Origin of the sequence: Collinsella sp. CLA-ER-H9 (genome assembly GCF_040092295.1) — a bacterium.
Lineage (GTDB): Bacteria > Actinomycetota > Coriobacteriia > Coriobacteriales > Coriobacteriaceae > Collinsella.
Genome location: NZ_JBBNLV010000014.1, coordinates 1 through 50,186 on the forward strand (window position 1 = coordinate 1; position 50,186 = coordinate 50,186).

Annotated in this window: 44 protein-coding genes, 6 tRNA genes and 1 riboswitch; of the genes, 34 read left to right on the top strand and 16 right to left on the bottom strand. The window is 58.6% G+C overall.

The features are described 5' to 3' along the window. The first annotated feature begins 608 nt into the window (after positions 1-608). The 14 genes from AAAX73_RS07805 to folB all read left to right on the top strand — a co-directional run bounded on the left by AAAX73_RS07805 (position 609) and on the right by folB (position 12,307). Positions 609-698, top strand: a tRNA-Leu gene (locus AAAX73_RS07805). A gap of 59 nt (positions 699-757) precedes the next feature. Then, positions 758-3,103: a SpoIIE family protein phosphatase gene (locus AAAX73_RS07810; RefSeq protein WP_349125568.1), complete on the top strand. Its 2,346-nt coding sequence runs from the start codon at positions 758-760 to the stop codon at positions 3,101-3,103. 81 nt (positions 3,104-3,184) lie between these two features. Continuing rightward, a complete protein-coding gene (locus AAAX73_RS07815; protein ID WP_195503985.1) occupies positions 3,185-3,931 on the top strand; it encodes an anti-sigma factor antagonist in 747 nt (248 codons plus the stop codon). A gap of 105 nt (positions 3,932-4,036) precedes the next feature. Further along, positions 4,037-4,112 (top strand) — tRNA-Gly (locus tag AAAX73_RS07820). Between the two features lie 34 nt (positions 4,113-4,146). Continuing rightward, a tRNA-Cys gene (locus tag AAAX73_RS07825) sits at positions 4,147-4,220 on the top strand. A gap of 42 nt (positions 4,221-4,262) precedes the next feature. Continuing rightward, positions 4,263-4,338: transfer RNA gene (locus tag AAAX73_RS07830), tRNA-Gly, on the top strand. A 337-nt stretch (positions 4,339-4,675) separates the two neighbouring features. Then, the gene (locus tag AAAX73_RS07835; protein ID WP_349125569.1) at positions 4,676-6,409 is read left to right on the top strand and encodes a glycoside hydrolase family 13 protein; all 1,734 of its coding nucleotides are present in this window, start codon (positions 4,676-4,678) and stop codon (positions 6,407-6,409) included. A gap of 141 nt (positions 6,410-6,550) precedes the next feature. Then, positions 6,551-6,626, top strand: a tRNA-Gly gene (locus AAAX73_RS07840). Between the two features lie 3 nt (positions 6,627-6,629). Continuing rightward, positions 6,630-6,704: transfer RNA gene (locus AAAX73_RS07845), tRNA-Val, on the top strand. 634 nt (positions 6,705-7,338) lie between these two features. Next, entirely contained in the window at positions 7,339-9,561 is a 2,223-nt protein-coding gene (nrdD, locus tag AAAX73_RS07850) for an anaerobic ribonucleoside-triphosphate reductase (protein ID WP_349125570.1), read from the top strand. Positions 9,562-9,988: 427 nt separating this feature from the next. After that, positions 9,989-10,570 carry an anaerobic ribonucleoside-triphosphate reductase activating protein gene (nrdG, locus tag AAAX73_RS07855; protein WP_316369862.1) on the top strand — a complete coding sequence of 194 codons (582 nt, stop codon included), beginning with the start codon at positions 9,989-9,991 and terminating at the stop codon, positions 10,568-10,570. 66 nt (positions 10,571-10,636) lie between these two features. After that, on the top strand, positions 10,637-11,194 hold the full coding sequence (gene folE / locus AAAX73_RS07860) for a GTP cyclohydrolase I FolE (RefSeq protein WP_006234408.1): 558 nt from the start codon (positions 10,637-10,639) through the stop codon (positions 11,192-11,194). A 2-nt stretch (positions 11,195-11,196) separates the two neighbouring features. Then, the gene (locus AAAX73_RS07865) at positions 11,197-11,778 is read left to right on the top strand and encodes an HD domain-containing protein (RefSeq protein WP_349125571.1); all 582 of its coding nucleotides are present in this window, start codon (positions 11,197-11,199) and stop codon (positions 11,776-11,778) included. Between the two features lie 43 nt (positions 11,779-11,821). Continuing rightward, positions 11,822-12,307: a dihydroneopterin aldolase gene (folB, locus tag AAAX73_RS07870; protein ID WP_006234406.1), complete on the top strand. Its 486-nt coding sequence runs from the start codon at positions 11,822-11,824 to the stop codon at positions 12,305-12,307. Between the two features lie 6 nt (positions 12,308-12,313). Here folB and AAAX73_RS07875 read toward each other — a convergent pair whose 3' ends face one another. Continuing rightward, a complete protein-coding gene (locus tag AAAX73_RS07875) occupies positions 12,314-13,090 on the bottom strand; it encodes a SprT family zinc-dependent metalloprotease (protein ID WP_349125572.1) in 777 nt (258 codons plus the stop codon). Between the two features lie 74 nt (positions 13,091-13,164). Continuing rightward, a complete protein-coding gene (locus AAAX73_RS07880) occupies positions 13,165-14,178 on the bottom strand; it encodes a membrane dipeptidase (RefSeq protein ID WP_349125573.1) in 1,014 nt (337 codons plus the stop codon). A gap of 120 nt (positions 14,179-14,298) precedes the next feature. Here AAAX73_RS07880 and AAAX73_RS07885 point away from each other — a divergent pair, with 120 nt between their 5' ends. From AAAX73_RS07885 to AAAX73_RS07895, 3 genes are all read left to right on the top strand, one after another. Next, on the top strand, positions 14,299-14,727 hold the full coding sequence (locus tag AAAX73_RS07885) for a peptidylprolyl isomerase (RefSeq protein ID WP_349125574.1): 429 nt from the start codon (positions 14,299-14,301) through the stop codon (positions 14,725-14,727). Between the two features lie 3 nt (positions 14,728-14,730). After that, complete coding sequence (locus AAAX73_RS07890; RefSeq protein WP_349125575.1) at positions 14,731-15,309, top strand: hypothetical protein; 579 nt, start codon at positions 14,731-14,733, stop codon at positions 15,307-15,309. Positions 15,310-15,392: 83 nt separating this feature from the next. Continuing rightward, the gene (locus tag AAAX73_RS07895) at positions 15,393-16,190 is read left to right on the top strand and encodes an HAD family hydrolase (RefSeq protein ID WP_349125576.1); all 798 of its coding nucleotides are present in this window, start codon (positions 15,393-15,395) and stop codon (positions 16,188-16,190) included. A 14-nt stretch (positions 16,191-16,204) separates the two neighbouring features. Here AAAX73_RS07895 and AAAX73_RS07900 read toward each other — a convergent pair whose 3' ends face one another. From AAAX73_RS07900 to AAAX73_RS07920, 5 genes are all read right to left on the bottom strand, one after another. After that, positions 16,205-16,585: a transcriptional repressor gene (locus AAAX73_RS07900; RefSeq protein ID WP_006234400.1), complete on the bottom strand. Its 381-nt coding sequence runs from the start codon at positions 16,583-16,585 to the stop codon at positions 16,205-16,207. 61 nt (positions 16,586-16,646) lie between these two features. Next, positions 16,647-17,057 (bottom strand): acylphosphatase, encoded by a 411-nt coding sequence (locus AAAX73_RS07905; protein ID WP_349125577.1) that lies wholly within the window; start codon positions 17,055-17,057, stop codon positions 16,647-16,649. Between the two features lie 2 nt (positions 17,058-17,059). Continuing rightward, positions 17,060-18,166, bottom strand: a complete 1,107-nt coding sequence (locus AAAX73_RS07910) for a Gfo/Idh/MocA family oxidoreductase (protein WP_349125578.1) — start codon at positions 18,164-18,166, stop codon at positions 17,060-17,062. Between the two features lie 73 nt (positions 18,167-18,239). Beyond that, entirely contained in the window at positions 18,240-18,776 is a 537-nt protein-coding gene (gene rnhA / locus AAAX73_RS07915; protein WP_118081880.1) for a ribonuclease HI, read from the bottom strand. Between the two features lie 48 nt (positions 18,777-18,824). Further along, on the bottom strand, positions 18,825-19,727 hold the full coding sequence (locus AAAX73_RS07920) for a LysR family transcriptional regulator (protein ID WP_349125579.1): 903 nt from the start codon (positions 19,725-19,727) through the stop codon (positions 18,825-18,827). 272 nt (positions 19,728-19,999) lie between these two features. Between AAAX73_RS07920 and AAAX73_RS07925 the strand changes: the two genes are divergently transcribed. From AAAX73_RS07925 to AAAX73_RS07935, 3 genes are all read left to right on the top strand, one after another. After that, a complete protein-coding gene (locus AAAX73_RS07925; protein ID WP_349125580.1) occupies positions 20,000-21,310 on the top strand; it encodes an O-acetylhomoserine aminocarboxypropyltransferase/cysteine synthase family protein in 1,311 nt (436 codons plus the stop codon). A gap of 312 nt (positions 21,311-21,622) precedes the next feature. Further along, the gene (locus AAAX73_RS07930; RefSeq protein WP_147350682.1) at positions 21,623-22,399 is read left to right on the top strand and encodes a hypothetical protein; all 777 of its coding nucleotides are present in this window, start codon (positions 21,623-21,625) and stop codon (positions 22,397-22,399) included. Positions 22,400-22,585: 186 nt separating this feature from the next. Continuing rightward, complete coding sequence (locus AAAX73_RS07935; protein WP_117640812.1) at positions 22,586-22,804, top strand: hypothetical protein; 219 nt, start codon at positions 22,586-22,588, stop codon at positions 22,802-22,804. 91 nt (positions 22,805-22,895) lie between these two features. Here AAAX73_RS07935 and AAAX73_RS07940 read toward each other — a convergent pair whose 3' ends face one another. After that, positions 22,896-23,819 carry a ketopantoate reductase family protein gene (locus AAAX73_RS07940; RefSeq protein WP_349125581.1) on the bottom strand — a complete coding sequence of 308 codons (924 nt, stop codon included), beginning with the start codon at positions 23,817-23,819 and terminating at the stop codon, positions 22,896-22,898. A 107-nt stretch (positions 23,820-23,926) separates the two neighbouring features. Continuing rightward, positions 23,927-24,121 (bottom strand): hypothetical protein, encoded by a 195-nt coding sequence (locus tag AAAX73_RS07945; RefSeq protein ID WP_118081872.1) that lies wholly within the window; start codon positions 24,119-24,121, stop codon positions 23,927-23,929. A 162-nt stretch (positions 24,122-24,283) separates the two neighbouring features. Between AAAX73_RS07945 and AAAX73_RS07950 the strand changes: the two genes are divergently transcribed. From AAAX73_RS07950 to AAAX73_RS07980, 7 genes are all read left to right on the top strand, one after another. Then, positions 24,284-25,474, top strand: coding sequence for an aldo/keto reductase (locus tag AAAX73_RS07950; protein ID WP_349125582.1), 1,191 nt, complete (start codon positions 24,284-24,286; stop codon positions 25,472-25,474). 90 nt (positions 25,475-25,564) lie between these two features. Continuing rightward, positions 25,565-26,584, top strand: a complete 1,020-nt coding sequence (locus tag AAAX73_RS07955) for a Gfo/Idh/MocA family oxidoreductase (RefSeq protein ID WP_349125583.1) — start codon at positions 25,565-25,567, stop codon at positions 26,582-26,584. A gap of 172 nt (positions 26,585-26,756) precedes the next feature. Beyond that, positions 26,757-27,623 (top strand): deoxyribonuclease IV, encoded by an 867-nt coding sequence (locus AAAX73_RS07960; protein WP_349125584.1) that lies wholly within the window; start codon positions 26,757-26,759, stop codon positions 27,621-27,623. A gap of 147 nt (positions 27,624-27,770) precedes the next feature. Continuing rightward, positions 27,771-28,631, top strand: a complete 861-nt coding sequence (locus AAAX73_RS07965) for an ABC transporter substrate-binding protein (protein ID WP_349125585.1) — start codon at positions 27,771-27,773, stop codon at positions 28,629-28,631. A gap of 118 nt (positions 28,632-28,749) precedes the next feature. Then, on the top strand, positions 28,750-30,111 hold the full coding sequence (locus tag AAAX73_RS07970) for an ABC transporter permease subunit (RefSeq protein WP_349125586.1): 1,362 nt from the start codon (positions 28,750-28,752) through the stop codon (positions 30,109-30,111). Between the two features lie 12 nt (positions 30,112-30,123). Beyond that, on the top strand, positions 30,124-30,876 hold the full coding sequence (locus tag AAAX73_RS07975) for an amino acid ABC transporter ATP-binding protein (protein ID WP_022094423.1): 753 nt from the start codon (positions 30,124-30,126) through the stop codon (positions 30,874-30,876). Between the two features lie 199 nt (positions 30,877-31,075). Then, positions 31,076-31,203: riboswitch (cobalamin riboswitch) on the top strand. Positions 31,204-31,395: 192 nt separating this feature from the next. Continuing rightward, positions 31,396-35,949 carry a prenyltransferase/squalene oxidase repeat-containing protein gene (locus AAAX73_RS07980; RefSeq protein WP_349125587.1) on the top strand — a complete coding sequence of 1,518 codons (4,554 nt, stop codon included), beginning with the start codon at positions 31,396-31,398 and terminating at the stop codon, positions 35,947-35,949. A 139-nt stretch (positions 35,950-36,088) separates the two neighbouring features. Here the strand turns inward: AAAX73_RS07980 and AAAX73_RS07985 are convergent, their stop codons facing one another. Then, positions 36,089-36,508, bottom strand: a complete 420-nt coding sequence (locus AAAX73_RS07985) for a flavodoxin (RefSeq protein WP_349125588.1) — start codon at positions 36,506-36,508, stop codon at positions 36,089-36,091. Between the two features lie 46 nt (positions 36,509-36,554). Then, a complete protein-coding gene (locus tag AAAX73_RS07990) occupies positions 36,555-37,259 on the bottom strand; it encodes a DUF3793 family protein (protein ID WP_158551283.1) in 705 nt (234 codons plus the stop codon). Between the two features lie 176 nt (positions 37,260-37,435). On the opposite strand from AAAX73_RS07990, the gene AAAX73_RS07995 reads away from it, so the two are divergent. Beyond that, positions 37,436-37,819, top strand: coding sequence for a heavy metal-associated domain-containing protein (locus AAAX73_RS07995; RefSeq protein WP_349125589.1), 384 nt, complete (start codon positions 37,436-37,438; stop codon positions 37,817-37,819). Between the two features lie 26 nt (positions 37,820-37,845). Here AAAX73_RS07995 and AAAX73_RS08000 read toward each other — a convergent pair whose 3' ends face one another. Next, positions 37,846-38,268 (bottom strand): hypothetical protein, encoded by a 423-nt coding sequence (locus AAAX73_RS08000; protein ID WP_349125590.1) that lies wholly within the window; start codon positions 38,266-38,268, stop codon positions 37,846-37,848. Then, positions 38,261-39,832 carry a DNA repair protein gene (locus AAAX73_RS08005; RefSeq protein WP_349125591.1) on the bottom strand — a complete coding sequence of 524 codons (1,572 nt, stop codon included), beginning with the start codon at positions 39,830-39,832 and terminating at the stop codon, positions 38,261-38,263. Before AAAX73_RS08005 ends, AAAX73_RS08000 begins: the two co-directional genes overlap by 8 nt. Before the next feature lie 177 nt (positions 39,833-40,009). Between AAAX73_RS08005 and AAAX73_RS08010 the strand changes: the two genes are divergently transcribed. Continuing rightward, on the top strand, positions 40,010-40,513 hold the full coding sequence (locus AAAX73_RS08010) for an iron-containing alcohol dehydrogenase (protein WP_349125592.1): 504 nt from the start codon (positions 40,010-40,012) through the stop codon (positions 40,511-40,513). A 199-nt stretch (positions 40,514-40,712) separates the two neighbouring features. Next, a complete protein-coding gene (pgi, locus tag AAAX73_RS08015) occupies positions 40,713-42,407 on the top strand; it encodes a glucose-6-phosphate isomerase (protein WP_349125593.1) in 1,695 nt (564 codons plus the stop codon). Between the two features lie 141 nt (positions 42,408-42,548). Here the strand turns inward: pgi and AAAX73_RS08020 are convergent, their stop codons facing one another. The 3 genes from AAAX73_RS08020 to AAAX73_RS08030 form a co-directional block, all read right to left on the bottom strand. Next, the gene (locus AAAX73_RS08020) at positions 42,549-43,853 is read right to left on the bottom strand and encodes a VirD4-like conjugal transfer protein, CD1115 family (protein WP_117800388.1); all 1,305 of its coding nucleotides are present in this window, start codon (positions 43,851-43,853) and stop codon (positions 42,549-42,551) included. Next, positions 43,846-44,463: an ATP-dependent Clp protease proteolytic subunit gene (locus AAAX73_RS08025; RefSeq protein WP_349125594.1), complete on the bottom strand. Its 618-nt coding sequence runs from the start codon at positions 44,461-44,463 to the stop codon at positions 43,846-43,848. The genes AAAX73_RS08020 and AAAX73_RS08025 overlap by 8 nt, the downstream gene beginning before the upstream one ends. A 63-nt stretch (positions 44,464-44,526) precedes the next feature. Further along, the gene (locus tag AAAX73_RS08030; RefSeq protein ID WP_147350681.1) at positions 44,527-45,573 is read right to left on the bottom strand and encodes a hypothetical protein; all 1,047 of its coding nucleotides are present in this window, start codon (positions 45,571-45,573) and stop codon (positions 44,527-44,529) included. 448 nt (positions 45,574-46,021) lie between these two features. Between AAAX73_RS08030 and AAAX73_RS08035 the strand changes: the two genes are divergently transcribed. From AAAX73_RS08035 to AAAX73_RS08050, 4 genes are all read left to right on the top strand, one after another. Further along, positions 46,022-46,864, top strand: a complete 843-nt coding sequence (locus tag AAAX73_RS08035) for a Cof-type HAD-IIB family hydrolase (protein ID WP_349125595.1) — start codon at positions 46,022-46,024, stop codon at positions 46,862-46,864. A 64-nt stretch (positions 46,865-46,928) separates the two neighbouring features. Further along, entirely contained in the window at positions 46,929-47,588 is a 660-nt protein-coding gene (locus AAAX73_RS08040; RefSeq protein WP_308196326.1) for an HAD family phosphatase, read from the top strand. Between the two features lie 150 nt (positions 47,589-47,738). Continuing rightward, positions 47,739-48,482, top strand: a complete 744-nt coding sequence (locus AAAX73_RS08045; protein ID WP_006234364.1) for a GntR family transcriptional regulator — start codon at positions 47,739-47,741, stop codon at positions 48,480-48,482. A 218-nt stretch (positions 48,483-48,700) separates the two neighbouring features. Next, positions 48,701-50,065, top strand: coding sequence for a YfcC family protein (locus AAAX73_RS08050; RefSeq protein WP_349125596.1), 1,365 nt, complete (start codon positions 48,701-48,703; stop codon positions 50,063-50,065). Positions 50,066-50,186: the final 121 nt, after the last annotated feature.

Genomic DNA, 50,186 nt, shown 5'->3' on the forward strand with positions numbered 1-50,186 from the left:
AACGAGGGCAGCCCTGTGGGCGCCAGCGGAATGTGGGGTCACCGCGCGGACCGCGTCTGATGGTGTCGACGTCAATGGTATACGGGCGCATCATCGACGTCTTCAATACAGAAAATATCAGTGCGGAGTGTTCTGAAAAGTAACACCAGGGCGGGCCCTACGTTAACTCGGCAGGGGGAGTGCGATTCCCTGATCGCTCGCTTAATCTGATAGGGAATTGTGTGAGGCCGGAGCCTTGGCTCCGGCCTCACCATATAAGGGCTCGGCAAAGCCGAGCCACCAAATTTATATCAGCTCTCAGAACATGTTTGAGAACGGTGCCTGGAGTACGTGGACGTAGGGCCGGAACGGGGTCGGCTTCCCAACGCATTCCGCAGGGGGCGGTACATTTTGTAGCGCGAAGCGCGAATCAAAATGTACCGCATGCCCGAGGACGCGTTGGGAAGCCGACCCCGTTCCGGTCCGAACATAAGCGTCTACCAGTGCATTTACAAATTCGTAAACTTTTTTCAAAAAAGTGCTTGCGCAGTTCTCGAAACATAGGTTATTATCTTCCTCGTTGAACGCGCGGGTTCAACAAAGCGAACCGCGAATCAACAACATAGCATGTCGGAGTGGCGGAATTGGCAGACGCGCTAGCTTGAGGTGCTAGTGACCGCTTTTTGGTCATGCGGGTTCAAGTCCCGCCTCCGACACCATCGCATTTGAGAAGCCTCTTCGGAGGCTTTTTTGTTACCGATAGACGGTGAGGTTCACGATGGAAACGCTTGAGCGCAATGAGTGGGCGGACGTTGCCCAATTGGTCGAGATCACGAGCGATGCTGTCATTATCTGCGAGCTCGACGGAACCATTTTGCATGTAAATAATCGCTTGCTCGACTTGATGTGCGAGGAGCGTTCCGATGTGATCAACGGGGACGTTAAAGACCTCTTGTACTCGTCGGCTTTTGAACGCGCGACAGAGCATCGGCTTCCTTTTGAGACCAATGGAACAAAGAGCGAGTTGATGCTCAAGTTAAGTGACGGATCGTTTATTCCCGTCCTGGTTTGTGCCGGCTCGGTTACGCCGCCTCGAATCTTTGGCCGCCGTGCGCCGCGCGTTCTGGTGGCACTCCATAGCACCGAAGAACAGTATTCGCACGACCGTCAGCTCAAGCGTGCGCTTTCGGAGCTTAGAGTGGCGAATAAGCGTCTCTCGGGTACATTGTCGGTCATTATGAGCACGGTGGGCTCCGATGAGCTGCCTAGTTTGTTAGATATCGTTTTGAACCAGCTTGTAGGAACGCTCGATGCTTCGGGTGCCGCTATCTATTTTTCTGAGAGCGGCGGTTTTAAGCTTCGCGGTGTCTCCAAGGAGCTGCACGACAGCTACCTGCCCGAGTTTTTGCCGTATGGCGCTGGCATTCCGACGTATGTTCTTCGCGAGTCGCGTGCCTGTCGCTTGTCGATTCAACAGGACCTTGAGGGTGATAGGGCTGCCTCCGGTATGTTCATGGACCTGGACAATCGTTCTAAGCACCTGTTGCGCGTGCAGGATATGCCTCCGTACCGCAGCGAGATCTGTCTTCCCGTTTTTTACGGTACGCAGATCCTTGGCGTGCTGGAAGTTGGTTGGAAGCGCCCTCAGGCACCGCTCGCCTATGACGTTAATGTACTCGAGGTCATTTGCGATTACCTGTCTATCCAGCTGGTCGGCATGGCATCGAGCCTTCGCTCTCGTCGCACGGCCGAGCTTGGCCGCTCGCTCAATGTCTTACGTGATGAGTTGTTTACCTTTCTAGACGATTCCGCCGCGGCTACCCAGGCTATATCGTCCGAGATTTGCAATATGCTCAACTGTCATTTTTGCCCTGTTGAGTATGACGCCAGTCTGGGCTCCTATGTCATAGATTTTGAAGGCGGCAGTCGCGTTGCTTTGCCGGACGATCCCGAGAAACTTTTCTTTTCCACGACGGCGCCAGCGGCACGTTTGGGGGTTGGCTCTGATGGCTTTGAGGCGTCTGTTTTGGGCGGCACGAGTGCCGAGGATCTTAAACACGTCCGTATAACTCGCGTTGACGAATCGATGCCTATGGGAGGCTGGCTTAGGGCGCATGGTCTGCCTTGCCAGGGTCTCTACGTCGACACCGGCATCGAGGCGGGGCGCCCGCGCTCTGAGGGTGATGGCAAACACAGCAACGACGCGATCGTTCCTGCTTCTGTTGCGAAAGGCCCGACGACGCGCGCGCTTCTGCTTCGTGACGGTAGTCAAGAGCCGATTGATGACCTTGAATATGACTACTTGGTGCACTTGGCGCATGACTTTGAACTGATCTACGAGGGCGAATCTCAAAAGCGCGAGGAGCGCCATATCGCTCAGACCCTCCAGATTGGCATGAGAAATTCGCTTGGTGACGTTCCGGGTATCGCGACCGATTCGGTATACCTTTCGGCAACGAATTCGGCGTTGGTTGGCGGCGACTTCTATACTCTTGTCCGTCTTCCCGACGATTGCGCCGTTATGATTTTGGGCGATGTATCCGGCAAAGGAATCGAGGCGGCGTCGATGTCAGCGCTCGTCAAGACGGCGCTGACGGCCTATGCCTGGGAGGGTGCTGGGCCCGCCCGTATGGCCCGCTCGCTCAATAGCATGCTCATGGGCTTTTCGAGGGTCGAGACGTTCGTGACGGCGTTTATCGCCAAGATTGATCTTAAAGCGGGTCGCGCTACCTACTGCTCTGCGGGACATCCTCCCACTATGGTCATTAGACCGTCGTCGACGCCGCTTGGCGGCGGAGAAACCCGAGGGGGAGAAGTGGAGCTCCTTGGGTGCCAATCGGGCGTGATCGGTGCCTTTGAGAGCATGGTGTACGAGACAGGCGTGTTTACGTTCGCTCCTGGTGACATGCTATTCATGTATACCGACGGAGCAATCGAAGCACGTGATCGCTCGGGTGCTTTCTTTGGCGAGCAGCGCCTTCGTGACCTTTTGCTCTCTGTCTCGGGTGAGGGTGTATCGGGAATCTGCGGTAAGGTCTTGGGAGAGCTTGACCGCTTTACCGAGTCGGCGCTGGACGATGACATTGCGCTGGTTTCCCTTGAGTTTTTACGGGGTCGATCGTAGACCGCGATACTTGACGGGCAAAATCTGCGCAGCTGCAGATATGTATGCATCGAGCGAGCTCTTTTGGGGAACCATGGTCGTATGAATGAGTGGAATGACATAGCGGTTTTGACGCCACCGGGTGATGTCGACATCGCCTCGGTGTCCGTGCTGCGCCGACGGTTGGATAATCTGATCGACCGGGGCGTGCGTCGCGTTGTCATCAATTGCCAGGCCGTGGGCTTTATCGACTCGACGGGTTTGGCGTTTTTGCTTACACGTGCCAGAGAGCTCATGAGGCGAGAGGGCCTGCTTTCGCTCGTTAACGCCTCCGATGAGGTCATTCGCTTTTTGGAGATTGCCCGACTTGTCGACATCCTTCATGTTGCGGGTCCGGCGCGTGAGTCGATTCCCGCTATTCCGGTGGGAGAGTTGCCACGATGGAGCAAGAGCGTCGAGGTCCGACAGGGTATCGAGAATCTTCCATACTATCGACATCGCATCGCCGAACTCCTTGAATCGCTTCCGTTGCGCCGCGACGAGCGCTACGATGTCGCGTTGGCGTCGGGGGAGGCGCTGGGTAATGCCTATGACCATGCGGGCGGTATCGGGTGCGTCCTGACGGTTCAGGCCTATGGCGATCGCGTCGTGGTTGAGGTGCTTGATCGGGGTGCCGGCTATTCTATCGATGGAGCGAGCGAACCGGTCGCATCTGAGGAACGCGGCCGTGGTATCAAGCTTATGCGTATGCTTGTCGATAACGTGGAGGTTGCTCGTCGCACAGACGGCACCGGCACGCGCGTGCAGATGGTGAAGCTATTTAGCGGAGCACTGGAATCGCGTGCCTAGCCAATCGCTTTAGCGCGTTTAGCCACCAAGAACACGCGGCCGGCAACTTTTTTGAAAAAAGTACTTGCGTCTTTTGGATAACTCGCGTAAATTAATAACCCGCAAGCGGACATGGCTCAGTTGGTAGAGCACAACCTTGCCAAGGTTGGGGTCGCGGGTTCGAGCCCCGTTGTCCGCTCCATTGCATTTCCGGACCGTTTAGGCGGTCCTTTTTCGGCGAAGTGGCCAAGTGGTAAGGCAGAGGCCTGCAAAGCCTTTACCCCCGGTTCGAATCCGGGCTTCGCCTCCAGGCAACATCCGGGCGCTCCGGCGCCCGTTTTGTTTTACATATGCGGACATGGCTCAGTTGGTAGAGCACAACCTTGCCAAGGTTGGGGTCGCGGGTTCGAGCCCCGTTGTCCGCTCCAACTATCTTACGCGGTTCTAACGAACCGCGTTTTTTGTTGACGCTGCGCGAGCCCCGGGCACCCCATCTTGCCCCCTCAATCGTCGGTCGCGTACATAAAGTACGCTTCCCTCCTCTTTCGCGGCAACCTGGGGCACCCGGAGCCCGCTCGCTGTTGTGGCCGGGGGAGTGAGTCTTCCGTTCTTTTCACTAATCGATCGATTCGTCCCAGGAGGCTCGAGCCCGAGAGGGAGCGAGCGTTTTGGGGTGTGGCTGTGGCGTTGTTTGCCTCGAATGACAGCTTTGGGCGTATCATCGTGGGCATCTCGCAAAACCTCGTTGCAAGGGAGGCTCACCCCATGGCTGCAGAAAAGTCCTCTTCGCGCTCATGGATGTCCGATGCCGCGATCTATCAGATCTACCCGCGTTCGTTTAAGGATTCGACCGGTTCGGGTCTGGGCGATATCGCGGGCATTACCCAGCAGATGGACTATCTTGAGCGGCTGGGCATCGAGGCCATCTGGCTGAGCCCGTTTTACCCTTCGCCTCTTGTCGATGGCGGCTATGATGTGGCGGACTACTGCGATGTCGACCCACGTCTCGGCTCGCTTGACGACTTCGATGACATGATCGCTGCGGCTCACGCGCGCGGCATCAAGGTCATCGTCGATATCGTGCCCAGCCATTCATCCAACCAGCACCCCTGGTTCAAAGCCGCTCTTGCCGCCGGCCCCGGATCGCCCGAGCGCGCCCGTTATATCTTCCGCGATGGTCGCGGCGAGCATGGCGAGCTGCCTCCCACCAATTGGAATGCCAACTTTGGCGGCCCCGCCTGGACGCGTGTTGCGGACGGTCAATGGTATCTGCACATGTTTACGCCCGAGCAGCCGGACTTTGACTGGTCATGCCCCGAGGTTCACGCGTTCTTTTGCGACGTCCTGGCGTTTTGGAGCGATCGAGGCGTCGATGGCTTTCGCATCGATGTGGCGCACGGTCTCGCCAAGGATCTTGACCGCGATGACCTCGACCGGTGGCATCTCGCCGAGGGCGATGACATGGTTGACGACGGCACCCATCCGCTGTGGGACCGCAACGAGGTCCACGAGATCTATCGCGAGTGGCGCCGCGTGTTCGACCGCTATAATCCGCCGCGCAGCGCCGTTGCCGAGGCGTGGGTGCTGCCTGAGCGCCAGTATCTCTATGCGCGTCCCAGCGAGCTTGGCCAGACATTCAACTTTGAGTTTGCCAAGGCCACTTGGACCTATGATGACATGCACGCTGCAATCGAGGAGGGCTTGAAGGCAGCTATCGAATCCGATTCCGCCTCGACCTGGGTACTCTCCAACCACGACGTGCCGCGCGTGGCGACGCGCTATGCCCTGCCGCAAATCAAGGCGACGCGCTACCACCAGATTGCGCTCGACTGGCTCTTACGCGACGGGTCGTCTTATGACGAGGACCGTGAACTCGGCGAGCGCCGCGCGCGGGCGGCCCTTTTGCTTGAACTGGCGCTTCCGGGCTCGGCATACGTGTATCAGGGTGAGGAGCTCGGTCTTTTTGAGGTGGCTGATATCCCGTGGACTGCACTCGAAGATCCCAGTGCAACCAATACGCGCGGACCGAAGCGCGAGAAGGGGCGCGACGGCTGTCGTGTGCCCCTGCCGTGGGTAGCGGCGGACGATCCCGCGCAGGGCGGATCGTTTGGGTTTTCGCCGGCGGACGCTGATGCGGCGCCCCATCTGCCGCAGCCTGCATGGTTTTCCGATTATGCTGCCGATAGGGAAGAAACGGACCCGACATCGATGCTTGCGCTCTATCGTGACGCCCTCTGGCTGCGGCGCAAGCTGCGCGGGTGCGCCAACGATCTTGCGTGGCTCGATCTTGACGGGCGCACCGGTCTTGCGGATGGTGCCGAGGGCGCTGAGGGCGGCGTCATCGCCTATCGCCGCGATAACGGCTGGGCGTGCGTGACGAACTTCGGTGCAGCACCCGTGGAGCTGCCGGCGGGCAGGGTCCTGCTCACCTCATCAGCGCTTGCAGACGGCAGACTCGCGCAGGACAGCTCTGCCTGGATCATGCTCGGTGAGATGTAAGGGCCTCTTGCGGCGAGTTTGCGTTTGCCTGCGCCTTCCGTGGTGGCTGATGTCTTCGCGAGGTTCGCGAGGGCGTCGCAAAACTTTTCAAAAAAAGTTCTTGCATAGGATGCGGGCATCACGTAAGATTAATCCTCGTAAGCGGACATGGCTCAGTTGGTAGAGCACAACCTTGCCAAGGTTGGGGTCGCGGGTTCGAGCCCCGTTGTCCGCTCCATTTGGGCGTTTAGCTCAGGGGGAGAGCGCTTCCCTGACACGGAAGAGGTCAGAAGTTCAAATCTTCTAACGCCCACCAAATGTTCGCAGCTCAGAGGCTATGTCCTCTGGGCTGTTTTGTTTTTTGCCACCAAGCGCGCCGCCAAATAAGTCATCAAATATTGATCCAAGGTCCCTACGCGATGGTCTTCGCATCCCGTAGGGGTGCCGGCAGATTGCATGTGTCCTGGCCCATCATGACCGCAACATGTTGGTCAAGCATAATCTTTTGGATTCTTTTGGCGTGAGCGGCTTGGTTTTGGTGCTATTTGGCGGCGGCACGGTTGAGGGGGTTTCAAAACTGCTGTGCAGGTAGTTGGGTTGATAACGTTTTAGCAGTCTGCCAAGAGGCTTTCATTTATAATGCGTCTGCAAATTGACCAATTGCTTTGACCTGCTGAAACACTATATGTTGTGTTTGACCTAAAAAAAGAATACAGGATATAGATGCCTCTTTGTCGTATGATAGATGGCGGACAGAGAACGAGAACCTTATTCGCCCCATTTGGATAGATCTTTGGGCCCCTTGAATGGCTGCGAGGATTGTCCGCATGAGGGCCTATGGTTATCGAGAACACAGATTGCGCGACGGCGCCGCAAGACAGGGGCAAGCCCTGCCGGGCATCGTTTGGCCCTGAAGCGCAATGAGGCTACGATGCGAAAGAGGCAAGAGGATGAAGATCATCAAGCGCAGCGGCACCGAGGTTACCTTTGACATCGATAAGATCGTCAATGCGATCCGCGCCGCAAACTTGGAGGTCGAGGAAGGCTCTCGCCTTACCGACCGCCAGGTGATCTATGCGGCACAAAACGTCGCCGAGGCATGTGAGAAGGCCGGCCACACCGTATCGGTCGAGGAGATCCAGGATCTGGTCGAGGACGAGATTATGCGTCTCGACTGCTACGAGGTCGCTCGCCACTACATCATCTACCGCTATGTTCAGAGCCTGAAGCGCCAAAAGAACACGACCGATGACAAGATCCTGTCGCTGATTGAGTGCAATAACGAAGAGGTCAAGCAGGAGAACTCCAACAAGAACCCGACCGTCAACTCCGTCCAGCGCGACTACATGGCCGGCGAGATTTCCAAGGACCTGACGCAGCGCGTGCTGCTGCCCCAGGAGATCGTGGATGCCCACAACGAGGGCCTGATTCACTTCCACGATTCGGACTACTTTGCCCAGCACATGCATAACTGTGACCTGGTGAACCTGGAGGATATGCTCCAGAACGGCACCGTTATCTCGGGCACGCTGATCGAGAAGCCGCACAGCTTCTCGACTGCTTGCAATATCGCGACGCAGATTATCGCCCAGGTCGCCTCTTCCCAGTATGGCGGCCAGTCGATTTCGCTGACCCACCTGGCTCCGTTTGTCGAGGTGAGCCGTCAGAAGATTCGCGGCGAGGTTGCCCGCGAGCTCGAGGAGCTTGGCGTCTCTGCGTCTGCCGAGAAGGTCCGTGAGGTCGTTGAGGACCGTCTGCGTGACGAGATCCGTCGCGGCGTCCAGACGATTCAGTATCAGGTCGTGACCCTTATGACCACGAATGGCCAGGCGCCGTTCGTGACGGTCTTTATGTATCTCAACGAGGCCCGTACGCCTCAGGAGAAGCACGACCTTGCCATGATCGTGGAGGAGACGCTTCGCCAGCGCTACGAGGGCGTTAAGAACGAGGCTGGCGTGTGGATTACCCCGGCATTCCCCAAGCTTATCTACGTGCTCGAGGACGATAACGTTCACGAGAATTCCCCGTACTTCTACCTGACCCAGCTGGCTGCCAAGTGCACCGCCAAGCGCATGGTGCCCGACTACATCTCTGAGAAGAAGATGCGTGAGCTCAAGCTGTCTAAGGGTGAGACCGCCGGCAATGGCGATTGCTACACCTGCATGGGTTGCCGCAGCTTCCTGACGCCCGACCGTTCGGGCAACGGCTTTAACAATGTTGCCAACGCGCTGAACTATGACCCGACCAAACCTAAGTACTATGGCCGCTTTAACCAGGGTGTTGTGACCATCAACCTGCCCGATGTCGCACTGAGCTCGCATCAGGACATGGACAAGTTCTGGAAGATCTTCGACGAGCGCCTTGAGCTGTGCCATCGTGCCCTGCTGTGCCGTCATGAGCGCCTGATAGGCACGCTTTCGGATGCCGCACCGATTCTGTGGCAGTACGGCGCCCTGGCGCGCCTTAAGAAGGGCGAGACGATCGACAAACTGCTCGTGGGCGGCTATTCCACCATCAGCCTGGGGTATGCCGGTCTGTATGAGTGCGTCAAGTATATGACGGGCCACAGCCACACCGAGAAGGAAGGCACGCCGTTTGCCATGGCCGTCATGCAGCACATGAACGACAAATGCGCCGAGTGGAAGGCCGAAAGCGATATCGACTTCTCACTGTACGGCACCCCGCTTGAGTCGACGACCTACAAGTTCGCCAAGTGCCTGCAGCGCCGTTTTGGCATTATTCCGGGTGTGACGGACAAGGGCTACATTACCAACAGCTACCACGTCCATGTGTCCGAGGAGATTGATGCTTTCGATAAGCTCAAGTTTGAGGGCATGTTCCAGCAGCTTTCGCCGGGCGGTGCCATCTCCTACGTCGAGGTTCCCAACATGCAGGACAACCTTAAGGCTGTCATTCGCGTGATGCAGTACATCTACGACAACATCATGTATGCCGAGCTCAACACCAAGAGCGATTACTGCCAGGTGTGCGGCTATGACGGCGAGATCAAGATTGTCGAGGATGACGGCAAGCTGGTGTGGGAGTGCCCCAACTGCGGCAACCGCGATCAGGAGAAGATGAATGTCGCCCGTCGTACGTGCGGCTACATCGGTACTCAATTCTGGAACCAGGGTCGAACCGAGGAGATCCGCGACCGCGTGCTGCATCTCTAATACCGCTCCGGGGCTGAACCGAGAGGGCCGCTTGGGCATTTGCTCGCTATTTCGGACAGTCCTGCGCAAGACGAAGGCCACATTAAGTGGCCTTCTTTGCGTGCGGAACTCATATCGAGCAAAAGCCCAAGCGGCCCTCTCGGTTCAGCCAAGTTGACGTAGTTGAGATGCAGCATGCGGTCTGCTCACTTCTCGAAGTTCTTAGCGGAAATGAGTTGACTTGCAACAACGTTTTGCTTGCGATGACGGTTGGGCTGCAACAAAGTTTTTATTGGACCTCGAACCCTATACTCGATGTTCGCTTCGTTCATTGAGTTACCCTTTGCATGAGGCCGGGACATATCGTCCCGCCCGCAGTTTCGCAGGCCGCAGGCCGAGAATGTTTGAGGACGGGATGATATGTCCCGGCCTCCCGGGAGAGTTACCTATGAACTACGCGAACATTAAGTATTTCGACATTGCTGATGGGGAAGGTGTTCGTACTTCTCTGTTTGTGAGTGGGTGCCGTCGTGGGTGCAAGAATTGCTTTAACTCCGTCGCGTGGGACTTTGCCGCGGGTGAACCGTTCGACCGTGCCGTCGAGGACAAGATTATCGACAGTCTTGACCATCCCTTTATTGATGGCCTGACGATTCTGGGTGGCGAGCCCATGGAACCCGAGAATCAGGCGGGTCTCGTTGACTTTATCGAACGCGTGCGTGCGGCCTATCCTGTGGAGTCGGGGAAGACCATTTGGTGCTTTACCGGCGACGTGCTCGAGGAACTTATGCCGGGCGGCCGTCATCATACCGAGGTGACGGACCGTATCCTTGCCTGCCTCGATATGTTGGTGGACGGCCCGTTCGTTCAAGACCTGTACGATATCTCCTTGCGTTTTAGGGGTTCGAGTAATCAGCGGGTGATCGACATGAACGCCACGCGCACTCGTGCCGCGCGCGAGGGCGTTTCGCTTTGCGACGCTGTGGAGCTTTGGCGAGACGATCCGGTCTATTCGACCCATACTATGTAGCTTGTGGCCGATGCCGGAGGGCGTGGTACCATAGCGCGAACGCAAAATCGGAAGAGTGAGGCCTAGATGGTCGATCAGGAAAAAGTTGAGACCGCCATAAAGCTGTTGCTTGAGGGCATAGGCGAGGACCCAACTCGTGAGGGCCTGCTGGAGACGCCGGCACGCGTCGCCCGCATGTATGGCGAGATTGCCGGCGGCATGGACCAGAGCGCTGAGGAGCACCTGTCCAAAACTTTTGCCGTCGCTTCGAACGATTTAGTTATCGAGCGCGACATCACGTTTTACTCGCTGTGCGAGCACCATCTGCTGCCGTTTTATGGCAAGGCTGCGATCGGCTATATCCCTAACGGCCGCGTGGCGGGTCTGTCTAAGCTTGCTCGCACGGTTGAGGTCTATGCCCGTCGTCTGCAGCTGCAGGAGCAGCTGTGTACACAGGTTGCCGATGCCCTCATGGAATATCTTGCCCCCCAAGGGGCAATCGTGCTGATGGAAGCCGAGCATATGTGCATGACCATGCGCGGCGTGCAAAAGCCCGGTACCAAGACCGTAACGCTTGCTCGTCGCGGTGTCTTTGAGACCGATCCGTCGCTCGAGGAGCGATTCTTTAGGATGCTGGGCCGCTAACCATGAGAGTCGTCAACGACTTTGCATCGAAGACCGATGAAGGAACGTCGCGTCGCGGCTTTATGGCTTCGGGCCTGACTCCCTTTGGTGCCATGCCTTGCATTGATTACATCTGTGCCAACGGACTGTTCCGGCGGCATCTGGGAAACATTGCGCAGTTGGAATCGGGGCGCATCTTTTGCCGCCACGGTATCGACCATCTGCTGGATGTCGCCCGTATTATGTGGATCAAGAATCTCGAGGAAGAGCTCAAATTTGACCGCGAGGTCATCTATGCCACGGCACTTCTTCACGATATCGGCAAAGATGAACAGTATGAATCGGGTATATCCCATGATGTTGCAAGCGAACGCGTCGCCGATGCGATTCTCGGCGGCATGCCCGAAGACGTGGCGTTTGAGCCGGCAGATGCCGCAGCCATTAAGACGGCCATTCTGGGCCATCGAAAGCTGCGCGTGAACAGCCAGCCGCTTGAGCGTCTGCTCTATGCAGCCGACAAAGCGTCGCGCGCCTGCTTTGCATGCCCTGCGCGCAATGCCTGCAACTGGAGCGATGATAAAAAGAACCTGTCGATTCGCGTGTAGTCGGTATGCGCGGTCGGGGTTCTGAACGAAGGAGACGATCGCGATGACTAACAAAAAGCTGCCCGAGAATGCAACCAAGACCGAGGGTGCCGAGCTTGCCCGTCGTGGCAGGGGCGAGATTTCCGCCGCAACGGCGGTGCCCCATGTGAGCTATGACGACCTGCGCCATGCCGACCGCATTACTATCGATGGTCTCGAGGTCTTTGCCAACCACGGCGTGTATCCCGAGGAAAACGCCCTGGGGCAGAAGTTTGTCGTGTCCTTGGTGCTCTATGCCGACCTGCGCGCGGCGGGGGAGCACGATAACCTGGATGCCTCTATTGATTACGGCTCGGTGTGCCACGATGTCGATGGCTATCTGCGCGAGCATACGTTTAAGCTCATCGAGGCTGCAGCCGAGGGTGTGGCCCAGATGCTGCTACGTCGTTATCCCTTGCTGCTTGGCGTGCGTGTTAAGCTCGATAAGCCTTGGGCGCCCGTCGGTCTTCCCCTGGCAAGCTGTGGCGTCGAGATCGAGCGCGTGCGCTAGCTGACGCTAAAGCTCGTTGGCGGGCGGTTTTTTGAGTCGCTGCGACAGAGCTCTATTGTTGGGGCAGTACGTGTCGAGCAGGGCGTGGAACCGCTGATTGTGGCTTGGCTCGAGCAAGTGGACGAGCTCGTGGGCGACAACCATGTCGAGGCATTCGACGGGGTAGGCGGCAAGTTCTCGTGCGATGCGAATGGCGCCGGTTTTGGGCGTGCACGAGCCCCAGCGCGTTTTCATGCTGCGTACGGAAACGCGGGAAACGGAGACACCCATTGCGATTTCGTATGCGTGCACAATATCGCGTAGCGCCGATGTGACCTCGGACGTATAGAGCTGGTCGATATGGACTTGGAGCTCGTCGGACGTTAGGCCGTCGAGGATTGCGCGCCGCTTGGCCTGTGGGCCTTCGTTCGATTCGTCGGTACCCATAAAACTTGCGAAGGTGACCTGTTTGGGTCGCGGTGCGGGTGATGCAAAGTTGTGATCGAGTGGGTCCTGTACCGTGATGGGCTTGCCCCAAAGCGCAATGATCGAGAGGGGACTGAGCGGTTCTCGCGCCGTCGCCTGACGTTGCTCGCGCTGGGCAAGTCGGCTGATAATCCAGCCGTTGTTGCGCTTTACAAACGCTTCGATACGCTCGCGGCTGGCGTCGAGCGGTGCGCTGGCGTGGACCTCACCGCTCGATGTGACGCGCAGGTTGAAGTTCTTGACGCGCTTTTTGGTAACGACGACGGGGATGGGCGTCCCATCCGGTCGGGGTAGGAAAATCGTAAATTGCTGCGTCAAAAGTTATCCTTTGGATTGGGGACGGGCCGGCATGTCGATCGCTCGGCATACCGGCCCGCTCAAGGGATGTGAAATTAATAACGCTCGAAGAAGGCAAGGGCGTTGTCGCTGCAGAGCTTTTGCATCACGGTCTTGCCAAAGTGCTTGGAAAGCATGTTCTGGAACTCGGGCATCTTGCTGGCATCGGAGAGGAAGTCGGGTACCTTGGCGCCGTCCCAGTCGCCGCCGAGCGCGATGACATCTTCGCCGCCCAGGTCGAGCCAGTGTTCGATATGGGCTGCCAGCTGGTCGAAGGTGACATCTGCGGCGGTCTCGTCGGTTGCTTCGTTGGAGAGGAACTCGCTGCAGTAGTTGAGGCCGACGATGCCGCCCATGTCGCGAATGGTACGGAACTGGTCGTCGGTGAGGTTGCGCTTGACGCCGCAAACCGCACGGGAGTTGGAGTGGCTGGCGACGAAGGGGCGCGTGGCGTGGGCGACAACCTCGTCAAAGCACTCATCGTTGAGGTGGGAGACGTCGAGTATCATGCCGGCGTGTTCCATCTGCGTAAGCGCCTCGATGCCGGCGGCGGTGAGGCCGGCGTGGGTGTCGTGGCCGCTCGCGAGCGGTCCCTGCGCGTTCCAGCTGAGCGATGACATGAGTACGCCCAGGCTCTTGAGCGCCTCGATCAGCGCGGGGTCCTCGGCAAAGAACGTGGCGTTTTCGATGGTGTGGATGCAGGCGACCTTGCCGTCTTTGAGTGCAGGGCGAATGTCAGCGGCGCTGCGTACGTTGACCATGCGGTCGTGGTTGAGCATTGCCTGGCCGCTCATGTGCGCCATGATCTGTGCTTGGAAGCGTGCGGCGTGGGCGGTGGGAATCTCGTCGGGGACAAACGTGGCGAAGCACTGTGCCCACGGCGTGTTGCCGATCTTTGCGAGCGAGATGGCGCAGGCGTTGCCCTCGATGAGGTCGAAATCCTGCGGATGCGTTTCGTCGCCGGGGAAATAGCCGTCGGTGCCGGCGGTAAAGCGCAGGTCGAGATCGAGCGTGGCCCAGCCGATGCGGTCGGCGGTGTCGCAGTGTAGGTCAAATACGGGATATGCCATGGTTCCTCCGGTTGCAGCGTTTCTTTGCAAACTGTCTTTGAATTGTATGACTAGGGTATAGTTAGCGCCATATGTTCACGGCGGCCCGCGTTGTGCGCCGCCCTTATCACGGAGGTTACCATGTCCAACCAGGGCAAGAAGGTCAAGACCCATTATCGCGGCACGCTCGACGACGGCACGCAGTTCGATAGCTCCTACGATCGCGGCGAGCCGCTGGAGTTCACCTGCGGCGCCGGCCAGATGATCAAGGGCTTCGACGCCGCTGTTGTCGACATGCAGGTGGGCGAGAAGAAGACCGTGCACATTCCTGCTGTCGATGCCTACGGCGAGCGCAACCCCGAGATGGTTATCACCTTCCCGGCCGAGCAGGTTCCCAATATCGAGCAGATCGAGAAGGGCATGAAGCTCTTCCTGTCCACGCCGAGCGGCATGCCCGTCCCCGCCGTGGTCATCGATGTGACGGCCGAGGCCGTGACGCTCGACGCCAACCACGAGCTCGCCGGCAAGGACCTCAACTTTGATATCGAGCTCGTCGAGGTCGAGGACTAGTTGATGTCCGTGGACCTGGTAGCTACGGAGCGCTTGGGAAATCTCAACGACCCGTCCTATGAACTCCTGCTTCGTCGGGAGCTGGGTGGCGTCTTTGAGGTTGACGAGCTGCTACTCGATTGGGACCAGGCTGATGCGCGCCTGTTTGTGGGCGTGACGGAGCTGGGGCGCACGGTGAATGCCCGGCTGGATGCCACTGATGGCGAGCGTCTTGCCGACGGTGACGTGCTTGCTATTGACCGCACGGGCGCGGTGCCCGTAGCGGTTGTCGTGCGCCTGCGCAGCGCCGAGGTCTATTTGGTCGAAGTCGACCGCATGGATCCGATTGTGCTCGCACATGCGTGCTGGGAGATCGGCAACATGCATGCGCCGCTCTTCCGGGGTGACTCGGACGAGCATACCGTGCGCATGTATACGCCGGTGCAACCGGTTTTGGGTCGTATGCTCCGGGGCATTGGGGGCGTTCGGCTCTCGGTGGTCGCACGCGAGCTCGATGCCAGTCGACGCTTTGCATCGAGCGCGGCGGATGTTGTTGTGAGTATGGCTTCAGACTTTACGATCGTAAAAAAGACGCGCGGCTAAGCGCGCGTATGCGCAAGACGGGCTTTGAGGGATTGCCATTCAAAGTCCGTCTTGCTGTTGATGAGAGACTTTGGGGGAAGCATATGGGTCTTGAGGGAATCAAGCTGATCGCCTGCGATTTGGACGGCACGTTGCTGCATCCGGGGGAGCGCGAGCCGCGTTCCGAGGCCTTTGAGCTCATCGATGAGCTGCATCGTCGCGGTATCGTGTTTATGCCGGCGAGCGGCCGTCAATATGCGAGCTTGCGCTATCTGTTTGCCCCGGTGGCCGATGAGCTCGCCTATGTGTGCGAAAACGGAGCCCTGGTGATGAGCGAGGGGCATGCCGTTGTCAAGCGTTCCATGGAGCGTAGCCTTGCTATGGATATCGCGAATGCCGTGGTCGCCTTTCCCCATGCCGACGTGACCCTTTCGTGTGAGGGGCACCTCTATACCATGAGCGGCAACGATGCGTTCGTCGACCATTTGCGTTACGAGGTCCACTGCGATGTGGCGGTGGTCGACCGTCCCGAGGACATTGACGAGGATGTCATTAAGATTGCGTTTCAAACGCCCGAGACAGAGCAGCCGGCGGCGCTGGAGTATTTCGAGCGCCTCTTTAGCGACCGTGTCGACGTGATGACGTCGGGAACCGAATGGACCGATTTTATCGGCTTTGATTCGGGCAAAGGGTCCGCGCTTGCCGATTATGGTTGCGCGCTGGGGATCTCACCTAACGAAATGATGGCGTTTGGCGATAACGAAAACGATCGCGACATGCTCAACGTGGTGGGCCATCCCTATCTGATGGAGGACTGCAATCCCAGCATGCGCGGTGTCAATGACCGTGTCCGCTACGTGCGCGCGGTTGAAGAAGAGCTGCGTCGTCTACTTGCTGAGTAGGCATGTCCCAAAATCTACCTACAGTTGGGGCAGAGGCCCTCGAAGATGGTGTAGTGCGAGGTGACGTTCCAGCCGATTTGCTCGGACGCCTTGGCGTCGAGTTGGGCATCGAAGGGGAGCGGTACGTCGATGACGCGGCTGCACGAGGTGCAGATGATATGCGCATGCGGCTCGATGGTGCGATCGAAGCGGCTGCCGCCCGGTGTCTTGATGGAGAGGATCTCCCCGGCGTCGGCCAAGAGATTGAGATTGCGGTAGACCGTACCGCGGCTGATTTTGTCATCCTGCGCGCGCACGGCGTTGTAGATCTCATCGGCGGTGGGGTGGTTATAGCTTTGGCGCACGGCGTCAAGAACCAGCTTCCGCTGCTTGGTGTTTCTTCTTTGCACCGCCATGCGCCTCGCCTCTTTTCTGTCAACGGTCGTAGGTAAATGATACCGTATTTAGCACACAATACTAATAACGAGGACTGAAACCGTCTTCATTGGTAAGTGGGGCTCGGGCCTGGGCGTCTGCGAGGCGAAAACGCGTTCCCATGCGCTCGTAGGAGGCATGAAGCGCCTCGAGATGAGATAGGATGTTTGCCGGAGCCCCCTGTATCTCCATCTCGACGGAGCCGTCTTCCATGTTACGCACCCAGCCGGTGAGTGCGCGTGCCTGCGCGAGGTTGGTGTTGGCAAAGCGAAAACCAACGCCCTGGACTTGGCCCTCCCACCGCAGAAAATAGCGCTGCGGAGTGTCTTGAGTGGCCTCGTCGCTTGCGAGCACAGTAAGCCTGCGGCGCAGCTCGAGCTCGATGTTTGATGGTTTTTGAGGCTCTCGACTGCTGCCGGTGACGCTGGAGAAGAACGTATCGAAGAGGCCCATCGCTAGGCCTGCTTGACTGAATCGGCGGGGAAGGTAATGCCGGCCTGCTGACGCACGGCATCCATGATGCGGAGCGAGACGAGCGTGACATCGCGGTAGTGGCCGAGCTCGTGGCGTCCCGCTGGGGTCTCCCAGATCTCTTCCTTAACGTTATCGATGTTACCGATGGCGGTGACAAAGTCTATGAGTTCGTATTCCATAGTGTTGCTCGATTTGGGCAGATCGAGCGCGCGGCCGTTGTCGTCCTGTTCGCGCGGTGCCTCGGTCGCCGAGCCGCGTACGACGTCGCCGCGATAGTCGATGCGGACGTTGCGGGGCGTGGACAGATGGTCGATCTGGATAGTGCCACGCTCGCCTTCGATCTGCGAGGGCAGCAGGTCATTCGTAATTTTGGAGTGCGCGAGCTCGACGGAGATACGGCCACCGCCATAGCTGGCGAGAATGGAACCGCAACCGTCGATGGGGCCATGGGTGAGCTCTTGCGTTGAGGGGTCGAGCAGCGTGGTCATGCTGGTGAGACCAGAGGGCATGCCGAAAATCTCGACCATGGGCTCGACGGCGTAGACGCCAATGTCCATGAGGGAACCCGATGCCATATTGCAGTCGAAGATATTGGTGGCGCGTCCAGCGAGGATTTCGTTGTAGCGTGAGGAATACTTGCCAAAGCGCAGTGAGGCGCGGCGAATGGGCGCAATCTCGCCCAGAGCGTCCTCAATGGCGTGGAAGGCGGGGTCGTGAAGCGGGCGCATGGCCTCGAGGGCCACGACGCCTGCTGCCTCGGCAGCGCGGAAGACTTCCAGTGCCTGCGCTTCGGTGGCGCAGAAGGGCTTCTCGACGATGACGTGCTTGCCACCGGCGATGCAGGCGAGCGCCTGCTCGTGATGGAGCGCGTTGGGGCTGCCGATGTAGACGGCGTCGACGTCGTCGGCGGACGCAAGCTCGTCAAGTGCGGTGAAGTTGCGTTCGCCGCCGTGTTCGGCGGTAAAGGCGGCGCCACGATCTGCGTCGCGCGAGAGCGTGCCTACGAATGTAGCCTGGTCGTTGGCATTGACGACTTGGATAAAGTCGTCGGTGATCATGGATGTGCCGATGGTTGCGATGCGCAGCATGTGTCCCCCTTGCGTTGTTTGGCCTACAGGACGAGTGTAGCGCGGGAGGACATAAAAGCGTGCGAAAACGCCGTTACAGGTCGCTCTCGCTAAAGCCGGTGTCGATATCGAGGTTGGCTCCGTCGGCCGCGGTGGTGGCGAGCTCGTCGCAGCGCTCATTGAGCTCGTGGCCGGCATGCCCCTTAACCCAGATGAACTCCACCTTATGCTTGCTCTTTGCGGCAAGCAGGCGCTCCCACAGGTCGCGGTTCTTGACGGGCTGCTTGTTGGCAGTTTTCCACCCGCGCTTTTTCCAGCCGTCGATCCAGTGTTTGTTGAAGGCGTTGACGACGTATTGCGAATCGGAATGGACCTCGACCTCGCAGGGGCGGTTAAGTGCCTCGAGCGCCACGATGACCGCCATGAGCTCCATGCGGTTGTTAGTGGTCTTGGCGTAGCCACGCGAAAGCTCGGAGGTGAAGGTCTTGCCGGCGGGGTTGGTGTACTTGAGCACGGCGCCGTAGCCGCCGCGTCCCGGATTTGATCGGGCCGAGCCGTCGGTATAGATGATGACCTTCACATGGTTCCTTTCGTTGGGTACGCTTCGTGTGAGTGACCATTGTAGCGCCATGCCTGCCGGGGGCTAGCAATTTACGATTTCTATCCCGTCTTCCGACAGTTAGTTGGCATGGATGATGCGGTTGAGCTCGTCGAGGTATTGCCGCAAGAGAGGAGAGGGCTTGCGCTCGTCGTGCATGATATATCCTACGTGCATCGTTGGGGCGTCTGCTAACGGGATCGATGCCATACCCCACTGCATTTCATTGGAAAGGACACCGGTCGACAGGGTGTAACCGTTCGACGTGATAAGTAAGTTAGTAAGTGTTCCGCGGTCCGAGATTCGTATGTTGCGGTCGCAAGGGATATAGCTAAAAGGTTCCTCGGCGTAATAGAAGGAGTTTGAGGTTCCCTGCTCAAAGCTGTAGCGCGTATAGGGCGTGAGGTCGGCAAGGGACAGCTGAGGGCGGCGTGCGAGCGGGTGGCGTTCGCTAACGAAGACGTGGACCGTCGCGTCGAAGAGGGGATGGAAGCTTGCGCGGGCATCGGCGAAGGCCTTCTGCAGAACGCGGGCGTTAAAGTCATCCAGGTACAGAATGCCGATATCGCTGCGAAATGCGCGGACGTCGTCGATGATCTGCGAGGTGGTGGTCTCGCGCATGATGAACTCAAACTTACTGTCGCGGCAGCGCTCGACGACGTTGACAAAGGCCTTGACCGAAAAAGCGTAGTGCTGGGCCGAGACGGCAAGGCGCGCCTGGGGTGTGCCGCCGTCCTCGTAGCGTGCCTCGAGCATGTCGGCCTGCTCTACGACCTGGCGCGCATAGCCCAATAGCTCGGTGCCGTCGTTGGTGAGCGTGACGCCGCGGCTGGAGCGCGTAAAGATCTCCAGATGGAGCTCCTGTTCCAGGCTTTTGACAGCGTTTGAGATGTTGGACTGTGCCGTATAAAGGCGCTGGGCTGCGGCGTTGATCGATCCGGACTCTGCCACGGCGATCAAAAAACGAAGTTGCTGGAGGGTCATCGGCGCCCATCCTTTCGATAGCTATCTAAAAAACCGATAACAAGTTAGCGCTTTTAAGTGATTGACCGAGCAAAACAATGCTCGTACTATTCAAAACACACAAAGGCGGTAGGTAATTAAGCCGACCAAGGAACCGGGATGCGAAAGGAGGCCCGCATATGAATTGCTTACCAAGACGAATGCCGGGCTCCTGTTTGCGCCCGTCGGCGTGATCAGGAGACAGCGACTTACTTCTCTTACTCTTATTACTTTCTTCGATCAAGGAGATCATCATGAGCCAGTTTATCAACAACCCCGAGCACACCTTTGGTTTCGATACCCTGCAGCTGCACGTTGGCCAGGAGAGCGCCGATCCTGCATCCGACTCCCGTGCTGTGCCTATCTATCAAACCACGAGCTATGTGTTCCGCAACTCCCAGCACGCCGCCGACCGCTTTGGTCTTGCCGACGCCGGTAACATCTACGGCCGTCTGACCAACTCCACCCAGGGCGTCTTCGAGGACCGTATCGCTGCGCTCGAGGGCGGCGTTGCTGGCCTCGCCGTCGCCTCTGGCGCCGCCGCCATCACCTATACCCTGCAGGCCCTCGCCCAGGCCGGTGACCACGTGGTCGCCCAGAAGACCATCTACGGCGGTTCCTACAACCTGCTGGAGCACACGCTCTCCCAGTTTGGTGTCGAGACCACCTTCGTCGATGCCCATAACCTGGACGAGGTCGAGGGCGCCATCAAGGACAACACCACGGTCATCTATCTCGAGACGCTCGGTAACCCCAACTCCGACATCCCCAACATCGACGCCATCTCCGAGATCGCCAAGAAGCATGGCCTGCCGGTTATCGTCGACAACACCTTCGGCACCCCGTATCTGTTCCGTCCGCTGGAGCATGGTGCCAACATCGTCGTCCACTCCGCAACCAAGTTTATCGGCGGCCACGGCACCTCGCTGGGCGGTGTGATCGTCGACGGCGGTAACTTCGATTGGAAGGCGAGTGGCAAGTACGCCCAGATCGCTGAGCCCAACCCCTCCTACCACGGTGTTTCGTTTGCCGAGGCTGCCGGTCCCGCCGCCTTTGCAACCTATGTCCGCGCTATCCTGCTGCGTGACGAGGGTGCCTGCATCAGCCCGTTCAACGCCTGGGTCCTGCTCCAGGGCACCGAGACTCTGTCGCTGCGTGTTGACCGTCATGTCGAGAACACCAAGAAGGTCGTTGAGTTCCTGACCGGTGACAGCCACGTCGCCAAGGTGAACCACCCGAGCCTGCCCGAGCATCCCGACCATGAGCTGTACCAGAAGTACTTCCCCAACGGCGGTGCCTCGATCTTTACCTTTGAGATTAAGGGTGGCCAGGAGGCAGCTTGGAAGTTCATCGATCATCTGCAGGTGTTCTCGCTGCTCGCCAACGTGGCCGACGTCAAGTCGCTCGTCGTGCACCCGGCTACCACCACGCACTCCCAGCTCTCTGCCGAGGAGCTCGCCGAGCAGGACATCACGCCCTCCACGATCCGTCTTTCCATCGGTACCGAGAACGCCGAGGACATCATTTGGGATCTGAAGCAGGCCTTTGCCGCACTGGACGAGTAAGGCGACTTGTGCAAGGACCCCTTGCGACTCGATAGGTATAACTGCATAAAATGCCTGCTCAAGGCGCCTGTGCGAACAATGGTCGCACAGGCGCCTTTTTTGCATAGAGAGGGTGCAAAAACAGGGTTTTTGGCACGCTTTATGCAATCGAGATGTGGAAAACTCCTGTTGAGAGGATGTGAGTTTTACGCAAATGACGTGCGCCTTTTGAGAAAAACCGCAGGTCGCGATTTGCTCGGGGTACTATGCAGCGCGATCGAATCACACGCAGCTCAAACGCAGCAAAAACGCACTACGGAGGTTTCCAGCTACATGAGGATTGATTCACGAAAACCGAAAGCCGCCGCCCTTTCCGCCGCTCTGACCGTGGCACTTTTGACGGGCGCCGGCGCAACTGATGCCCACGCGGCAACACTATCCGATACGGTCGGATCCACGCCGTCCGAGGCGACGCTGATGCAGCCCGTCGACTATCGCGGCGACGGCTTTGGCTCCATGCAGGAGTGGAACGCCTCTATGGGGGCCAAGCGCGATTCCCTGGAGGTCCGCGCCCAGATCATCATGAACATGTACGGCGACTATGCCACCGATGACGAGCGCGCTGTACTGCAAGGTTGTATCGATGGTGCGGGCAGTCTTTTGACGATGGAGGAGGTCGACGCGAAGTCGGCCGAGCTCGACGAGCTTCGCTCCGCGCTCGAGGATGCTAAGCGCGAGGCGCTCGAGGCTGCGGCTGCCGAAGCCGAGGCCGCTGAGGCCGTTCAGGCTTCGTATTACAACGCCGGCTCCGGCTCGTCTTACGCGTCTGCTGCGTATTACGCGAACGGCTCGGGCCTGACGCGCTCGAGCGGCGTCAATAACTATAACGGTCGTCGTGAGACCTATTACAGCAGCAACGTGTTGTATCACCACCGCACGGGCGAGTGGACCCAGGATTCCGAGGGCTTTTGGCGCGATTCCGATGGTTACTACGTCGTGGCCGCGGGCGATAAGGCTCAGGGCTCCACGTTTACCGGATCCAAGGGCGAGTGCAAGGTCTATGACTCCGGCTGCGCTGCCGGAACCACCGACTACTACACTGGCTGGTAATTTTTCTGCATCACGGATATTTGGCGGACGGGCGTCTTTACCGAGCTTTAGGGCAACGTAAGGGCGCCCGTTCTATGTATGCATTTGAGTTAACAGAGCGCTTACCGTGGCAGTACGCCGCGCATATGGGCGCGGGGCACACTAAGTCACGAGAAACAAAGTCTTTCTCGTGGAGGAAGTGGTTCCATGAACGCTCGAGATGTCGCTATTGCCGTCGTTGCCCTTTTGATCGGATGCCTTGGTCCGACGGCGGCGTTAACTGCCGGCTTGCAGTCCGCTACGGGCGCCGCTCCTGTGATTGTGGGCGCCTTGATTGCAGCGGCGTTGCTGGGAAGCGCCGGCGTGCTACTTTGCCGCGATGACGAGGACGAGGTTCCGGAATCGCAAAATAAGCCTCAGTTTTAGCCTCGAGCTAAATGCAACAGGCCTTCGCGAATGACGGAATCCTCGCGAAGGCCTGTCTGCTTGTATTGCGCACGTCGCGATGCGGCCGAGGCTACCAGCTGCCTTCTATTTCGCGAATCCTCTGGTAGAGCCAATCGTTTTGCGGCACTTGGATATCGTGTTTGGCGGCCAGGCGGCAAATGGTGCCCGCGAACTCCTCGACTTCGGTCTTTCGTTGTGCGATGCGGTCCTGCGCCATCGAGGGCATACCGGTGGGGTCGATTCCCTCGATGAGGTGCACCATCTGCGTCAGGTCTGCCTCGGTCAGCTCAATGCCCTCGGCATTGGCGACCGCAAGTGTCTCTCGCATGGCGGAGACAAAGCAGTGGCGCTGCTCGGAGCCGGCCTCTGTGGCGCTTCCATACGTTCCGCCGTAGGCCATGCACGTCTGGTTGATACCATCGTTGAGCATGAGTTTGGCCCACATGCGGTGCGCAATGTCGCTCTCGACGGTATGGGCGATGCCGCAGCGTGTGTAGAGCTCGTCGATGGCGGTGACGGTTGCGGGCTCGGTGCCCGCTGCCGCGCCAAAGCGAATCTCGCCCGCATTGGTAAAGGTGAGCTCTCCGTCGAGGAACACGGCATCCATGCCCTGGCAGATGCCCAGGACGGTGTGCTTCCAGCCAAAGCGCTCGGCAATCTTTTGCTCGCTCGTAATGCCGTTGCACAGCGAGGCGATGAGCGTGTTGGGTCCCACGACGCGCTCCATAGTCTTGAGTGCTTGGTTGAGTCCCGTCGTCTTGACCGTGAGAATGACCAGATCGGCGGGCGTTGCCTCACTGACGCGCACGGACTTGAGTGCGCAGGGCTCGCCGTTGACCGTAAGGGCGTCGCCTGCGTGACGCTCGAAACGGGCGTCGTCCATGACGTATTCGACGGCATCGTCGCCGAGTGCCTGGGCGATCATGCTGCCGTAGAGTAGCCCGACGCCGCCCTTGCCGATAAAGGCAACCTTGTTGATCTGCACGTGAATCATCTCCTCACAAAAAGGCGCCCGCGTGCGGAGCGCCCGGTGGATTGTATGCCGCTGGAGCATGTAGCGTGCACCGGAGGCGGAATTTAGAAGAACAAACGCATGAGAACTTATGCCGCGGGGCAGATGGCAAAAACGCGTGCGGGATATCCAACGCCATCGCGCGCCTTGGGGAAGGTGCAGAAGATGACGGCGCCTGTGGCGGGAAGCTCGTCCAGATGGTCCATGATCTCGGTCTGGTAACAGTCGACCGAGAGGATGTATTGCTCGCCGGGATAGGGGTAGGCGTCCTCACGCGTGGCCACGCTTGCCTCCTTTCATCGGGCTTTTTGCTGATGTTAAAGCGGTGCCGTGACGGCCTGATTTCTGCTGCGTTACGATACGTTCTCGATTGCGATTCCGATGTGCTTCGATGACGTGACAGGTTTGTTTCGCCTTATCAGGGCTTCGATGGGGGAGGAGGGGCCGTGCAATATCGCGTTGACCCCAAAAGCGGTAACCGTATCTCGGCGTTGGGGCTGGGCTGCATGAGGTTTCCCGGTGCGCCGGGACGCCCGGATGCGAAGACAGCCGACGCCATCATCTCCCGTGCAGTGGAGCAGGGGATTAACTACCTGGACACGGCCTATCTCTATCCCGGCAACGAGGCTTGCGTGGGCGCTTCGCTTGAGCGCCTAGGCCTACGCGACCAGGTTTTGCTCGCGACCAAGCTGCCGCATGCTTCGTGCAAATGCGCGGAGGATTTCGACCGGTTCTTTGACGAACAGCTGCGTCGGCTGCGGACTGACCATATCGACTATTACCTTATGCACAACATCACCTCGCCCGCCCAGTGGAAACGTGTGGTGGCGTTGGGCATCGAGGACTGGATCGCGCGTCAAAAGGCGGCGGGGCGCATTCGCCAGATTGGTTTTTCGTATCACGGCAGCGCGGCGGATTTCCTGACGGTGCTTGACGCATATGACTGGGATTTTTGCCAGATCCAGTACAACTATGCCGGCGAGCGTTACCAAGCGGGAACGGCAGGACTCATGGCGGCTGCGGAGCGCGGTCTTGCGGTGTTTGTGATGGAGCCACTGCTGGGCGGTCGTCTAGCGGGCAAACTTCCGCCGCGGGCACGCGCTGTGCTCGATGGCGCCCGTGACCCGCATTTGCGCACTCCGGCCGCCTGGGGGCTTTCGTGGGTGTGGAACCATCCTCAGGTGACGATGCTGCTTTCGGGTATGACCGATATCGCGCAAGTGGATGAGAACGCGGCGTTGGCCGATCGGGCCCTGCCGGATTCGATGACGGCTGCTCAGCTCGATGCCATCGCACGCGTGCTGAGGGAGTTTGAAAAATCGAATCGCGTGCCCTGCACGGGATGCGGCTATTGCATGCCGTGTCCTAAAGGCATCAATATCCCTGGGTGTTTTGCTGCCTACAACGCAAGCTATGCGCACAGCTGGTTTGCGGGGCTGTCTCAATACTTTACGGCGAGCGCGGTGCGGACGAACGAGCCCAAGCTGGTGAGCAATTGCGTCAAGTGCGGCAAATGCGCGCGGCATTGCCCGCAGCACATCGATATCCCCGGGCGCTTGGACGACGTACGCCGCCGTTTTCAGCCTGGCCCCGTGACGGCGGTGCTTAAGGCCTTCGGCAAAACGCGCTCCTCGTGACCCTTTTATAACTTGCGGTGGAATAGTTCCTGCTTGCGGCAGAATAAGGCATCGACAGGAACTATTTCACCGCAACTGAAGGGGGCTGTCGTGGGCCATCGGGATTCATGTGATGATTTACGTGAGGTTCGTTGGGGCGTTTTGGGCGCTGGACGCATTTCTCATCGATTTGCATCGTCGCTCAAGAAGGTCGACGGGGCACGGCTGGTGGCTGCGGCCGGCCGCACTCCTGCACATGTCGAGGAATTTTGCCGAGCGTTTTCGATTGATGCCGCGCACAGTTATGCCACGGCTGACGATAGCGGCGATGCGGCTTATGATGCGCTGATTGCCGACCCCGATGTCGACGCAATCTACTTGGCTCTTCCACATGGCATGCATGCGCATTGGGTCTGTCGGGCACTGCGCGCGGGAAAGGCCGTGCTGTGCGAAAAGCCGGCCGTTTTGAATGAAGAAGAGGCCCATGCGATCGCCTCCGTTTCCCGTGAGTGCGGTGTGCCGTTTATGGAGGCGATGAAAAATCGGTTTTGTCCGATGCATACTCGCGTGAAGGTCTTGCTTGCGTCGGGCGAGCTCGGCCGTATTGTCTCGATTGAAAGCGTGCAAAAACTCGATTATGGTGAGCCTCCTTCGAGTTATCTGCTCGACCCGTTGCAGGGTGGCTGTCTATATGACATGGGCTGCTATGCGGTCGGTTGGTTTGAGGATTTGCTCGCGGGCGCGTGCGAGGTTTCGTCCCGTGAAGTTCGCTGGCGTGACGTATCGGGCGGCCGCGTGGATTGGGCCGATGAGATCCATATGAGTGTCGGCGGTATACCCATTCATATGGTGGTCGACGGCAAAGCAGCATATGAAAGCCGCTTAACGATTGCCTGCGAGCGGGGCTCGTTGGAAATCGAGCGCCTTCATCGCCCCGAACTCGCCCATGTGAAGTGCTCCGACGGACGAATGCTCGAAATAAATGCCCCGTTTGAGGTCGATGATTTCTACGGCGAAATCCAGCATGCGACCCAGCTCATCCGGGCGGGGAAACTCGAGAGTCCCGTCATGCCCCTTGCCGCCACACAGCGCTGCGCGCGTATTATCGAAGCAATCCGTCTAGCCCTCTAGGACCTGGCGCTGACGCGTGAGGGATCATGACGCCGGCGCCCGTAGCCGTAGTGCTTGGTGCCCCGCATCTCTGATGCCCCTTTTATAACTTGCGGTGGAATAGTTCCTGTTTGCGGCAGAATAAGGCATCGACAGGAACTATTTCACCGCAACTGATGAGGGGGAGCTGGGGATGCTGACGATCGGGTGTCATCTATCCACGACGAAGGGCTATCGGGCGATGGGAGAGACGGCGTTGTCAATTGGCGCCAATACCTTTGCATTCTTTACGCGCAACCCGCGCGGCGGCAAGGCGAAAGATCTTGACATGGATGACGTGGCCGCCCTGCGCGAGCTTATGGCGCAAAATGATTTTGGCCCACTCGTGGCTCATGCCCCGTATACCTATAACCCCTGCTCAGCCAAAGAGCGGGCGCGCGAGTTTGCCCTGGAGGCCATGGCAGAGGACCTGCGGCGCATGGAGGCGCTGCCCGGCAACTACTACAACTTCCATCCCGGTGCGCATGTGGGGCAGGGCTCCGACGCCGGCATTCAGATGATCGTCGACACCCTGTGCCAGGTGATGTTTGAGGGGCAGCAGACGACGGTGCTGCTCGAGACCATGGCCGGCAAGGGCACCGAGGTGGGCCGCAGCTTTGAGGAGCTGGCGCTCATCATCGAGGGCGTTGCCGACAAGCGCCCCGAGCTGTCGGCCAAGTTGGGCGTGTGCCTGGACACCTGCCATGTGAGCGATGCCGGCTACGACATCATCCATGATCTGGACGGTGTGCTCGACGAGTTCGACCGCGTGGTGGGTATCGAGCGCTTGCGCGCCGTGCATATCAATGACTCCAAGAATCCCTGCGGCGCCCATAAGGACCGCCACGAATGCATCGGTATGGGCTACCTGGGTAGCGAAGAGTTTGGCGGTGGTATGCAGGTTATGCAGAATATTGTATCGAATGGCCGTTTGCGTGCCTTGCCATTCATTTTGGAGACACCGAACGAACTTGCAGGTTATGCGGCTGAAATCAAACTTCTAAGGTCATTGCAGCAGTAATGACTGTCATAAAGTGGAGTGCTCCATTCACGTTATGGGTTTGTTTCAATCGGTTTTCTAATTGCAGATTCTCCCAAGCGGGTGCATAATAACCCTCAGTTTTTGCAGACCTCTGAATTATACGGGGTCATTGGAAGGAGACTGATTATGAAGCTGAAGAAACTTGGCGCATTCGCCGCCACGGGTGCCATGGCACTCGCCCTTGCTCTGACGGGCTGCGGTTCGTCCAACGCCGCCTCTGGTTCTGATGCCGGTTCCAGCAGCTCTGACGACGTAAAGGTCGAGAAGGTCGACGGCTCCAAGGAGTACGCGCTCGTCAAGGACGGCACGCTGACCGTCGGCACCTCTGCCGAGTACGCCCCGTTTGAGTACAAGGACGACAACGGCGATTATCAGGGCTTTGACCTTGAGCTCATCAAGGCTATCGGCGACAAGCTGGGCCTGGATGTCGAGTACGTCAACAATGACTTTGACACGCTGGTTCCGGGCGTCGCTTCGGGTGCCAAGTATGACGTCTCCATCGCGGCTATCACCGACACGCCCGAGCGTGAGAATGAAGTCACTTTCTCCGATTCCTACTACATGGACGATCAGGCTATCGTGACCAAGGTCGATAACACCGACATCACGGCCGACAACTACAGCGAGAAGCTCAACAACGCCGACGCTACCATCATCGTCCAGTCTGGCTCGACCGCCGAGGCCTTTGCCCAGGAGAACTTCCCCAAGGCCAAGATCGTCCCCTACAAGGACGCCACCGAGTGCTTCAGCGCCCTGCAGTCCGATAAGGGCGACGCCGTAGTCACCAACCGCTCCGTTGCCAGCCAGCTGACCGCCGAGCAGTTCAACACCTGCCAGACCATCAAGCAGATCAGCACCGGCGAGGAGTACGCCATCGCCATCAACCAGGGCAATACCAAGCTCAAGGACGACATCAACCAGGCCATCAAGGATTTGACCGACGACGGTACCGTTGACGCCCTCATGGCTAAGTACAACATCAAGTAAAATAGCTACTTGATTGCGCGCGGGCCCTTTCCGTTTTGGCGGAGAGGGCCTTTGCGCTTCTCTTGACGGAGAGCATTTCCGTCTCGTTTTGCCGGCAACTTCTACGATAGGAGCCACCTTGTCTCGACTGAACAAAGGGGCCGCGGAGCGGCGTTTTCCACTGCCCGCCTTGCTCCAAAAGCTAGCCTGCGCCATGGCCGTGGCGCTCGCGCTGGTGTGCGCGGGGGCATATGCGCCCGCGACCGCCCAGGCGCTTGAGACCGCAAAGATTACCGCCCGACCCAACACTGGTTCGGGCAGCGCTGTGGTCGGCGGCACCGAGACGCGCATTACCTGGGAAGTTCAGGCCGATGCCGACGAGGAGCTGAGCGGTCTTTCGCTGACGTTTGTCGACGGCACAACGTTTGGTACCGATGACACGCGATTGACGATGCTCTCGGGCGAGGACCTCATGGATCGTACGCCCATGAAGCCCACGTGCAAGGCTGACGGCCAGACGCTCAAGATCGACTTTGGCGAGACAGCGTCTGCCGGCGGCTTTTTCCGTGTCGAGGTTTACGGCGTGACGTTCCCCGTCGAGGGCGGCGATGAGGCCTTTAGCGGAACCTATACGCTTGCCGACGGTTCGACCAAGAAGATTTCCAAGATCCCTTCCGTCGAGATCAAGGGCGTGACGGCATTCGATAACTTCCTGGCCGATCTTAAGGAGCAGCCGTGGGTCGAGGTCTGGAACTCCAATATGTTCCTGCGCCTGTTCTTGAACCCGGTCATTTTGGTCCAAAGCCTGCCGATCGTCTTCAAGGGCTTCCTTATGTCGCTCTCGATTGTGCTCGTGGCATTTCCGTTGGCCATTCCCTTTGGCTTTGCGCTGTCGCTCATGCGCATTTCCAAGTCGCGCATCCTGCGTTGCCTTGCCGGCATCTACGTGAATGTCATCCGCGGTACGCCGGCGTTCCTGCAGATCTATATTGCATTCTTTGGCCTGCCGCTTGCCGGTGTCAAGGTTGACGACTACGTCTTGGGCGTTATCGTCATGGCCATGAACTCGTCTGCGTACCTGTGCGAGATATTCCGTGCCGGTATTCAGTCGATCCCCAAGGGTCAAAACGAGGCTGCTCGCTCGCTGGGCATGAATGCCTTCCAGACGCTGCTCTACGTTATGATTCCGCAGACGTTCCGCAACGTCCTTCCTACGTTGACCAGCGAGTTTATCTTGCTTTACAAGGATACGTCGCTGCTCGCTGCCGTGGGCGTGGTCGAGATTGTCATGAACGCCCGCACCATCGTGGCCACGACGGGCTCCATTACGCCGTATGTGGTTGCCGCCCTGTTCTATCTGGTCATTACCCTGCCGCTTGCGCGCTTGGTGAGCGGTCTTGAGGCGAGGCTGCTGGGTACGGCCGAAACCAAAAAGAAGCGTCCCACCAAGAGCGCCGGACAGGTTGTCGCGACGCCCGCCGACCATATCGCTGGTCTGTAAGGAGGTTCTATTATGAGCGAAACCAATAACTCGAACGAGGTCGTCGTCAGCATCAAGAATCTCCAGAAGGCCTTTGGCGATAACGTGGTCCTGCGCGACATCGATCTGGATGTGCACAAGGGTGAGGTCGTTGTGGTTCTGGGCCCCTCGGGCTCGGGCAAATCGACGATGCTTCGTTGCATTAACCGTCTCGAGGAGCCCACGAGTGGCTCGATTGTCGTCGAGGGCGTGGATGTGTGCGCCAAGGGCGTTGACCTCAATAAGGTGCGTACGCACTTGGGCATGGTGTTTCAGCAGTTCAACCTGTTTCCGCATCTGTCGGTCAAAAAGAACGTCATGCTTGCGCAGCAAAAGGTGCTCAAGCGCAGCAAGGAAGAGGCCGAGAAGATCGCCGTCGAGGAGCTCACCAAGGTCGGTCTGGCCGAGCGCATCGATTTTATGCCGAGTCAACTTTCGGGCGGTCAGCAGCAGCGCGTGGCCATCGCCCGGGCCCTGTCGATGAATCCGCACGTGATGCTCTTTGACGAGGCCACGTCAGCGCTTGACCCCGAGCTTGTCCGCGACGTTCTTGGCGTCATGCGCGATCTCGCACGTGACGGTATGACCATGATCGTGGTGACGCACGAGATGGGCTTTGCCCGCGATGTCGCCGACCGCGTGGTCTTTATGGATGGCGGCGTTATTGTGGAAGAGGGCACGCCGAGCGAGGTCTTCGACCATCCCAAGAGCGAGCGCACCAAGGCGTTTTTGGGCAACATCTCGTAGATGATCAGCAGCGTCTCGGAATGAGAGTTTGCTTGAACAGGCGGGGTCGTGGCAATGATGCTGCGGCCCCGTTTTGCATTTCGGATAAAGGTCTCGTCGTTGCCCTGGCGGATTTTCAACCACATTTTCGGTGAATTATGTGTGCGTGATATCGGCGGATGCTCGTTGCTTGGTCTTCCATACAATTACATGCTGTTTGAAAAGAAGCCGGACCATGGGTGCGCTTGGCGCATAAAAGGGAACTGGGTGGGAATCCCAGACAAGGCGGTTACTGTGTGCGGGGCTGTCCCGCGAGTCAGATTACTTGCCCATGGTCTTCTCGTGTCGAGGGTCTTTTGGGAGCCGCTGGATTCCGGTGAGCAGAAGATGACATCATATTTGCTCCAAGCATCCCGTATGCGATGCGGGGGCATTGCCGCATGCTGTCAGGTGCGGGCGTTTCGCTGTGTCCCGTTTCCCTTTACATGGTCGGCCTCGATTCTTATTGGGGTAGTGATCTTCCAGACCAAGGGGGAAAGGATGCTCAACAACATCCGAACAGGTACGAGGAAATTCCTCGTCGTGCTCATGGCGTTTATCTTTGCCAGTTCGAGCACGGGAATGACCGCGTTTGCCGAGGAGGTGAGCACGGGCGTAGCCGCGGCGGCCGATCAGGTCACCGCGGCGGGCGATGCTGGGCAGGGCAGGCCTGATGAAGCTGAGCCTTCTGTCGACGCTGAAACTGGCATGGCAGATGGCGGCAGCACACAGGAGCAGGAAAGCTCCGGTGTTGCCGTGCGGTCTATTGCGTCCGAGGAAACGGTGCCGGCTGCGCAGGTCGAAGAAGCAGGTTCTCTCGCCAAGGTAGTGCACTCGGGCGAGACAGTGGTCGTCAACGATGCGGCCGATATGCCTGAGACCATTGAGGCGGGTGCGATCGTAAAGCTCGGCGCGAATATTTCGATGGGCACTGACCAGCAGATCGAGACCGTTGACGGCACCCTGGATGGCCAGGGCCATACGGTCACCATTAACGGCAAGGCCGTTGCGAATAATGTGACCGGCTCGATTCAGAACCTGGGCGTGACAGGCTCGGTCTCGAGCACCGACAATGTGGGCTCCATTGCCATGAAACTTTCTGGCACCATCCAGATGTGCTGGTCCACGGCGAGCGTGAACCTTAGCGGCTGGGAGGGCTATGCCGGTGGCCTGGTTGGCGGTATGACGTCCGGAAAGATCGTCAATTCCTATTTTGCCGGCTCAGGCGTTGAGATGAACGGTGGCTTGGTCGGTGAGGCTCAGGCCGGATCGCTGTTGAACTGCCTCTATACCGTAGGTTATTCGCCTGCCGAGATTAACTGGCCCGGCTTTAACAAGGGAAACGCGGCTAAAGCCGCCGACCTCTCTTCTGCTGAATCGCTCGCCGTGCTCAATACCGATGTGCCGTCGACTGGCTTTTCCTGGGTGTCCAACGGTGGCCTGCCCTTGCTTGTGAGCGGCTCTGCCCCCGTCGTTGTCAATAAGGACGCGCTCGTCGCGGCTATCACGGCCGCCGAGGCGCTCAATGAGTCAGACTACACAACGGATTCCTGGTCCGCCTTTGCCGCTGCTCTTGCTGACGCCAAAATCGTCAACGATAACGACGATGCATCTCAGTCCGATGTAAATGCGGCGGTCAAGACGCTCAATTCGGCTAAGGACGCCCTCGAGAAGAAGAAGTCGACGGCCCCCGTCGCCCAGCCCGAAAACGTCAAGCACATCTCGTCGCAGGATGACTTCATGTATATGAACGTCAAGGATGCGAGCAACTACTATGTGCTTGATAACGATATCCTGATTGATGACGAATGGTTCTTCGGTCCTTCGGGTGAGCTCAACTGCACGTTTGACGGTCAGGGCCATACCGTTACCTTTAACAACGGCGGTGGCGTTAAGTCGCTGTTCGCGAGTGTCGGCTCTACCGGTGTTGTCCAAAATGTCTCATTCGTCGGTGAACTTAAGCAGGCGGTCGACGGCAAATCGTTCGGTCCGCTCGGGAGCCAGATTAAGGGCGCCGTTATCAACTGCTCTACGTCCGTTACGGGCAAGGGCGTTGTGGGCTTTGGTCGCACGCTCGAAGGCGGCGTGGTCTCTAACTGTGTGTCAACCGCTACGGCTACCGGCGGCGTGCTCTTTTCGAGTTATAGCGCAGGCCAGCTCATCAACACGTACTGGCAGGAGGGCCTTACCAATAAGGCCCAGTTCCCCGCGAAGGCGCTTCTCAACTCCTATGCTGTTGATGTCGACGACATGAAGACGGCGGCCTTTGTCGAAAATCTTAACGTCAACCGTGGCGAAAACGGCAGCGTGTGGGGCATGGGAGCCGATGGCTTGCCGTATTTTGGCGAGGACCATGACTACAAATCGCCCGAGAATCCTGCCGCAAATAATAAGTACGAGGTAACGTTTACATCTGCCCGCACCGGCAAGACCGTGACTGCCGCCGATGGCATACTTTACCCGTCCCCCGACGACGTCGTGGTGGGTGAGAACGGTGCTGCCTGTGTCTCGGGCACGCTTGAGCTCAAGGGTTTGCCCAAGGACGCCAAGGTGACCTGGGGCACCCCGGACGCCAACAGAGGCGATATCGCCGTTAACGAGAAAACGGGCCTGCTGCACGTATGCAACGATGCCGTGGGCACGGTAACCGCCACGCTCCATAGGGATGATGGCACCACTGAAGACATCGCGACCCTTGTGGTGAAGGCGACCTCTAAGCCTATTGATGATTTTCAGATTTGGTACAACGGCGAAAACGTGACGGGCGGCGCTATTGCGGTTACGGGTTCCGAGGTCAAGAACCTCGAGATTCGTGTCCATTACACCGATGCCCCCGAGAGTGAGTACGTCCCTGTCTCCTATACGCGCTTTCGTTTTGCGGGCACGCCTTCGAACGTGCTCTATTCCAATCCCGGATCGGCATGTTTCTACTTTAAGCAGGCGGGCGAGGCAGCGATTCAGGTCTCCTCGCGAACGAACGTCGACCTTTCCGATAAGGGCGTAAAGGTCAGCTCGGCCTATGTGCCGGCGACGAGTATTTCGCTTGGCTATAACGAGGACCGCGAGACTGTCTATCTGCACGGTCGCAATCCGCTTGCCAAAGGCGCCTTCCTGACCGATAAGGCTGCGCCGGTTGTGGGGCCCGAAAACGCGAGCGATCGCGCATGCTACACGGTCACCTCGAGTGATTCTGCGGTTGCCGAGTACACTACGAGTGGCGAGATTGGCTTTACGCCGTATAAGGCCGGTAAGACGACGTTTGAGGCGACGGTCGAAAACCAGGACGGCAGCGTCATCTCCTCGGGTAAGCGAGAGGTTGCCTACGCCTACCGGAACCCACTGAAGTTGGTGACAATCACGAATGTCCCCGCGTCCGTTAAGGCCGGTAAGACCGTCGAACTCAACCTGGGCTATACGGGTGAGAACGATGCCGAGGGCTGGAGTGTTTCCGAACCCGGTATGAAATGGAGTGTGGCGACCGAGGAAGGTCGGGATGCCTCGGATGCCGTGAGTATCGACCGACGCGCTCTTGGTGATTGGAAGCACGTTGACGGTGCTCCTGACGACGGCTTGTTTGTGGCGAGCGGCGCCTATGTCCTGACGGCGAACAAGGCCGGTACCTATACGGTGACCGGTACGCCGATCGATCAGACTGCCGGTGCCCAGGCCATCTCCTTTGAGATTGCGGTTGATGGTATCGCCGCGTCGCCGGATAACGAGGCGAAGGCAGATGAGGGTGCCCTCTCCGCTGCCAAGTACTTTGATGCCAACCGCACGACCGATGCGTACGCGTATGGTCAGGAATGGGAAATCTACGCCTTTGCAAAGTCGGGACGCAAGATCGACGGTGCGCTTATCGCGAACTACAAGAAGTCTCTTGCCCTCCATAAGGCCGAGTGGGCCGGTGACACGGCCAAGGTAACTGATTGCGAGCGCGTTGCGCTTACGCTGGCTGCACTTGGTGAGGATATCACCTCTTTCGATGGCGTGAATCTCATTGCCGACATTTGCTCTCACGAAGATCTTGTGGCTTCGGCGAACAACGTGGTCTATGCGCTGATTGCCCTTGACGAGGCGGGTATTTCGAATGAAGTGTTGCGTGCGTCCGGCTCTTCATGGACGCGTGCTCAGCTTGTTTGCGCGCTGCTTTCGTTCCAGAATCCCGACGGCGGTTTCACCATCGATGCGGGTGGTGCGAGCAACGTCGATATGACCGCCATGGCACTTCAGGCGCTTGCGCCCTATGTCGATAATGACGCGTGCTCCGTCGCCCTGGCCTCGAATGGCCAATCTTCTGTTGCATCTGCTGTCGACAATGCGCTCGGCTTCCTTAGGGGTCAGATGAACGGCCTTTGCGATTTTGGGTCTGTTGAGTCGAATGCCCAGGTGCTGCTTGCTCTTGTGGCGCTTGGCAAGGATCCCGTAAATGCCAAGAACGGTTTTGCGGCGGGTGCGAATAGCCTGATTACCGCGATTGCCTCTTATGAGGTTGCCGAAGGCAAGGGATATGCTCATACCATGGGGTCGGACGGTAAACCCGACAATGCCAACGCGCTTGCGACGGTACAGGCCTTACGAGCCCTTTCGGCCTATAAGTCCGCAGGGTCCGGTGTGAGCTGGTCCAAGATCGGTGGCGTAAAAGCCGGTGTCGTCGAACCGGGCGGCCCGAAAAAACCCGTGACGCCCGAGGTACCCGTTCCTACGGTCCCGACGAAGAATCCGACGCCCGCGGTCATGCCGACCGGTTCGCAGAGGGGCGATGGCTCCGGCGATAAGCAGGGCGGTTCTGGAATGCAGGCAGTTGTTGCTTCGCAGGATGGCTCGAAGTCGGAGATGTCGCAGAATGTGGATGCCAACAAGGGCGAGTCCGATAAGAAGTCCGGCTCCGACGAGTCTTCCGGTTCGAAAGCGACGTCCGCTGCTGCCGCATCACGCAAGGGTGCTTTGGATGGGCGAGGCGGCGTTAATCCGGTCGCTGTTACCGGTGTTGTGGTCGGCATCGTGTGCCTTGCGGCTATTGGTGCGTGGTGTGTGCGCTCCCGTAAGAACGCATAGCGACCCGATGCCTGTAACGTCCGTCGTTTGATACGCGGATGAGTTGTGGCGTTCGTGTCGTGGCTTTATAGATGAACGGGCTCCGGGTTAAGACGACCCGGAGCCCGTTTGCGTTGCATCTGTCGTGTCAATGGGTGGTTTATGCCAGCTCCGCTCCCAGAGCCTTGCAGGCCGCCTCGCCCTCATCGTCGGGCGCATCGTAGCAAATGACGGAATCGACGACGTTGACGCCGGCCTCGTCGGCGTCGGCCTTCCAGCTGTCCATCCACTCGCCCTCGGCCCACGAATAGGAGCCAAAGAGGACGACCTTCTTGTCGCCGAGAATCTCCTTGACCTCGTCCCACATAGGCTGGAACTCGTCATACTCAAGCTCCTCGGAGCCCATGGCGGGGCAGCCGAAGGCGAAGTCATCATATTCGGCGGCCTTGTCGGCAGAGAAGTCGGCGCAGGGGATGACCTCAGTCTCGGCTCCAGCGGACGTGGCGCCTTCGGCGACGAGGTTTGCCATAGCCTCGGTATTGCCCGTGCCGCTCCAGTAGACGACTGCGATCTTGCTCATATGTTTTCCTTTCGGTTGTGCGGCGTGCGGCCGCGTTTTGTATGCTCTATCGGGTTGCCTGGACAAGTTGTCCCAGGGTGCAGCCCTGTTGATAGATGTAGGTAAGGTATTGCGTGCATGCGCGATAGGAATCGAAGGTCGTGAGCGCCTGCTCAACGTTTGTGTATACCTTCCATGCGCCAAAGACTTTATAGTTTTCGCCGTGCTGGACGATAAACTGATGGACATCTTCGTAGGGATAGCCCAAAAAATAGCCAATTTCGTGGGGGAACTCGCACATGCACCCCGTATCGCAGTGCCTATTTCGCGCGAGTGCGCAGACGCTGCTGTCATAGGCGCTTTCTGCGGCATTGCTGCTTGCCAGCGTGATGCGCGCGGCGAGATGCACCAGGGATGCGGGCAGGTTGTGGACATCGTAACCTTCGGCGGTAAGCGCCGTCGTGGCGCGGGGGTCGGAGAGGTATCGCATGAGGTCCGCAGGGCGGTACACATAGATGAGCGCTCCGCAGGGGCGCCAGACCAAAACGCTCATATGGATCCCGAGTGGCTGGAGCTCGCGGTTGCATTGGGCAATGACCGCGAGCAGGCGAGAGCGTCGCTCTTCGATATGGGCGGCGCCGGGTTTTCCGCCTTGGTTGGCGTAAACGCCGGGATAGGTAAAGAGCGAAGCCGGCTTGATACCTGCGAGCGTAGGGGAGCAGTTGCGCACGACAGCCGTTTGGTATGTTGGGATGTCAATGGTTCGAGTCACGATGCTCCTTTCGGGTCCTCAGTTGTTAGCCTAGGAAAACTTATACACGAAAGTAAGCCAAGGTCAACAAAAAAGTTTGAAGCGGGAAACTAATTGACCGAACCGACACGAGTTTGGAGTAAGATGGGAACACCCCATGGGGGTATAGGTATAAGAGTTTGGAGAAAGGGGATCGCATGGACGACGTGCTCAACCCTGCGAATCTCATCGTGCTGGCCGTCATTGCCGTCGGCATGTTTTTTGGACTGCGTCGCATTGTCGCTTCGACACACGGGAAGAGTTGCTGCAGCGATGGTGCGAGCGGCAAGAAGGCCAAAAAGGTTGTTGTGGTGGATACCGATGCGTCACACTATCCCTATAGCGATGAGCTGCTCATCGGCGGCATGAGTTGCGACGGCTGTGCTCAGAACGTGGCCAATGCACTGAATGCGCTGGATGGCGTGTGGGCAACGGTGACGTATGCGGACCACACGGCGCGCGTGCGCTCTAAGCAGCCGGTTGATCGTGGTGTCCTTGAGACGGCCGTGAGAGATGCGGGCTACTACGTCATGACGCTGTAGGCCTTGCCTTGGATGCGCATCCTTGCCTAGGCTCGTCCGCGTAGCTCAATGTCCTGGATGTCGTCGAAGTCGATGGCGATATCCTTGAGCTGGAGCAGTTTGAAGGCGGGGAGCACTTCGTCAAGGATGCCCGTGCGAGCGCGATAGCCGTACGTATCGTAATAGGTGACGCGGACCAGGTCGCCACGTTTGAGGCCCTCGAGCTTATGCGAAAGCTCGAGGGCTTTCTCTTCCGTTAACTCACATTTTGGTTCGACGGTGATCTCTTGCTTGCGCACGAGCTCGTAGTATCCCGTGAGGGCGGCAAAGGGCATAAACTGTGCGGCACGGCCGGCGCGAACGGCGCCGTTGGCGGTGAGTTTAGGGTCGGCGGAGCGACGTCTTCCCTTGGGGTCCGCCAATCGCTCAAATGCGGTGGGCGGGCGCATGGGTTGCTTGGGTTTAGGCACGATGTCCTCCTACCTGATCGTTGCGTTCGCGTGCAGTGGCGCCGGCGGTAAAGCTCAATCCCTTGACCAGGGCGTTCTTGCCGTACTTGCCTTTCACGGCCAGCACGGCGCGTGCCAGGTCACGCTCGCGCTCATCGGCCTCGACGTCGCTAAACAGATCGATGGTGGCAAATTCTTCGGGTACCAGATTGCCAAAGCCCAGGTTGATGCGCTTGACCGGTCGTTTGGGGTCGACAGTTTGCGCCCAGAGCTCATCGAAATAGCCCATGATCTTCTTAAACGAATTAGTGCGCTCGGGCAGCTTTCGCGAGGCGTTAGAGTGCGCGAAGAGTGCGGCATAGCCACCGCGCGGTTTGCCGCCATGCTCTCCCACAAAGATGCCGTCAATCGCCTGTGCCTCTCGCACCAAACGTCGGCGTTCGTCGTCGCGCTGGACGGGCCTGGGCGCGCGGGGCGCGAGCTCGGGGCCGTCGGTCGCTGCGGGCTCGATGCTCGAGGTGCTCGAGCGCAGGTGTCCGCAGCCGTCTATATACTGCGCCGTGCCGCTGGCGTTGAGCCGGCGTATGTCGGCACGCTCGTTTGCATAGCCCACAAAGAGCGAGATGCTGTCGCACACCACGTGCTTGTCAATCAAATCCAGCACGGCGGCATCGACCATTTCGCGCAAGACGGTGTAGGCCTGCTCGTAGGCATAGCCCTTCGAGAGCACCTGCCCCGTGGTGGTCGAGGTCGCTTGCGGGCGATAAGCTTGGATATCGGCGATAGTTGTTGGCTCGCGCCCGAAGGCGTGGTCGATGAGATATTCGGCATTGACGCCGAGCTCATCGTACAGCAGGTTCTCGTCGAGCGCTGCGACGCCCATCAGATCATAGACGCCGTATTTTTCGAGGCGGGCTGCCACGCCGGGGCCGATGCCCCAGATATCGGTGATGGGGCGGTGGGGCCAGATCTCTTTGCGAAAGGTTTCGTCGTCGAGTACGCCAATGCGGCTGGCTACGTGCTTGGCGGTGATGTCGAGCGCCACCTTGGCCTGAAATAGGTTGGGGCCGATTCCGACCGTTGCCGTGATGCCCGTGCGTCCCAAGACCTCGTCGCGCAGCGTACAGGCGAAGCCTTCCGCATCGGTGTGATAGAGGTCCAGATAGGGTGTCACGTCGATAAAGCACTCATCGATGGAGTAGACGTGCACGTCTTGCGGACTTACGTATTCCAGATAGATGCCGTAGATTTGCGCCGACACTTCCATGTAGTGCTGCATGCGCGGTACGGCCTTGATGCAGTCGATGCCGTCGGGAATTTCGAACAGACGGCAGCGGTTGTGTATCCCGAGGTCCTTCATGGCCTGTGTGATGGCGAGGCAGATGGTCGTGCGTCCGCGCGATTCGTCGGCAACGACCAGGCATGTAGTGAGTGGGTCGAGTCCGCGGTCGACGCACTCGACGCTGGCGTAAAACGTCTTAAGGTCTATGCAGATATAGGTGTGACGCTCGAGCCCCACGCGTCCTCCCATCAAACACATGTTCTTATCGAATATCTGTTCGATAATACCCACTTGCGCGGACATCGTCAAAGCCTGACCCTTTTTGGCAGATATGGTCGTGTGGTTGCATCGGGTTTTTAACGCAGCTCTAAAGAGCGCGAAACAGCTCGGAAAAGCTCCCTTCGTAGCATGGGCATAACGATTGATACCACCATAAAGCACGGAAGGGTTGTGGGGATAATGGTCAACTATGGGTTTGGGATGCCGACGCGCTTGGTTGCGGATGGGGATGTGGCTCGCTGGTGCGGGCGATTGGTTGCCCACTATGGCGGCACCAAGGCACTGGTCGTGCTGGGAGGCGACAAACATACGCGTGATGATCTCGTCTCGGCGGCACTCGGCTCGCTTGATCGAGCTCTGCTCGAGCGCGTGCTTTTTCGCTGCGGCTCGGTTGAGGGCGACGAGGGAGACGAGCTGATCGACGAGGCCGTGGCCCTGGCGACCGACGAAGGCGTTGACTTTGTCCTAGCGATCGGCGATGCCGATACTGCCGGCTTTGCGCGCGAACTCGCGCGTCGCATGGCCGTGCTCGATACCGGCGACGACGGTTTCGTTCCCTACGGTTGCATTGTCTCGGAGGGCAAAGTGCCCGAGGCCGTTGGCGCCGGCGAGGTCCCCGTTTTTGCCATCATCGCGCCCGAACTGCTTGAGGGCATTGAGTCTCCTCTGCGCGAGCTGCTCGGCAGCGTGTGTGCCGTGGCCTAATATCTGCCATAAAGGGACAGGTTAATTTTGGTAGGTAAAGCGTTTGACCTGCCAAAATTAACCTGTCCCTTTTTGGTCGGTCGCCGTTTGAGGGCGGATTGGCAACGCTCGCTGATTGTAGTCTTGACCTGCGCTAGAATAGTGGCATCTGAATGTCCGGGCGCATGGAGACGTGCGCCCGTATGCTGAGGAGGACTTTATGGCAACTGTTGCCGCACCTATCGATGCTACGTCGACTGCCGCTTGGAAGGCGCTCGAGGCTCATCAGGAGAAGCTCGAGGCCGAAGGTATCGACCTCAAGGCCTGGTTCGCCGCCGATGCCGAGCGCGTGAACAAGCTGAGCTTTGACGCTGGTGACCTGCACCTCGATCTGTCCAAGAACCTTGTGACCGATGAGACCGTCAAGCTGCTGTGCGATCTTGCCCGCGAGGTGAAGCTCGAGGAGCGCCGCGACGCCATGTTCTCCGGCGAGCACATCAACACCACCGAGGACCGCGCCGTCCTGCACACCGCGCTGCGCCGCCCGGCAAGCGAGAAGGGCCAGCTCATCGTTGACGGCCAGGATGTCGTCGCCGACGTGCACGAGGTCCTCGACCGCATGTATGCCTTCGCCGAGCGCGTGCGCTCCGGTGAGTGGAAGGGTGTTACCGGCAAAAAGATCGAGCACCTGGTGTCCATCGGCATCGGTGGCTCCGACCTGGGCCCGGTCATGGCCTACGAGGCCCTGCGTCCCTACGCCGACGCCGGTATCGACTGCCGCTATATCTCCAACATCGATCCCAACGACCAGGCCGAGAAGCTCAAGGGTCTGGATCCCGAGACCACGCTCGTGATCATCGTCTCCAAGACCTTCACCACGCTCGAGACCCTCACCAACGCCCGCGAGGTCAAGACCTGGATGCTCGAGCAGCTCAAGGCTCAGGGCGCCATCGATGGCTCCGATGAGCAGAACGCCGAGGCCGTGGCAAAGCACTTCGTCGCCGTTTCCACCGCACTCGAGAAGGTCGAGGCCTTCGGCATCGACCCCGCTAACGCTTTTGGTTTCTGGAATTGGGTCGGCGGCCGCTACTCCGTCGACTCCGCCGTGGGCCTGTCGCTGATTGTCGTGCTCGGCCCCGAGCGCTTCCAGCAGTTCCTTGAGGGCTTCCATGCCATCGACGAGTACTTCTGCAACACGCCGCTCGAGAACAACGCCGTCGCGCTGATGGGCCTGCTCAACGTCTGGTACGTCAACTTCTTCGGTTCCAAGAGCCATGCCGTGCTTCCGTATTGCCAGTACCTGCACCGTTTCCCGGCCTACCTGCAGCAGCTCACCATGGAGTCCAACGGCAAGCATGTCCGCTGGGACGGCAGCGCCGTGACCTCCGACACCGGTGAGATCTTCTGGGGCGAGCCCGGCACCAACGGCCAGCATGCCTTCTACCAGCTGCTGCACCAGGGCACTGTGGTGGTCCCGGCCGATTTCATCGCCTTCGCCAATACCGCCAACCCTGCGACCGATAGCGGCCAGGACGTGCACGAGCTGTTCCTGGGCAACTTCCTGGCCCAGACCAAGGCGCTCGCCTTTGGCAAGACGGCCGACGAGGTTCGTGCCGAGGGCACGCTCGAGCAGATCGTCCCGGCCCGTTGCTTTGAGGGCAACCGCCCGACGACCTCGATCTTCGGCGACACGCTGACCCCGTTTGCGCTCGGCGAGCTCATCGCCCTGTACGAGCACATCACGTTTGTCGAGGGCACGGTCTGGGGCATCGACTCCTACGACCAGTGGGGCGTCGAGCTGGGCAAGCAGCTTGCCAAGCAGATTACCCCGGCCTTCCACGACGACGCCGCCAAGGCCGAGCAGGACGCTTCGACCCAGGCGCTCATCGAGTTCTACCGCGCGCATCGCAAGTAGTCGCTGCTGTTAACGCATCGCGCCTTATAGCCAGGGGCCCGTATCCTATCGGATGCGGGCCCCTTTGCTTTGCCGTGGTCCCGGGGCGCACGGCCTTTGTGGAACATTGCCGGGGCGCCGCGCGCTGCGAGAACCCTGCGCCTAGATCTCGGCCTCCGCATGGCCTCGCTGCGCCTCGGGCAGCTCCCCGTAGAGCGGATGGTCTTCGAGCCTAAAGCGCTCGACCTGTTCGGGAGTGCGACCGCGTACAAAGAGCCACGAGCGATCGATTGGCGTCGCCATGAGCGTGCTGGGCAGCGCGTCGGCGCGGTCGGAAAACACCCGGGCACTCTCGGGATCCTGGAACGCCAGCACCAGATGCGTGTCGCAGTTGCCCATGATGGAGCGTGCGCGTGCCTCGCCATAGAGCGCATCGAGCTGGTTGGTCGACTGCAGCAGCAGCGTTGCCCAGATGTTGCGGCTTCGGATAATCGAGAGCACGTTGTCGATCTGGGGGATCTGCAGATTTGCGAAGTCATCGAGCATAAAGCGCACGGGCACGGGCAGGCTGCCGTCGGGCTGCCTATCGGCCTCGCGAATGAGGCCCATAAACGCCTGCGAAATAAAGAGGCCGGTCAGCGGATCGAGATTGCGGTCAATATCGCTCACGGTTACAAACAGGGCGCAGGGGGTGTGTCCCATGGAAGCGAAGTCCACCTGATGGCACTCACGATAGAGCTGTGCCGCACCGTCGAACCCCAGACACATGACCTTTTCGGCAAGGATGCCGACGATGCTCGCGTGCATGCGCTCGGCATTTTGCGTAATGGCGTAGCGCCGCCATAGCGAGAGGGCATAGCTTTGGGGGTCGGTCGTGATCAGATCGTCAAACAATCGACCCGTGGCACCGTCCTGCAGGTGCTCGATCAGCTTGATGACCGAGCTGATCGTCTGCTCGTCGGCGGGTAGCTGTTCGGTGACGTAGGCGATAAGACACGACAGCAGGTTTGCCGCCGCATGATCCCAAAAAGGCTGGTTGTTGTCCTCGATGGGGCAGATGGCCTTTGCCACCGAGAGGATGTCCTGCTGGTTGGGCCTGCCGTCCGCCTTGCGGCGAATGTGCCTCAGGGGGTTGTAGCCGCAGCGCTCGATGCCGGGCGCAAGGGCCGGGACGGTGTTGAGGTCGGCGAAGTTGAGACATTGCACGCGGTAGCCGTGGGCTGCCAGCACGGGTCCCACTTCGCGACAGAGCGTGCCTTTGGTGTCGAGCACGATGTAGCTTGCGTTCATTTGCAGCAGGTTGGGCTTGAGGACGTTTCGGGTCTTGCCGGCTCCCGAGGGGCCGATCACAAGTGCGTTGTTGTTGAGTCCCGTTTGGCGGGTGTTGCAGGAAAGCGTTCGATCCTTGGCAAGGATGGTGGACGATGCGGACTCAGATGCGGCGAGGCGGCTGGCGAGGTTAGACATGGGCGACCTCCTTGGTGGCCGAGAGGATTTCGTTGGCAAAGCCGAGCTCGACGGCGCGCTCGGCCGAAAGGTAGGTGTCTTTTGCAGTGAGGGACTGGATGCGCTTGGGCGTGAGGCCGCTGCGGTCCGAGAGGATTTGCGTGAGGATCTTGCGGGTCTGCATGAGACGCCGGCTGGTTTCCTGCAGCGCAAGTGCCGAGCCGCCTGCCCCCTGGGGGATCAGCGGGTCGTGAATCATGAGCTCTGCATGGGGCGCCATACGGCGATCGTCGCCGCCCATAAAGATCACGGCGCCCATGGACGCGGCGAATTCCAGGCAGACGGTGCGGATGGGGCACGATGCGAGGCGCATGGCGTCATAGATCGCAAGGCCCGATCGCACGCTTCCGCCGGCGCTGGCGACAAATATGGTGATGGGGCGGCTGGGGTCGGTGGCATCGAGCAGGCGGATCTGCTGGCATAGGTCGTGGGCCATCGGGGTTTCGATGTTTCCCATGACGGAGAGCTCGCGACGGGCGAGCATCTCATCGTAAATGCTGGTGAGCGTGATACCTCGGGCGGATTCACGCATGGTGAGGGGACTGATGATGGGGGAATGATTGGTGTCCATGAGGACTCCTTTCTGTTGGTTGTGTTGTGGAATAGGATTGTTGCCCGCGGAGGGGCTGGCGGGCTACAGGGTTCGTCCGAGCCTGAGATCGAGCTCGGTTGTGGGGCAGGCTGCCTGTTCGTGCGGCTCGCAAGCGCCAAGGGCTCCAAAGCGATGGAGCGTTGCGGCGGGCGTGGTGTAGGCGAGCCGCAGCTGATGCTCGACAGGGGCACATCCGTCATTTTTGTAATGAGCCGCGTAGTACTGCGCGATGCTGGCGTTCATCTCGCTGCCATTGCGATGGCGCTCAAACTGGCGTCTGCAGGTCTCGATGATCTTTGCTACCGACTTGGGTGCCGTCGCGGGAACAAGGGCGAGATAGCCCTCAAATAGCTCGTTGATGCTCAGGAGGCACAGCAGGTCGATCAGCGTCCTTATGGCTGCTCCCTCGGCAGAAAAGTGCGCGGTCATGCGGTTATATCGGTTGCGGTCGACGATGGCCGCATGGGGTCTTGGAGTTTTCTGCCCCGTGATCCCGGGCTTTTGCCGCGCCTGTGTATTGAGCTCGACGTTGCAGCGCTTGAGGCCGTCCAACGGAAGGAACATTGCGGTGCGCAGGGTGTTCCGCTTGCTTTCGAGTTCATGACGCTCGTCGGGTTCCCATTCGAGTTTGAGTTTCGTGTCGAGCGCCGTAAGCATATGGGCTAGGCAGCCTACGGTAAGAACGTACGAATCGTTGTCGCGTTTTGGGGCATAGGGGTCTGTCAGCTTGCGAATGTCGGGGTCGCCCATGATCTTTGTGCAGCGCTTCAGCAGTTGAGGGTGGTCGGCCAAGATCGTCGCGAGCGGTAGCGACGCGTAGTTCTTGATGGTCGCGGCGGCAAAGGCGGCGTCATATTCGTTTGCATACGCTCGCTCAATGCGGGCATCCAGAATGCTTTTCTTATCGCCGTTTTCAGCGTGGTGGTTTGTCATAGCTTCTCCAATCGGTTGATGTTCGTGCTGTTTGTTGATGTGTTGGTTGTCGTGAGTGATGTGCTTGCCGTGGGTGATGTGCTGACGTTGGGGTGCTATGCGGTTTTCAATGAGCCCGTGAGGCAGTTGCTGCAGGGGCGGGATGGAACGGCCCATGCAAGGCGGAAGGCATCGTGCTCAAAATCGAGACAGCAATGCCCTGGGTGCCTCACATGTGGCAGTTACCTCATTAAGTTGTCATTGCGTTTGGGGTTGTACTTTGCCGATCTTCCTTCTCTTACACGCTGAAAACTGAAACTGAATATGCTCGATCAAACGATGACCACCGGAGCGGTCATCTTTAAAGTACGTTCGTTTTGCTGATTTGACAAGACTAATTTTGAAATTTTTTTCTACGGGGTGAAACGAGGTTCGTGGAACGGTCGCGCTTGGTGTCGCCAGCTATGTATGTGGTGGCTCAGCGTTTGGCTGGAACGATTGAGCCCCGAGATGGCGTCCCGTTCATGTTCGGGACAATATGACTTTTTACCCGTTGCAGACAGAGCCGCCGTGGGTGTTCTGTATGATGGCTCAGACAAGGTTACTCAATGACAGGGAGGCATATATGGCAATCAAAGCCATCGCAATGGATATCGACGGTACGCTCACCAACGACCAAAAGGTCATCAGCCCGCGTACGCGCGAGAAGCTGCTCGCGGCGCAGGAGTCGGGAATTAAGCTCATCTTGGCTTCGGGTCGTCCCGCATGGGGGCTGCACGCCTTGGCGCAGGAGCTCGACCTTCAAAACCATGACGGTCTTCTAGTTGCCTTTAATGGCGCGCATGTGGTCGACGCTCAGACCGATGAGGTCCTTTTTGACCAGGCCATGCCGGCTGACGAGCTGCATCGCCTGATTGATCACCTGCGTAATTTTGACGTGATCCCTATGATTTCGCTCGGTCGTAATCTGCACGTCGAGGATTCGTACCATTGCATGATCACGCTGCCTGACGACTCGCAGAAGAATATCGTCAAGTATGAGCGCGATGCGTGCGATCTTAAGATTCGCGAGGTCGAGAGCTTGCATGAGGTTGTGGACGCTTATCCCGTGGACAAGCTGCTGACGGCGGGCGATCCGGCCTACCTGCAGGCGCATTACGAGGAGATGTATGCGCCCTTTAAGCAGACGCTTTCGGGCATGTTTACGGCCGACTGGTACTTTGAGTACACGGCGCCCGGTATCGACAAGGCCCGTGCGCTCGAGGGTGCCCTGCCCAAGCTCGGCATCGATGCCAGCGATGTCGTATCGTTTGGCGACGGCCAGAACGACAAGTCCATGATTGAGTGGGCCGGCACGGGTGTAGCCATGGGCAACGCCGTCGATGAGGTTAAGGCTGTGGCCCAGATGGTGACCGCCAATAACAACGAAGATGGTATTGCGGTGGCGCTGGATAAGCTGCTGGGCTAGAATCGCCGATTAATGCATGATTCGGGCGCCTGCTCGTGGGCGTCCTTTTGTTAGGGAGGGTGCCGTGTCCGCATTTCCGTTCGACGCCGTTATCTTTGACATGGACGGCGTCATTGTCGATACCGAGTATTACTACTTGGGCGAGACTGCCGCGTTTGCCAAGGAGCTGGGGCTTAATCTGACTCAAGAGGAGTTGAATGGACAGGTCGGTACCTCCCATCAGTTCTTCCTGCATATGCTGGTCGATTGGTTTGAGCGCGCCGGTAAGGGGCATTTCACTGGCGAGGAAGCGTTGGCCCGTTGGGACGAGTGGGCGCATAAACGTCCGCGCGACTATCAGGCTTTGATTAACCCAGGCGCCGTGGATACGATTCGAGAGCTGCCGCGCCGTGGCGTTCGCGTGGCGCTTGCCAGCTCGTCTCCCATGGTTAGCATCGAGGAAGTGCTCAACGCATGCGGGCTGTCGGATGCCTTTGAGTATGTGGTGAGCGGCGAGCAGTTTAAGGAGAGCAAGCCCGAGCCCGACATCTACCTGCATGCGCTGGATCTGCTGGGGCTGCCCGCGAATCGCTGCTGCTGCGTTGAGGACTCGGTGCCTGGCATCACTGCCGGCAAGCGAGCCGGTCTGACAGTCATTGCCAAGCGCGAGGAACGCTTTGGCTTTAGCCAGGATGCCGCGGACAAGATTATCGACCAGCTGCCAGAGCTGCTCACGCTTTCTTAGGAGCGCGGTAGTTGCGCGTTTTTCGGGTCAGATGAGTAAATACCCGACATTTTAGTGCGGCAGCAAGCATACTTAATGCTAATGCGGGCTTAAGGGCTTGCTGAATGCCCTTGGGCCCGCTTTAGACTTAATTGTGCTGGGAGAGGGTATATGCCACCGACTGAAGGGCTAACTGACGGTAAAGCAGCGATACCGCTGTACCAACAGGTTATCGATATCATTAAAAACGAAATTAATTCCGGTGCCTACAAGGCGGGCGCGCGGATACCCAACGAATTCGAATTGGCTGAGAACTATAAAGTTGGCCGCGTTACCGTGCGACGCGCTATTGAGGAGCTCGTCCAGCAGGGCTATCTAACGAAGCGACAGGGGAAAGGCACGTTTGTCAATGCCCCCAAGCTTAAGCGCAAGATTCGCCAGAAGGATGACGTCCAGAGTTTTTCTGACGCATGCCGCGTTAACGGAATGGAGCCGGGGGCGTGCGTCATTTCGAGAAAGATACTGCCGGCGGATTCCACCGAAGCGCAGTTCTTTGGTGTTCCCGTCGGAACTGACTTGATATGCGTTGAGCGTGTGCGTACTGCCGATGGAGTCCCCGTCATGCTCGAGAACAACATATACGTTTATGAGGACAACGCTTATCTATCAACGGCACCTCTATCTAACCAATCTATTTTTGAGTTCGTGCGTAACCGGACGGGCCGTACGCCCGCGTTTACCGACCCGTGCACACTCGAGATCGCGTGCGCGTCGCCCGAGGTCGCTCGGCTGTTGGCAGTTCCCGTTGGCGAACCCTTGTTTTATATGGAAGCCTTCTTTTTCGATGAGCAGCGGCGGCCGTTTATCATCGGTCGTCAGCGGATCGTTGGGTCTCGCTACGTTTTTGACATCTAGGACATTGCGAATGGAAACGCCCGGTGGATCATCTCACCGGGCGTTTCCATACCGTTCACGGCGCGAACGCAACCGTTCAACCGCATCGCGGCAATCAGTTTGAAATTATCTTGATGACAAGAAAAGCTGCTGGTAATCTATGGAACGTCATAGAACGTTTGCCTTGCGCAAACGTTGAAGCGAGATGCGATGCAGTCTCGAGTTCTTTGGAGGTATCTATGTCAGATACGAAGGCGAAGAAGACAAACAGACGTTTTAAGTTCAAATTACCGCATGTCTATACGATCATGTTCTTGCTGATCGTTGTCTTTGCGGTCCTGACTTGGATCGTTCCCTCTGGTCAGTATCAGCGCAAGACGATTTCGACGGCGGCGGGCGAGCGTGAAGTCGCCGTTGCTGGAACCTATGAACAGGTCGATAAGAACTACACCGATTCCGAGACCGGCGAGACCATCAATCTGGGCCAGAATATCTTCGCGGTCCTGCAAGCGCCCACCAAGGGTATCCAAGAGGCTGCCGACGTCGTTGCGTTCGTCTTATTGATTGGCGGATCGTTCGCAATCATCACCAAGACCAACGCTTTGAATGCCGGCATGAGCCGTGTGATTAAAAAGCTCAAGAACAAGGACATCCTCATCATTCCCATCACGATGACGTTGCTGTCCATTTGCGGCACTACGTTTGGTATGTCTGAGGAAGCCCTGCCGTTCTATGCCATCTTCATTCCCATCATGATGGGTATCGGTTATGACTCGATGACGGCATTCATCATCTGCTTCCTTGGTCCTAACTTGGGATATTGTGCTTCGACCATCGACCCGTTTAATGTTTTGATCGCCCAAGGCATCATTGGCATCGAGGGTAATCCGCAACTGTGGCTGCGCGCCGTTTCTTGGGTCATCTTCACTGCCGTCGGTATCGCATGGGCCATGCGCTACGCCATGCGCGTCAAGAAAAATCCCGAGTCGTCCATTGTGTACGAGGACGATAAGCTCAAGCGTATTGAGTTTTCCGTGACCGATGCCTCCATCGAGGAAGAGTTCACTATCCGTCAGAAGCTCGTGCTTATCGATTTTGCTTGCGGTATGGGCATTATCGTCTGGGGTCTTGTTACCCAGGGCTGGTACATGAATGAGATTTCCGCCGTGTTCCTTGGCATGGGCTTGCTTGCCGGTATCCTGGGCGGTCTTGACCAGCAGACGATCGCAGAGGAGTTCGTTAAGGGTCTTGCCGACTTTGCGTACGCTGCCATCGTTATCGGTATCGCTCGCGGTATTCTGGTCATCGCCGAGGGCGGCATGATCATCGACACCATCCTCCAGGCGCTCGCTACTGCGCTTGCCGGTGCACCCGCCGCCGTCTACACCACGTTTATGTATATCGTCCTTGGCCTGCTCTCTTTGCTGGTTCCCTCGAGTTCTGGCCTGGCGGCGCTCACCATGCCCGTTATGGGCCCCCTGACCGAGCTCATGGGCCTCAATCCCGAGGCGGCCGTCACCGCGCTCCAGTTTGCCAACCAGACCATCAACACCATCAGCCCCGTGGCGGGCATGACGGTCGCCGGCCTTGCCGTGGCTCCTTGATTATCGACTTCATTCGAACACCTCCCACATTCATCCGCACATGTGCGGATGAATGTGGGAACCCGATACCCTGAGGGCCGGATCGGCCGGCCCCGGGAGATCGGAGGACGGCATGTCCGGA

Excerpts from the sequence above, each read along its gene's own strand:
- AAAX73_RS07885 (WP_349125574.1), top strand. The coding sequence starts at position 14,299 with ATGTCCAACCAGGGCAAGAAGGTCAAGACCCATTATCGCGGCACGCTC.
- AAAX73_RS07975 (WP_022094423.1), top strand. The coding sequence starts at position 30,124 with ATGAGCGAAACCAATAACTCGAACGAGGTCGTCGTCAGCATCAAGAAT.
- AAAX73_RS08005 (WP_349125591.1), bottom strand. The coding sequence starts at position 39,832 with ATGTCCGCGCAAGTGGGTATTATCGAACAGATATTCGATAAGAACATG.
- AAAX73_RS07815 (WP_195503985.1), top strand. The coding sequence starts at position 3,185 with ATGAATGAGTGGAATGACATAGCGGTTTTGACGCCACCGGGTGATGTC.
- AAAX73_RS07995 (WP_349125589.1), top strand. The coding sequence starts at position 37,436 with ATGGACGACGTGCTCAACCCTGCGAATCTCATCGTGCTGGCCGTCATT.
- AAAX73_RS07835 (WP_349125569.1), top strand. The coding sequence starts at position 4,676 with ATGGCTGCAGAAAAGTCCTCTTCGCGCTCATGGATGTCCGATGCCGCG.
- pgi (WP_349125593.1), top strand. The coding sequence starts at position 40,713 with ATGGCAACTGTTGCCGCACCTATCGATGCTACGTCGACTGCCGCTTGG.
- AAAX73_RS07930 (WP_147350682.1), top strand. The coding sequence starts at position 21,623 with ATGAGGATTGATTCACGAAAACCGAAAGCCGCCGCCCTTTCCGCCGCT.
- AAAX73_RS08010 (WP_349125592.1), top strand. The coding sequence starts at position 40,010 with ATGCCGACGCGCTTGGTTGCGGATGGGGATGTGGCTCGCTGGTGCGGG.
- AAAX73_RS07925 (WP_349125580.1), top strand. The coding sequence starts at position 20,000 with ATGAGCCAGTTTATCAACAACCCCGAGCACACCTTTGGTTTCGATACC.
- folB (WP_006234406.1), top strand. The coding sequence starts at position 11,822 with ATGACTAACAAAAAGCTGCCCGAGAATGCAACCAAGACCGAGGGTGCC.
- AAAX73_RS08050 (WP_349125596.1), top strand. The coding sequence starts at position 48,701 with ATGTCAGATACGAAGGCGAAGAAGACAAACAGACGTTTTAAGTTCAAA.
- AAAX73_RS08035 (WP_349125595.1), top strand. The coding sequence starts at position 46,022 with ATGGCAATCAAAGCCATCGCAATGGATATCGACGGTACGCTCACCAAC.
- AAAX73_RS07965 (WP_349125585.1), top strand. The coding sequence starts at position 27,771 with ATGAAGCTGAAGAAACTTGGCGCATTCGCCGCCACGGGTGCCATGGCA.
- folE (WP_006234408.1), top strand. The coding sequence starts at position 10,637 with ATGGTCGATCAGGAAAAAGTTGAGACCGCCATAAAGCTGTTGCTTGAG.
- AAAX73_RS07890 (WP_349125575.1), top strand. The coding sequence starts at position 14,731 with ATGTCCGTGGACCTGGTAGCTACGGAGCGCTTGGGAAATCTCAACGAC.
- AAAX73_RS08045 (WP_006234364.1), top strand. The coding sequence starts at position 47,739 with ATGCCACCGACTGAAGGGCTAACTGACGGTAAAGCAGCGATACCGCTG.
- AAAX73_RS07905 (WP_349125577.1), bottom strand. The coding sequence starts at position 17,057 with ATGGGCCTCTTCGATACGTTCTTCTCCAGCGTCACCGGCAGCAGTCGA.
- AAAX73_RS07960 (WP_349125584.1), top strand. The coding sequence starts at position 26,757 with ATGCTGACGATCGGGTGTCATCTATCCACGACGAAGGGCTATCGGGCG.
- nrdG (WP_316369862.1), top strand. The coding sequence starts at position 9,989 with ATGAACTACGCGAACATTAAGTATTTCGACATTGCTGATGGGGAAGGT.
- AAAX73_RS07935 (WP_117640812.1), top strand. The coding sequence starts at position 22,586 with ATGAACGCTCGAGATGTCGCTATTGCCGTCGTTGCCCTTTTGATCGGA.
- AAAX73_RS08020 (WP_117800388.1), bottom strand. The coding sequence starts at position 43,853 with ATGTCTAACCTCGCCAGCCGCCTCGCCGCATCTGAGTCCGCATCGTCC.
- AAAX73_RS07980 (WP_349125587.1), top strand. The coding sequence starts at position 31,396 with ATGCTCAACAACATCCGAACAGGTACGAGGAAATTCCTCGTCGTGCTC.
- rnhA (WP_118081880.1), bottom strand. The coding sequence starts at position 18,776 with ATGGCGCTACAATGGTCACTCACACGAAGCGTACCCAACGAAAGGAAC.
- AAAX73_RS07810 (WP_349125568.1), top strand. The coding sequence starts at position 758 with ATGGAAACGCTTGAGCGCAATGAGTGGGCGGACGTTGCCCAATTGGTC.
- AAAX73_RS07865 (WP_349125571.1), top strand. The coding sequence starts at position 11,197 with ATGAGAGTCGTCAACGACTTTGCATCGAAGACCGATGAAGGAACGTCG.
- AAAX73_RS07880 (WP_349125573.1), bottom strand. The coding sequence starts at position 14,178 with ATGGCATATCCCGTATTTGACCTACACTGCGACACCGCCGACCGCATC.
- AAAX73_RS07920 (WP_349125579.1), bottom strand. The coding sequence starts at position 19,727 with ATGACCCTCCAGCAACTTCGTTTTTTGATCGCCGTGGCAGAGTCCGGA.
- AAAX73_RS07895 (WP_349125576.1), top strand. The coding sequence starts at position 15,393 with ATGGGTCTTGAGGGAATCAAGCTGATCGCCTGCGATTTGGACGGCACG.
- AAAX73_RS08025 (WP_349125594.1), bottom strand. The coding sequence starts at position 44,463 with ATGGACACCAATCATTCCCCCATCATCAGTCCCCTCACCATGCGTGAA.
- AAAX73_RS07940 (WP_349125581.1), bottom strand. The coding sequence starts at position 23,819 with ATGATTCACGTGCAGATCAACAAGGTTGCCTTTATCGGCAAGGGCGGC.
- AAAX73_RS07910 (WP_349125578.1), bottom strand. The coding sequence starts at position 18,166 with ATGCTGCGCATCGCAACCATCGGCACATCCATGATCACCGACGACTTT.
- nrdD (WP_349125570.1), top strand. The coding sequence starts at position 7,339 with ATGAAGATCATCAAGCGCAGCGGCACCGAGGTTACCTTTGACATCGAT.
- AAAX73_RS07900 (WP_006234400.1), bottom strand. The coding sequence starts at position 16,585 with ATGGCGGTGCAAAGAAGAAACACCAAGCAGCGGAAGCTGGTTCTTGAC.
- AAAX73_RS08030 (WP_147350681.1), bottom strand. The coding sequence starts at position 45,573 with ATGGGCCGTTCCATCCCGCCCCTGCAGCAACTGCCTCACGGGCTCATT.
- AAAX73_RS07985 (WP_349125588.1), bottom strand. The coding sequence starts at position 36,508 with ATGAGCAAGATCGCAGTCGTCTACTGGAGCGGCACGGGCAATACCGAG.